Below are 56151 nucleotides of genomic sequence, written 5' to 3' on the forward strand. Positions count from 1 at the left end.
ACTCGTCGAAGTTGCCCGACTCGAACAGCAGCATGATCTTCTCGCCCTCATGCAGTGAGGTGCCGTGAAAGTCGGTGTCGGCCGTCAGGATCCGGCACATGTTCTTCACCGGCGACGTCCAGCGCAGCATCTCCTCGATGGCGCCGGGCAGCAGCGAGGGGTCGCGCACCAGGGCATCCCACTGGTCGCGGTGCCGCACCAGCTGCTCCGTCCCGCCGCTCAGCGTGTGGCGGGTGGTCTCGTCGCCGCCGATGAGGATGAGCAGCGTCTCCATGACGATCTCGTCGTCGGACATCCGCTGCCCCTCCACCTCGGCGTTCACCAGAATGGAGAACAGGTCGTCGGTGGGCTCGGCTCGCCGCTTGGTGATGATGTCCATGGTGAACGCGGTGTAGGCGGCGAAGGCGTTCATCACGCTCTGGGCGGTCTCCGATTCGGGGTCGATGTGCGAGCTCAGCCCGCACACCAGGTCGTCGGACCACTTCAACAACATGCCGCGTTCCTGGGGCAGCACGCCCAGCATGTCGCCGATCACCGCCATCGGCAGCGGGGCGGCGATGTCGCGGACGAAGTCACACTCGCCGCGCTCACACACCGCGTCGATCAGTGTGTCGCACAGCTTGGCGATGGACGGCTCCTTCTCCTTCACCCGCTTGCGGGTGAAGCCGGCGTTGACCAGCTTGCGCCGCAGCAGGTGTGCCGGATCATCCATGTCGATCATGTAGGGCATGCCGGGCTGATCGGGACGGATGCCGCCCGTGCTGGAGAACAGTTCCGGATTGCGTTCGGCGTCCAGGATGGCTTGATACGTGGTGGCACCGGCCAGTCCGTTGCGATCACGAAACACCGGCTGGTTGGCCCGCATCCAGCGATAGGCCTCGCGCGACGTGGGACGGTCGGCGTAGAAGTTGCCGTCGGTTAGGTCGATGTTCGAGATTGCTTCGGGGATGGTCGAAGTCATTCACAGCCTCCAGATATTGACGAGCGGATTACAGTAACCGGCATGCCTGAGTCACAACACGTAGTTGCGGGGACAGTCCTCACCATGCCGGTGCGGATACGAAAAGCGGACGTACACACCGCGATGTTTTCGGTGGATGCGCAAGCGGCACAACGCCTTATCGACTACAGCGGCCTGCAGGTCTGCCAGCCCCGCCCCGGTCGGGCGGTGGTGAACCTGATGCTGGCACGCTACATCGACGGCGATTTGGGGCAGTACCACGAATTCGGTACCTGCGTCATGGTCAACCCGCCGGGCTCGACGGCCCGCGGCTGGCGGGCCCTGGGCGATGCGGCCGCGTTCATTCACCATCTGCCCGTCGACCAGAGCTTCACCCTGGAAGCGGGGCGCTCGATCTGGGGATTCCCAAAGATCATGGCGGACTTCACCGTTCGTGAGCACGGCCGGTTCGGATTCGACGTCAGCGCCGACGGCGCGCACATCGCGGGCATCGATTTCGCCCGCGGGGTGCCGGTGCCCTCGATGTTCACGTCGCGCCCGCAGGTGCTCAAGACCTACACCTTCGCCGAGGGCACCACCCGGGAAGTGCCCTGGGAGATGCGGGTGCGCGGGCTGCGCGGCCGGCCCGGCGGGGCGACGTTGCGCCTCGGCGACCACGCGTACGCCGAGGAGCTGGCGTCGCTGGGCCTGCCGAAGCGCGCGATGGTCTCCGGCTCGGTCGGCCACGTCGAGATGACCTTCGGCGACGCCCAGCCGCTCGGCTGACCGGCCGGCCCGGCGTCCCTTGCCCGACTGCGCATCGCGCTGCACGCTCTGCATCGTCGCCGGGCGGGTCATCCGGACAATCTAGAACGCGTTCTAAGCCCCTGGCAAGAAAATTAGAACGTGTTCTAGTTTGTCGCGGGCGGTCGTCAGATCAGCGTCGCCAACTCGCGGACCTGCTCCGTACTGCGGCCGGACACCACCATCATCGTGACGCCGGCGGCCTCCCAGGCCTTGATCTGCTTACGCACGTAGTCGAGGTCGCCGACGATCGCGGCGTCGTCGATGACCTCGTCGGGGATGATTTCGGCGGCCTTGTCCTTCTGGTTGCTGCGGAACAGCTTGGTGACGTCGTCGACCACTTCGGAGTAGCCCATCCGGCGGTAGACGTCGGCGTGGAAGTTGGTGTCCTCCGCGCCCATCCCGCCCATGTAGAGCGCGATGTAGGGCTTCATGGCCGCGAAGGCGGCGCCGCGGTCCTCGGTGATGACGATGTTGGCCGTCGCGCAGATTTCGAAGTCCTCGCGGCTGCGGCGAGCGCCCGGACGGGCGAACCCCTCGTCCAGCCACTCGTTGTAGGTGTCGGCCATGCGCGGGGTGTAGAAGATCGGCAGCCAGCCGTCGCAGATCTCGGCGGCCAGCGCGACGTTCTTCGGTCCCTCGGCGCCCAGCATGATCGGGATGTCGGCCCGCAGGGGATGGGTGATCGGCTTGAGCGGTTTGCCCAGACCCGTTGCCGGCCCCCGGACCCCGTCCTTCAAAGGCAACGGGTAGTGCGGCCCGGCGCTGGTCACCGGGGCCTCGCGCGCCCACACCTGCCGGATGATGTCGATGTACTCACGGGTGCGGGCCAGCGGCTTGGGGAACGATTGGCCGTACCAGCCCTCGACCACCTGCGGGCCGGAGACGCCGAGGCCGAGGATGTGCCGCCCACCGGACAGGTGGTCCAGCGTCAGGGCCGCCATGGCGCAGGCCGTCGGGGTGCGGGCGGACAGCTGGACCACCGACGTGCCCAACCGGACCCGCGACGTCGACGACCCGAGCCAGGCCAGCGGGGTGTAGGCGTCCGAACCCCACGCCTCGGCGGTGAAGATGGCGTCGTATCCGGCCTCCTCGGCCGCGGCGACGAGCTCGCCGTGGTTCTGTGGCGGCTGAGCGCCCCAATATCCCAGCTGCAATCCCAGCTTCATCGTCGTTGCCCTTCCCGTCGTAGACCCGATGTTGAATCCGTTCTTAGAACCTGTTCTACTCGATGACGTGACAGCCAGCTCGAGTAGCCCGCCCCTGATGGATCACCCTGAGCCACCGCTCTCCGCGCCACTGACGTTGTCCTTCGACTACACCCGTTCGGTCGGCCCCACGCTGAGCAAGTTCTTCACCGCGCTGCGTGACCGCCACGTCCTGGGTGTCCGCGGATCGGATGGCCGGGTGCACGTGCCGCCGCCCGAATATGACCCGGTCACCTATGAGCCGCTGGGCGAGATGGTACCGGTGTCCAGTGTCGGCACCGTGGTCTCGTGGACCTGGCAGCCCGAGCCGATCGAGGGCCAGCCGCTGGACCGGCCGTTCGCGTGGGCGCTGATCAAGCTGGACGGCGCCGACACTCCGCTGATCCACGCCGTTGACGCGGGCGAGCCGAAGGCCATCAAGACCGGCACCCGGGTGCATGCGCACTGGGTGGACGAGCCGGTGGGCGCCATCACCGACATCGCCTATTTCGCGCTCGGCGACGAAGCCGAAACAGTGACCGAGCAGTCGGACGGCGACAAAGACCCGGTGACCATGATCGTCACGCCCGTCTCGCTGACCATCCAGCACAGCGCCTCGCACGAGGAGAGCGCCTACCTGCGGGCCATCGCGCAGGGCAAGCTGCTCGGCGCGAAGACGATGAGCGTGAGCGGGGAAAAGGGAAAGGTCTACTTCCCGCCGCACGGCGCCGACCCGGCCACCGGTCAGCCGACGACCGAGTTCGTGGAGTTGCCGGACAAGGGCACCGTCACGACGTTCGCGATCATCAACATCCCGTTCCAGGGCCAGCGCATCAAGCCGCCCTACGTGGCGGCGTACGTGCTGCTCGACGGGTCCGACATCCCGTTCCTGCATCTGGTCGCCGACATCGACGCCCACGAAGTACGGATGGGCATGCGGGTGGAGGCGGTGTGGAAACCCCGCGAGGAGTGGGGATTTGGCATCGACAACATCGAGTACTTCCGGCCGACCGGGGAACCCGACGCCGACTACGACACCTATAAGCACCACCTGTAAAGGGCTTACCTACACATGAGCGTTCGCAACGTTGCGGTCGTCGGCTTTGCCCACGCCCCACACGTCCGCCGCACCGACGGCACCACCAACGGTGTCGAGATGTTGATCCCGTGCTTCGCCCAGCTGTACGAGGAGCTGGGCATCAGCAGGACCGACATCGGCTTCTGGTGTTCCGGATCATCCGATTACCTTGCCGGACGGGCATTTTCGTTCATCTCGGCGATCGACTCGATCGGTGCCGTCCCGCCGATCAACGAGTCACACGTCGAAATGGACGCGGCCTGGGCACTGTACGAAGCCTACATCAAGATCCTGACCGGCGAGGTTGACACCGCGCTGGTGTACGGCTTCGGTAAGTCGTCGGCCGGCGTCCTGCGTCAGATCCTGTCGCGGCAGACCGACCCCTACACCGTCGCGCCGTTGTGGCCCGATTCGATCTCGATGGCCGGGCTGCAGGCGCGCATCGGGCTCGACACCGGCAAGTGGACCCAGGAGCAGATGGCCCGCGTGGCCTTCGACTCCTTCGCCAACGCGCGCCGGGTGGACAACGTGGAGGGATCCATCAGCGTCGCCGAACTGCTCGAGCGGCCGTTCTTCGCCGACCCGCTGCGGCGGCACGACATCGCTCCGATCACCGACGGCGCCGCGGCCATCGTGCTCGCGGCCGGCGACCGGGCGCGCGAACTGCGCGAAAAACCCGCCTGGATCACCGGAATCGAGCACCGCATCGAAACCCCGTCGCTGGGCGCGCGGGACCTCACCGAGTCCGCGTCGACCCAAGCCGCGGCGCACGTGGCCACCGGCGGACGGACCGACAACCTCGACGTGGCCGAGATCTGCGCGCCGTTTACCCACCAGCACCTGATCATCGCGGAAGCCATCCGGATACCGGGGCCGACCAAGGTCAACCCGTCCGGCGGCGCGCTGGCGGCCAATCCCATGTTCGTCGCCGGCCTCGAACGCATCGGCTTTGCGGCACAACACATCTGGAACGGGTCGGCTGAGCGGGTGCTGGCGCACGCCACCAGCGGGCCCGCGCTACAACAGAACCTGGTCGCGGTGATGGAAGGGAAGAACTGATGGCCGGTGCAGGGCCAAACCTTGCTGCGGTACTAGGTACCGGACAGACGAAGTACGTCGCCAAACGCCAAGACGTTTCGATGAACGGCCTGGTGCGCGAGGCGATCGACCGGGCGCTGGCCGACTCCGGCAGCACCTTCGACGACATCGATGCCGTGGTGGTCGGCAAGGCGCCGGACTTCTTCGAGGGCGTCATGATGCCCGAGCTGTTCATGGCCGACGCCATGGGCGCCACCGGCAAGCCGCTGATCCGCGTGCACACCGCGGGATCGGTCGGTGGGTCCACCGGGGTGGTGGCCGCCAGCCTGGTGCAGTCCGGCAAGTACCGGCGGGTGCTCGCGATGGCCTGGGAGAAGCAGTCGGAATCAAACGCCATGTGGGCGTTGTCGATTCCGATTCCGTTCATCAAGCCGGTGGGTGCCGGCGCCGGCGGCTACTTCGCCCCGCACGTGCGCTCGTACATCCGCCGTTCGGGGGCACCGTTGAACATCGGTGCCATTGTCGCGGTCAAGGACCGGCTCAACGGCAGCAAGAACCCGTTGGCGCACCTGCACCAGCCCGACATCACGGTCGAGAAGGTGATGTCGTCGCCGATGCTGTGGGACCCGATCCGTTACGACGAGACCTGCCCGTCGTCCGACGGTGCCGCCGCGGTTGTGATCGGCAACGAGGAGGCCGCCGAAGCCCGCTTGGCGCAAGGACATCCGGTGGCCTGGATTCATGCCACCGCGTTGCGCACCGAGCCGCTGCAGTTCTCCGGGCGCGACCAGGTCAGCCCGCAGGCCGGCCGCGATGCGGCCGCGGCGCTGTGGAAAGCCGCGGGCATCGAGAGCCCGATCGACGAGATCGACGCCGCGGAGATCTACGTGCCGTTCTCCTGGTTCGAGCCGATGTGGTTGGAAAACCTCGGCTTTGCCGCCGAGGGCGAAGGCTGGAAACTCACCGAAGCCGGCGAAACCAGGATCGGCGGCCGGCTGCCGGTGAACCCCTCGGGCGGCGTGCTGTCGTCGAACCCGATCGGCGCCTCCGGCCTGATTCGCTTCGCAGAGGCGGCCATTCAGGTGATGGGCAAGGGTGGCGACCACCAGGTGCCGGGCGCGCGAAAGGCGTTGGGTCACGCGTACGGCGGTGGCTCGCAGTACTACTCGATGTGGGTGGTGGGCGCCGATAAGCCCGCGGCCCAGAAGGTCGATGCGTGAGCGCGCATCCCGCGCACGAGGCGGGCCGCCGCTCCCGTGAGGCGGTGGCTGCCCGGGACAAGGACGCCTGGCTGTCGGTGTTCGCCGACGACGCCATCGTCGAGGACCCGATCGGGCCTTCGGTCTTCGACCCCGAAGGCCTGGGGCACCGCGGCCGCGACGCGATCTCGGCGTTCTGGGACAAGGCGATTGCCCCCACCACGAAGATCGAGTTCTTCTTCCGCGACACGTATCAATGCGGCAATGAGGAAGCCAACGTGGGGCACATCCTCATCACGACCGGTGAGTACCAGACGACCGCCGAGGGCGTCTTCACCTACCGAGTCAATGCCGAGGGCCAGATGACGGCGCTGCGCGCCTACTGGGAGATGGAACGCGCGGCGGCCAACACGCGCAAGGTTTAGAGCGGTTCCAGCCCGGCCAGATGCCGCTGGGCGAGCTCACGGTAGGCCTGCGGGTTCACCTTGACCCACATCTCGGCGCCCGTCCCGGCGACCGGTCCCCTGATCTGCGCCGGTGCGCCGACGGCGAGCATCCCGGCCGGAATCTGGGTTCCGGCCGTCACCAACGAATGCGCCGCGACCAGGCTGCGCGCGCCGATCACCGCACCGTCCAGAACGGTGGCGTGGTTCGCGATCAGCGCCTCCTGCCCGACGTGCACCCCATGAATGACGCACAGATGCGCGACCGTCGCCCCAGGACCGATGTCGACCGGGATACCGGGAGGCGCGTGCAAGACCGACCCGTCTTGGACGTTGGCCCCCTCGCGCACCACAATGGGCCCGTAGTCTCCGCGCAGTACGGCGTTGAACCAGACCGAGGCCCCCGCCTCCACCACGACGTCGCCGATCAGCGTGGCCGTCGGGGCCACGAAAGCGGTGGGATCGACCCGTGGCGCGCGGCCCTCGAACGCAAACAGCGGCATCGTTTAGATATACCTCAGCGCGCATATGTCATGGCCAGGCTCGCCGTCGTTGCGCGCCCCCGCCGCAAAACTGTAACGTGTTCTAGTTAGAGGCCCAGCGAGTTGGAGGTGACAGGTGAGTACCGACACCAAGGCGGTCGGCATCCGGGAAATCGATCCCGGCGACTTGCCGACCAGATACGCGCGCGGCTGGCACTGCCTGGGCGTTGCCCAGGACTTCCGGGACGGTAAGCCGCATTCCATCGAGGCGTTCGGCACCAAGCTGGTGGTGTTCGCCGACTCGCAGGGGGACATCAAGGTCCTCGACGGCTACTGCCGCCACATGGGCGGGGACCTGTCGGAGGGCACCATCAAGGGCGACGAAGTGGCCTGCCCGTTCCACGACTGGCGCTGGGGCGGCGACGGCCGCTGCAAGCTGGTCCCCTACGCCAAGCGCACGCCCAAGACGGCGCGGACCCGGTCGTGGAGCACCGACGTGCGCGGCGGCCTGCTGTTCGTCTGGCACGACCACGAGAACAATCCGCCGGACCCCGCCGTGCGCATCCCGGACATTCCGGAATCGCACAGCGACGAATGGACCGACTGGCGCTGGAACAGCATCCTCATCGAGGGGTCCAACTGCCGCGACATCATCGACAACGTCACCGACATGGCGCACTTCTTCTACATCCATTTCGGGTTGCCGACGTACTTCAAGAACGTCTTCGAGGGCCACATCGCCTCGCAGTACCTGCACAATGTGGGCCGGCCCGACGTCAACGACCTCGGCACCTCGTACGGTGAGGCGCACCTGGACTCGGAGGCGTCCTACTTCGGGCCGTCGTTCATGATCAACTGGCTGCACAACAGCTACGGCGGCTATAAGGCCGAGTCCATCCTGATCAACTGCCACTACCCGGTGACCCAGAACTCGTTCGTGCTGCAGTGGGGCGTCATCGTCGAAAAGCCCAAGGGCATGGACGAAAAGATGACGGACAAGCTGTCGAAGGTCTTCACCGAGGGCGTCAGCAAGGGCTTCCTGCAGGACGTCGAGATCTGGAAGCACAAGACCCGCATCGACAACCCGCTGCTGGTCGAGGAGGACGGCGCGGTCTACCAGCTGCGCCGCTGGTACCAACAGTTCTATGTCGATGTCGCCGACATCCAGCCGGAGATGGTGGAGCGCTTCGAGATCGAGGTGGACACCACCCGCGCCAACGAGTACTGGAACGCCGAGGTCGAGCAGAATCTCCAGGCGGCCAAGGACTCCGAAGACGTTCCGGTGGAACAACACTAGGGAATCATGGCCGACGATCAGCCGAAGGTACCTGACGTCGATCAGCTTGCGCGGTCGATGTTGTTGCTGCACGGCGATCACCACGACCACGACGACAAGCCCGTCGCAGGCGGCGGGTCTGGATCCTGGTCGAAGTCAAGGGATTTCGCCAACGACCCACAGCGCGCCGCGGCGGTCGCCGAAGCCAGCCGCGCCGACCGCGAGCGCTACCTGAGCTCAGGTCTGTTGCCGGTGGACTGCCGGTTCTGCCACGTGCGGGTCACCGTTCGCCGGCTCGGGCCGGGGCACACCGCGGTGCAGTGGAACACCGAAGCGTGGCAGCGCTGCGCGTACTTCACCGAGGTGCGCGAGTCCGGGGGCGACACCGCACGGACGAAATCGTGCCCGAAACTCGGCGACAGCATCGAACATGCGGTCGCCGAGGGGTATCTCGACCATCAGCCCGACGAGGACTGAGCGGACGACCCGCGCGGCCCGCGTCTGGCCCGCGCCGCGTCGGCCCCGCGGCGGCTATTGGTGTTGTGCCCGCCTTGCAGCGACAAAGCAATCGAGCCGCGGGCGGTCCTAGGAGTTGTCGCTGAGAGGCGGGCAAAAGCCATGCCCGCCTACCCGGAAACCTTTGTCGCGCCCGCGACTTACAGGCCCGCGAACCGCTCCTTGACCGTTTCGGTGCTGAGGCCGTAGTCGGCCAGCGAGTAGGTGTGCTTGGGTGCCCGCGGGCCGGACTGGCTTTCGGCGTGCGTCTTTTCCATGGCCGCCTTGGCCTCTTCGGTCAACGTCAGGCCGAAGTGGCGGTAGATGTCGGCCACCGTGCCCATCGGGTCGGCGATCAACTCTTTGTAGTCCACGTCGTAGAACTGCGAGGGGCTGTATTGGACCCGCGCGGTGTTGAACCGCTCGAGGCCCCGCGACCAGGTTTCCATTGCGTCAGCACCGATTTGGGCGCCGGTGAACGTGTTCGACCATCCCTCGGCGGTGTGCTGGGCCAGCGAGCACATCGAGGCCATGATCGTCTCGACCGGACGATGGGTCTGGATCACCAATGCGTCGGGATAGGTCGCCATCAACGCGTCCAGCGCGAACAGGTGGCTGGGATTCTTCAGCACCCATCGCTTGTCGGCGTCGTTGAGTCCGATCAGCTGAAGGTTGCGGCGATGGCGCTGATATGACGGCGTCCAGTCCTGCCGGGACAGCCATTGCGAGTAGGTGGGCAGGTGCGCCAACGTCTCGTAGGACGCCGAATGCAGCGATTGCCGCAGCAGCTGCCAACACTCCTCCAGCTCGTACGCCGCCATGAAATGCAGACCCGTGTAGTCCGGATTTTCGGCATGGTGCTTGTTGAACTGAGCGTTCAGCTGGCTGTAAAACGGGTTGGAGTCCCAGGTTTCACGAGGCGGACGCGGCTGCGGAAATTCCGCCAGCCAGAGGTGCAGACCCTGGTGCGCGGGGTCGGCGCCGAGCAGCCGGTGCAAGGCGGTGGTGCCCGTGCGCACCAGCCCGGTGACGAAGATCGGCCGCTCGATGACGACGTCCGCATGCTGCGGGTATTGCTTCCAGGCGGCTTCGGAAAGCAGCCTGGCCACCAGCGCACCGCGCAGGAAGAACCTATTCATCTTGCTGCCCAGCGGCGTCAGGTCGGCGTCGCGCCGGTAGGAGTCCAGCAGCACTTCCAGCGCTTCGAGGTAGTTGTCGCCATTACTACCGAAATCGTCCAGCCCGATCATCTTGCTGGCCGAAGCCTTCAGGTCGTCAACGGTGCCGACATCGGTGCGTTCTGCCATCAGGTGTGGTACTCCCCGCAATTGACGTCCAGCGTCTGCCCGGTGATGCCGCTGGACAGGTCGCTGGCCATGAACAGGATCGCCGAGGCCACCTCGTCCTCGGTGGGCAGCCGCTTCAGGTCGGAGCCGGCCGCGGTGGCCGCATAGATCTCCTCGGCCGTGGTGCCGTACTTGCCGGCTTGGTGGTTGAAGTAGCCCTGCAGTGTCTCGCCCCAGATGTAGCCGGGTGCAACGGAATTGACGCGGATCCCCTGCTCGCCCAGCTCGGTGGCCAGCGAATGCGACATGGACAGCAGCGCGGATTTGGCCATCTTGTAGGCGCCGTACTTCGCCTGCGAGTGCCGCAGCACCATGGAGTTGACGTTGACGATCGAGCCCTTCGACTCGGCCAGCGCCGGGGTGAACCCCTGGATGAGCCGCAGTGCGCCGAGCGCGCTGAGTTCGATCGCGTCGCGGATATGCTGAAAGCTGGTGCCCGAGAACGGTTTCAGCGACGGCACCCGGAACGCGTTGTTGATCAGCACGTCGACCTTGCCGTAGGCCTCCAAGGTGGCGTCGACCAGGTTGCTCACCTGGTCGTCCTCCGTGATGTCGGTGCGCACCGTCGTCGCACGGCCGCCGAGGTCGGCGATCTGCTTGGCGACGTCGTCCAGGCGTTCCGGTGTACGCGCCGCCAGCACCAGATCGGCGCCTTCGCGTGTGCATCGGTGCGCCAGCGTGGTGCCCAGACCGGGGCCGACGCCGCTGATCACCACCACCTTGCCGTCGAGCAACTTCGTCATCCCAGCATCCTCGCCTGAATCTGTTGGTGGCGCAGCGCGATCCGGGCTCGCCAGTCGTCCTCTGAAATCTTGTTCTGATCGAAATACGGCAACGCGGCCGGAACCTTGTCGATGTCGACCACCTCGACCGTAGGGCCGTCGGCGTCGGTGAGCTCACGCGACACCCGCTGCCAGCGAAACTGCAGGAAGCCCCGCCGATGGCCGAGAGTCTCGACCCAGTTGGTCACCCCCGGGTTCTGGTCGGCGACGACGATGCGCACCTTGCCGTCCGGATCCGCCTGTGCCTGAGTGTTGTTCAGCGAGGTCTGGTGGTTGATGTAGTCCAGCGAGATGTACCAGAGGCTGCCCAGCTGGAAGCCGAGGTAGGGCGCGTCGCTGACCGGGATGGTGATCACCATCGCCTGATCGGGCCGCAGGTCGAAGTGCCCGACCGAGGAGTATTGGGTGGCCAGGCCGCCCGGAGTCAGCCGCGGCGGGACCATGGTGTTGACCGGGAGGTCGAGATAGAACCACTGCGGGAACTGCAGCCACGTCTTCACCCGTTGCACCAACTGCTTTGCCGCTGTGGCATAACGCTTTTCGATGAGCTGACGGGTCAATGGAGGCGGTGCGGTGCCCGCCGTGTCCGTGCGGGCGATGGCCAGCGTGCCCCGCTGCGCCGACCAGTCGCCGTACACCTCGCGGATCACCAACTGCCCGGGACTCGTCGGCCGCACCCGCCACTCGAAGCTACCGTCGGGCGCTATCTCGAGCTCGCGGTCGTCGAACGCGGCCTGGCTGACGGGCACGAAGTCGTCGGTGTACTCGCCGCCGAGCAACTGGAAACTCAGGTCGGTGGTGGTACCGCGCCTCCCGGTGACCACGTACTCGTGGCCGGCGTGCACCCGGGTACCGAAGTAGAGGGTGTCGGGATTGTCCAGGCCCATCTTGGTGAAGGGCCCGGTGCCCGACTGCAGGAAGGGATGGTCGCGGTCGTAGTCCACGGCCAGATGGATGCAGCCCGAGATACAGCCGGCTAGGTACTGCATCCCTTCGAGCAGGTCGGCTTCGGTCTCGATGAACGGCGCGTCGGCCACCAACTGCTCGGCCTCTGCGATCGCAGCGGTAAGGGGATCAGAGATCACGCCTAGACGCTAGAACGTGTTCTACTTTTTCGTCAATGGCGAACATTCCCGCGCGTCGGCCGGGACGTTCAACGACGATGCCGACTCACTACGGTGGGCAGGAGTGGGACAGGTCGATCAGGTGCTGGCGGACGTCGGGATGCCGGTTGAGGTAGTCGATGACGTTGCCGTTGCCGCCCTCGGCCTGCGACCTGGCCTGCAGCTGCTGGTGAAGGTCGGGATGCTTCTGCAGGTACGAGTCGATGGAGGAACCCACGTCCTGATTGCATTGCGGAGCCGCGCTGGCTATGCCCGCGACGGGTAGCGCGATCACCGTTGCGGCGGTAGCGGTCATCAGCCCCCCGGCGAGCAGGCCGTACAGCCCGCGGCGACGGGCGCCGACTGTGTTGGATGTGCTCATGACGGCCAGGTTACTCGCGATAGCTTTGCGCCGCCTGTGTGCGCTTAGGGCGAAGCGGCCGGTCAGTGTGGGGCTGTGGCGCCGTTTTCTTGTTCGCGTTTGATTTCTAGGGCGATGTCGATGAGTTGGTCTTCTTGGCCGCCGATGAGTTTGCGCTGGCCGGCGCGGTGTAGGAGTTGGTGGGCGGGTACGCCGTAGCGTTCGGATTGGCGGATGGCGTGTTTGAGGAAGCTGGAATATACCCCGGAGTAGCCCATGATCAGGGCGTTGCGGTCGAGTAGGCACTCGGCGGGCATGGCCGGGGCGACGACTTCTTCGGCGGCGTCGGCGATGTCGAAGAAATCGATGCCGGTCTTGACGCCGATCTTGTCGAACACCCCGATGAGGGCCTCGACGGGCGCGTTGCCCGCACCGGCGCCGAACCGGCGGCACGAGCCGTCGATCTGCTTGGCCCCGGCGCGGACGGCCTCCACGCTGTTGGCCACCCCGAGGCCGAGGTTTTCGTGGCCGTGGAAGCCGACTTGGGCGTCGTCGCCGAGTTCGGCGACCAGCGCGGCGACCCGGTCACGCACGCCCTCGAGGACCAGCGCTCCGGCCGAATCGACCACATACACGCACTGGCAGCCCGCGTCGGCCATGATGCGGGCCTGGGCGGCCAGCTTCTCCGGTGAGATGGTGTGGCTCATCATCAAGAACCCGACGGTTTCTAGGCCGAGTTCGCGGGCCAGCCCGAAGTGCTGGATCGACACGTCGGCCTCGGTGCAGTGCGTGGCGATCCGGCAGATCTCCCCGCCGTTGTTCTGGGCCTCTTTGATGTCTTCTTTGGTGCCCACCCCGGGCAGCATCAAAAAGGCGATCTTGGCCGCTTTGGCGGTCTGGGCGGCGAGCTTGATCAGCTCCTGTTCGGGGGTCTTGGAGAACCCGTAGTTAAAGCTCGACCCACCCAGCCCGTCGCCGTGGGTGACCTCGATGACCGGCACCCCCGCGGTGTCCAGGGCGGCCACGATCGCGCCCACTTCGTCTTTGGTGAACTGGTGGCGCTTGTGGTGGGAGCCGTCGCGCAACGACGTGTCGGTCAGCCGGATGTCCCAGACCGGATCGAAGAAAATGTCTTGGGTGCTCATGATTGCGCTCCTTTAGCCGTCGCGCTCAACGACTCCTTGGCGATCTGTTCGCCGACCTTGGTGGCCGCGGCGGTCATGATGTCCAGATTTCCCGCGTAAGGCGGCAAATAGTCGCCCGCACCCTCGACCTCGACGAACGTGGTGACCAGCGCCTGACCACCCGAGTGCAGCGACGGATCGTCGAACTGGGGCTCGTTGAGCAACCGGTAGCCCGGCACATAGGACTGCACCTCGGCCACCACGTCATGGATGGACTGGGCGATCGCGGCCCGGTCGGCGTCTTCCGGGATGGCGCAAAAGATGGTGTCGCGCATGATCATCGGCGGATCGGCCGGGTTCAAGATGATGATCGCCTTACCGCGCTGGGCGCCGCCGATGGTCTCCACGCCTTTGCTGGTGGTCTTGGTGAACTCATCAATGTTGGCCCGCGTCCCCGGGCCGGCCGACAGCGACGCCACCGAGGCCACGATCTCGGCGTACGGCACCTCGACGACGCGGGAGACCGCGTACACGATCGGGATCGTGGCCTGACCACCGCAGGTGATCATGTTGACGTTGGGGGCGTCCACATGCGCGCGCAGGTTGGCCGGCGGGATCACCGCCGGCCCCACCGCGGCCGGCGTCAAGTCGATGGCCCGGATCCCGGCGGCCTCATACTTCGGCGCGGCGTCGCGATGCACATAGGCACTGGTCGCCTCGAACACCAGATCAGGCTTCTCAGGCTGGGCCAACAACCAGTCCACCCCCTCGTGGGTGGTCTCCAAACCCAGCTTGCGGGCCCGGGCCAAACCCTCACTGTCCGGGTCGATACCCACCATCCAGCGCGGTTCCAGCCACTCCGACCGCAACAACTTATAGAGCAGGTCAGTGCTGATATTCCCCGACCCGACAATGGCCACACTCGCCTTAGCCGGCATGATGCCCCTTTTCGAAGCGTTTGAGATTTAAGTTAGACGATTTAATTCGAGCCTATTCGAACGATAGACGCACGGATCCCAGACCCGCGAAGTCCGCGACGAAGTTGTCGCCCGGGTGCGCATCGATCGCCCGCGTGCAGGATCCGGGCAGCACCACGTCGCCCTTGCGCAGCCGCACACCGAAGCCATCCACCTTGCGGGCCAGCCAAGCCACCGCGGTGACCGGGTTGCCCAGCACCGCGTCGGTCCGGCCTTCGGCGACCACCTCGCCGTTGCAGCGCAACACCGCCTCGATCCCCTTGACGTCGATGTCCTGCGGTGAAACGCGCGCCGCACCGAGCACAAAACCCGCCGACGAGGCGTTGTCGGCGATGGTGTCGCACAACTCGATCTGCCAGTCGGTGATCCGAGTGTCGATCAGCTCGATCGACGGCACCAGCGCCTCGGTCGCCGCCAACACATCGTCCTCGGTGCACCCCGCCCCCGGCAGATCCGCGTTCAGCACGAAGCCCACTTCGACCTCCACCCGCGGGTACAGGTAGCGGTTCGCCTTGACCGGGGTGTCCTCGAACAACTGCATCTCGTCGAGCAGATGCCCATAGTCCGGCTCATCGACCCCCATCATCTGCTGGATCGCCTTGCTCGACAGGCCCACCTTATGGCCCAGCACCCGGGCCCCCTCCGCGACCCTCTGGCGGATATTGATCAGCTGAATCTCATAGGCGTCGACGACATCGATGTCCGGATGGGCCGCAGTAAGCGGGGCGATCGGCTCACCGCTCCGCTCGGCTTGCGCCAACTCGGCAGCCAACTCGTCACGCGTGGCAACACTGAGCATTTCTTCACGTCTCCTCGTACGGTCGGCCGGGCCAGTAGCGGCCGCCCCGGGCAATTCTATAACGTGTTCTACATGTCAGCGCAGGAGTACGACGTCGTCGTGGTCGGGAGCGGCGGGGCCGGCATGGTGGCCGCACTTACCGCCGCTCACCGGGGTCTTTCCACCATAGTCATCGAGAAGGCCCCGCACTTCGGTGGTTCGACCGCACGCTCAGGCGGCGGCGTTTGGATCCCAAATAACGAAGTCCTCAAGCGTGCCGGGGTCCGCGATACCGCCGAGGCCGCCCGCACCTATCTGCACGGGATCGTCGGCAACGTCGTCGAGCCGGAACGCATCGATACCTACCTCGAGCGCGGCCCCGAAATGCTGTCATTCGTGCTGCAGCACACCCCACTGAAGATGTGCTGGGTGCCGAAGTACTCCGACTACTACCCCGAGTCGCCGGGCGGCCGCGCGGAGGGCCGATCGATCGAGCCGAAGCCGTTCAACGCCCGCAAGCTCGGCGCCGACGAAGCCGGCCTGGAGCCGGCCTACGGCAAGGTCCCACTCAACGTCGTGGTGATGCAACAGGATTACGTACGGCTGAACCAGCTCAAGCGTCACCCGCGCGGTGCGCTGCGCAGCCTGAAGGTCGGCGCGCGCACCATGTGGGCCAAGGCGACCGGCAAGAACCTCGTCGGGATGGGCCGGGCGTTGATCGGTCCGCTGCGAATCGGGTTGCAGCGGGCCGGGGTTCCGGTAGTACTCAACACCGCGCTCACCGACCTCTACGTCGAGGACGGCGTGGTGCGCGGCGTCTACGTGCGCGCGGCCGGTGACGCCGAATCGGGTGAGCCCCAGCTGATCCGGGCCCGGCGCGGTGTGATCCTGGCGTCCGGCGGATTCGAGCACAACGAACAGATGCGGGTGAAATACCAGCGCGCACCGATCACCACCGAGTGGACCGTCGGCGCGGCGGCCAACACCGGCGACGGGATTCTGGCGGGCGAAAAGCTCGGCGCCGCACTGGACATCATGGAAGACGCCTGGTGGGGGCCGACCGTCCCGCTGGTGGGCGCGCCGTGGTTCGCGTTGTCCGAGCGCAACTCGCCGGGGTCGATCATCGTCAACATGTCGGGCAAGCGGTTCATGAACGAGTCGATGCCCTACGTCGAAGCCTGCCATCACATGTACGGCGGCGAATACGGTCAGGGGCCGGGCCCGGGCGAGAACATCCCCGCGTGGCTGGTATTCGACCAGCGGTACCGGGACCGTTACATCTTCGCCGGATTGCAGCCCGGACAACGCATTCCGCGCAAATGGCTGGAGTCGGGCGTCATCATCACCGCGGACACGCTCGCGGAGCTGGCGCAGAAGGCCGGCCTTCCGGAGGGCGAATTCATCGCGACCGTGCAGCGTTTCAACGGCTTCGCACGTTCGGGCATCGACGCCGACTTCCAGCGCGGCGAGAGCGCCTACGACCGGTACTACGGCGACCCGACCAACAAGCCGAACCCCAACCTCGGCGAGATCAGTCACGCGCCGTACTACGCGGCCAAGATGGTGCCCGGCGACCTGGGCACCAAGGGCGGCATCCGCACCGACATCCACGGCCGCGCGCTGCGCGACGACGGCAGTATCATCGAAGGCCTTTACGCCGCGGGCAACGTCAGTGCCCCGGTGATGGGCCACACGTACCCCGGTCCGGGTGGCACCATCGGCCCCGCAATGACGTTCGGCTACCTGGCGGCGTTGCACATCGCCGACGGAGCCGGGGAAAGGTAACCGCGATGCCCATCGACGTAGAAGTCGCGCTGAACGCCGAGCTGGATCCCATCGAGTTCTCCTGGGCCAGTAGCGATGTGCAGCTCTACCACCTCGGACTTGGCGCGGGCGCCGATCCGATGGACCCACGCGAGTTGCGCTATCTGGTCGACGACACCCCGCAGGTGCTCCCGACATTCGGCAATGTCGCCGCCACCTTCCACGCCACGAAACCCCCGACGGTCAAGTTCCCCGGCATCGACATCGAGCTGGGCAAGGTGCTGCACGCCAGCGAACGGGTCGAGGCGCCCGCTCCGCTGCCGCCGTCGGGCTCGGCGAAGGCCGTCACCCGGTTCACCGACATCTGGGACAAGGGCAAGGCCGCGGTGATCTGGAGTGAGACGACGGTGACCGCGCCGGATGGCACGCTGCTGTGGACGCAGCGCCGGTCCATCTTCGCCCGCGGCGAAGGTGGATTCGGCGGCGAGCGCGGGCCTTCGACGTCGGACGGCGCGCCCGATCGTGCGCCCGATCTTGAGGTCGACGTGCCGATTCTGCCGCAGCAGGCGCTGCTCTACCGGCTGTGCGGCGACCGCAACCCGCTGCATTCTGATCCCGAATTCGCAGCTGCCGCAGGGTTTTCCCAGCCCATCCTGCACGGGCTGTGCACCTACGGCATGACCTGCAAGGCGATCACCGATGCGCTGCTCGACGGCGATGCCGGCGCGGTGGCGGCCTACGGCGCGCGTTTCGCCGGGGTGGCTTTCCCCGGCGAAACGCTCAAGGTCGGCATCTGGAAGGACTCGGCGTCTTCCGAAGGCCGCTTCCTGGCCAGCGTTGTCGCGCCGTCGCGCGACAACGCCGTCGTGCTCAGCGGCGTCGAACTGATCCCCGCGTAGGGGCTCCTCTTTTGTTCGAATGTGCGGCTAGCCGCACAGTGGGACTCGAATGTGCGGCTAGCCGCACATTCGACGGGCCAATGCGCCGCGCACACGGCTGACGATTTCTGCCGGTCGGTCCCCCGCCACCACTCGCACAACAATCCAGCCGAGCCGCTCAAGCGTCTCCAGTCGCCGGAGATCCCAGGTGTATTGATTCCGATCGGTGCGATGCTGCTCACCGTCATACTCGACGGCCACCTTTAACTCTTCCCAACCCATGTCCAGATACGCGATCACCGTGCCGAATTCATTCAGCACCGGAATTTGTGTTTGCGGTCTGGGCAAGCCTGCCTGGATCAACACGACCCGTAACCACGACTCCTTCGGTGACTGCGCACCCGAATCGAAGAGGCCCACGGCCTGGCGTGCTCGAGCAACGCCTCTGCGTCCCAGGTATCGGCGGGCCAGCAACTCAATATCGACGGCTTTGATCTCGGTAACCCGGGCGAGCGCGTCAATTGCCGCTACCGCCGTCATAAGCGGATACCAACATCCAATGTCGAGCGCCGTCCTGACTGGCGAAGTGACCGGCATGCCGGCCACCAGCTCGATCTCATCCTGCTCGATGCGGTCCCGGTGAGTCCGCAATCCCAACGGGCTCCGGCGATTGTCATGAATCAAGTCCACTACCGGCGCGTCGTCGGCCCACTTACTCCCGTATAGCGCGGCAGCGGCGAACCCTGCGACCACGCCCCGATATCCGGTCCACAGCCAGCCAGCTTTCGTGCGGAGTTCAGCCGTGATCGCGACATCACGCTCCACATAGATGTCGGGGAACAGTCGACGAAAGCGCGTAGCCAGTTCGGACTTGGTCAACATGCCAGCAGCGATGGCCTCGCTGCCGATAAATGGCCCCACCATGACAACGCAGCGTCGCATGAGGAGCCGCGGGCGTCACTTCAGTCGTCGAGTGTGCGGCTGGCCGCGCCGTGGGCGTCGAGTGTGCGGCTGGCCGCACACTCGCGACGAAAATCCCGCTAGCCGAGGATCAGGCCGGAGGTGGGCACGCCGGTGCCCGCGGTGACGAGGACATGCTCGACGTCGGGCACCGGGTTCACCGAGGTGCCGCGCAGTTGCCGCACACCCTCGGCGATGCCGTTCATGCCGTGGATGTAGGCCTCGCCGAGTTGCCCACCGTGGGTGTTGATCGGCAGTCGCCCACCGATCTCGATGGCGCCGTTGGCGATGAAGTCCTTGGCCTCGCCCTTGCCGCAGAATCCCAACTCTTCCAACTGAATCAGGGTGAACGGCGTGAAATGGTCGTACAGGATCGCGGTCTGGATGTCGGTCGGCCGCAACCCCGACTGCGCCCACAGCTGCTGGCCCACGACCCCCATCTCGGGCAGGCCGAGCTCGGGCCGGTAGTAGCTGACCATCGTGTACTGGTCGGGGCTGGACCCCTGCGCCGCGGCCTCGATGATCGCCGGTCGCTGCTTGAGATCCTTCGCGCGCTCCGGCGACGTCACCACGATCGCGACCGCACCGTCGGTCTCCTGGCAGCAGTCCAGCAGCCGCAGCGGCTCGGCGATCCACCGCGAATTCTGGTGTTCCTCAATGGTTATCGGCTTCTCGTAGAAATACGCCTTGGGGTTCTTCGCCGCATGCTTGCGGTCGGCCACCGAGATCGCACCGAAGTCCCGGCTGGTCGCGCCCGACAGATGCATATAGCGCTGGGCGATCATGGCTACCTGTGCGGCCGGCGTGGAAAGCCCGTGCGGGTAGGAGAAGGAATTGTCCGCAGCCGTCGAATCAGCCTGCACCCCTGCGTTTCCCACCAGCCGGGTCTGCACCTGACCGAATCGCATGCCCGAGCGCTCGTTGAAGGCCCGGTACGCGACGACCACGTCGGCCACGCCGGTGGCCACGGCGATCGCCGCCTGCTGAACGGTCGCGCACGCGGCACCGCCGCCATACCCGATCTGCGAGAAAAACTTCAGGTCACCGATGCCGGCCGCGCGCGCCACCGCGGTCTCGTTGTTGGTGTCCATCGTGAACGTGGTCAGCCCGTCGACGTCGGAGGGGCTCAACCCCGCGTCGTCCAGCGCATCCAGGACCGCCTCGGCGGCCAGTCGCAGCTCGCTGCGGCCCGAGTCCTTGGAGAAGTCGGTGGCACCGATGCCGACGATCGCAGCCTTACCCGACAACATCTAGGAACCCCCGATCGTGAGCGTCACGTTCGCGATGACATGGTCGCCAAGGCTGTTGCGGCCAAACACCTTCAGCGTGATCAGGCCATCGTCGACGCCGGTCACCTCACCGGAGAAGGTGACGGTGTCGTAGGCATACCACGGCACGCCGAGCCGCAGCCCGATCGATTTGATCCGCGCCGTCGGGCCCGCCCAGTCGGTGACGTAGCGCTGCACCAGGCCGGTGTCGGTGAGGATGTTGACGAAGATGTCCTTGGAACCCTTGGCCTGAGCCAGGTCCCGGTCATGGTGCACGTCCTGGAAGTCCCTGGTGGCCAGGGCCGTAGAGATGATGAACGTCGGCGTGCCGTGCAGCTTGAGTTCGGGCAGGGTGGTGCCCACTTCGACGACGGGTGCGCTCATGCTTCGTCTCCCACGGGCTCCCACGCGTACAGGCTCCACTCCGGGCCGGACTCACCGGCCGGGAAGTCGATATAGGTTGCGCGGACCGGCATTCCGATCTTGACCTCGGCGTGGTCGACGTTGCGGAGCTCACCGAGCATCCGGACGCCCTCTTCCAGCTCGATCAGCGCGATCACGAACGGCAGCGTGCGACCGGGAACCTTCGGAGCGTGGTGCACCACGAAGCTGAACACCGTGCCGCGGCCGCTGGCCACCGCGTAGTCGATGGGCTCGGCCTTGTCCTGCCACACCGCCGGCACCGGCGGGTGCTGCAGGGTGCCGTCGGCCAGGCGCTGGATGCGCAGTTCGTGCGCTTTGACGCCCTCCCAGAAGAAGGCGGTGTCGCGCGAGACCGCGGGACGCATCATGGCGTCGGCGTCCAGGTCCACCGGCACGGAACCGGTGGCTCCGGAATCCTCGCGTGGCCTGAACTTCAGTATGCGCCATTCCATCTCGGCGACATTCTCGTCGCCGACCCGCCAGGTGATGTGCTGGTTGATGAACCAGCCTTCACCGAGCCCGGTCTGCTTGGGGCCGACAACGTCGCGCATCTCGGAGTGGACGGTGACCCGCTCGCCAGGACGCAGATACCGGTGATAGGTCTGCTCGCAGTTGGTCGCGACCACACCGATGTAGCCGGCGTCGTCGAACAGCTGCATGATCGGACCCATGGGGTCGTCGGTCGGGCGCTCGCCCCCCAGACCGAACATGGTCCACACCTGAATCATGGCCGGCGGCGCGACGATTCCGGGATGACCGGCGGCCTTCGCGGCGGCCTCGTCGACATAGATCGGGTTGGCATCGCCGAGCGCCTCGACCCAGTTGTTGATCGTCGGCTGGTTGACCGGATCCCGCGCATCCCGCGGCTTAGCGACGACGGTGGCGGTGATTTCCGCGACCGCTTCCTTGATATCGGTCATCGAGGCACCCTCGGCACTTGGAGGCCGGACGCGGCGATCATCTCGCGCATCACTTCGTTCACGCCCCCGCCGAAGGTGATGACCAGGTTGCGCTTGGTCTGGGAGTCCAGCCAGTTGAGCAGGTCGGCGGTGTCCGAGTCGGCGGGGTTGCCGTACTTGCCGACGATCTCCTCGGCGAGCCGACCGATGTACTGGATGCGCTCGGTGCCAAAGACTTTCGTCGACGCGGCGTCGGCCACGTTGATGTCCTCGCCCGCTGCGGCGACCTGCCAGTTGAGCAGCTCGTTGATCCGCCACATCGCGTGGATTTCACCGAGCGCCCGCTTGACGTCCTGGTGGTCGATCGGCGTGACGCCGTCGCTGCCCGGCTTGGACGCCCACGCGTGCACCCGGTCGTAGATGCCGGCGGTGCGGCCCGCGGGCCCAGCATGACCCGCTCGTTGTTGAGCTGGGTGGTGATCAGCCGCCAGCCGCCGTTCTCCTCGCCGACCAACATGTCGGCGGGCACCCGCACGTCGTTGTAGTAGGTGGCGTTGGTGTGGTGGGCACCGTCGGACAGGATGATCGGAGTCCAGGAGTAACCGGGATCCTTGGTGTCGACGATCAGTATCGAAATGCCCTTGTGCTTCACGGCTTCCGGGTCGGTGCGGCAGGCCAGCCAGATGTAGTCCGCGTCGTGGGCACCGGTGGTGAAGATCTTCTGCCCGTTGACGATGTACTCGTCGCCCTGGCGCACGGCGGTGGTCCGCAACGAGGCCAGGTCGGTGCCCGCCTCGGGCTCGGTGTAGCCGATCGCGAAGTGCACCTCGCCCGCCAGGATGGCCGGCAGGAACTTCTTCTTCTGCTCATCGCTGCCGAACTGCTGCAGAACCGGGCCGACCGTCTGCAACGTCACCGCGGGCAGCGGCACGTCGGCCCGGTGCGCCTCGTTGACGAAGATCGACTGCTCGATCGGACCGAAGCCCAAGCCGCCGAACTCTTTTGGCCATCCGACGCCGAGCTTGCCGTCCCGGCCCATCCGCCGGATCACCGCGCGGTAGGCCTCGTTGTGGCGGTCCTGCTCCATCGCCTTCATCTCGTCGGACGAGATCAGGTTCGAAAAGTATTCCCGCAGTTCCGCTTGCAGCTGGCGCTGCTCCGGAGTCAGGTCTATGAACATTGCGCTCCCACCAGATCGAGACGATGAGAAGGACCGCCCAGCAACCGGGACAGGTCCTTGATCGTGGAGTAGTACCGGTGCATCGGATAGGTGATGTCCATTCCCATCCCGCCGTGCAGGTGATGGCAGATCTGCATGACCGGCGGCGCCTGCGAGGTGACCCAGTAGCCGAGCACGTCCAGGTCGTCCACCACCTGAGGGGCGGATCCGCCCCTTTCCGACAGGCCCCAGACGACCGACTTCGCCACCAAATCGATGGTCCGCGAGGCGATGTAGACCTCGGCGAGCTGGGCGGCCACGGTCTGGAACGTCGACAGCGGCTTGCCGAACTGCTTGCGGTTGGCCACGTAGTCGGCGGTCAGGCGCAGCGCCCCGGCCACCAGCCCGTCGGCGTAGGCGCCGACGGCGGCCAGCACCAGCTGGTTGACCCGGGAAGCCGTGGCGCCCGCCAGCACGTCGGAGTCGCCGACCGCCACGTCGGCGAAGGTGACCGTGTACTCCTCGGAGCCGTTCGAGGTGGGGGTTTGCACCGCCTCGACTCCCTTGGCCTTCGCCGACACCACGACCACCGCGCTGTCGGCGGTGACGAGGATCCAATCCGCTTGTCCCGCATAGCCGACGCCGACCTTGGTGCCCGACAACCGTCCGTTGGCGAACGTGGTCGACGGCCGGTCCGGCAGCGCGGTCCCCGGCTCGTTGAGGGCGGCGGTCAGGACCGCACCCTTGGCGACGCCGGCCAAAAACCGGTCCTGCTGTTCGTCGGAGGCCAGATCAAGCAGCGGCAGCACCCCGAAACCCAAAGTGGCGAGCGCCGGCGTGATGGCGCCGTGGCGGCCGATCTCGGTCAGCACGGTGGCGACCTCTTGCAGACCCACGCCGTCGCCCCCGAGGCGTTCGGGCACCGCAAGCGCCGTCACGCCCCCGCTGACCAAAGCGTCCCAGCTCATTTCGCGCTCGGACACCGAGGTCACCACATCGGCGACGGCCTGTTGCGTCGCGGTGAGATCGAAGTCCATCAGGACGTCACCGCGGGCTGGCCGGCGTAGTCGACCTGCCAGTGCTTGATGCCGTTGAGCCAGCCCGATCGCAGCCGCTCGGGCTCGCCGATCGGCTTGAGATCCGGCATGTGATCGGCGACCGCGTTGAAGATCAGGTTGATCGTCATGCGGGCGAGGTTCGCGCCGATGCAGTAGTGGGCCCCGGTGCCGCCGAAACCGACGTGCGGGTTCGGGTCGCGCAGGATGTTGAAGGTGTGCGGGTCTTCGAAGACTTCTTCGTCGAAGTTGGCCGACCGGTACGACATCACCACCCGCTGGCCCTTCTTGATCTGCACGCCGCTCAACTCGGTGTCCTCGTTGGCGGTGCGCTGGAAGGCCGAAACCGGTGTGGCCCAACGGATGATCTCGTCGGCCGTGGTCACCGGGCGCTCCTTCTTGAAGAGCTCCCACTGATCGGGGTTGTTCGCCATCGCGATCATGCCGTGGGTGATCGAGTTCCGCGTGGTCTCGTTGCCGGCCACCGCCAGCATGACCACGAAGAAGCCGAACTCGTCGTCGGAGAGCTTTTCGCCGTCGATGTCGGCCTCGATGAGCGTGGTGACGATGTCGTCGGTGGGGTTCTTGCCCCGCTCCTCAGCCATCGCCATGGCGTAGGTGATGAGCTCCACCGACGACTGGGCGGGGTCGACGTGGGCGTACTCGGGGTCGGTGCCACCGGTCATCTCGTTGGACCAGCGGAAGAGCTTGTCGCGATCCTCCTGCGGAACGCCCAGCAGACCCGCGATGGCCTGCAGGGGCAGCTCGCACGACACCTGTTCGACGAAGTCACCGCTGCCCTCTTTCGCGGCGGTCGCGGCGATGTTCTGGGCGCGCTGCGCCAGCTCGGCCTCCAGCCGTCCGATGGCCCGCGGCGTGAACCCGCGCGAGATGATCTTGCGCAGCCGGGTGTGGTGCGGGGCGTCCATGTTGAGCATGACGCTGCGCTGCAGCTCGACCTGCTCACGCTTCATCTCCGGCGGCCAGGTCGGGATGGCGCCGTTCATCCAGCTGGAGAAGACGTCGCTGCGCTTCGACACCTCCTTGACGTCGGCGTGCTTGGTGACGATCCAATACCCGTGGTCCTCGAACCCGCCCGCACCATTCGGGATGTCGACCCAGTGGATCGGCTCTGCCTTACGCAGCTGGGCGAGCTCCTCGACGGGCAGCCCGGCGAGGTTGATGTCGGGGTCGAGAAAGTCGAAGTCGGCGGGAATGTTGGGGGGTGCCATGTAGAGTGCGCTCCTTTTAACAACGCTAATTGCAACGTGTTCTAGTGCCCAGTAAAACACGCCTCGTAGCTAGATAAAAGGCAGGTCACCATCCTCGCTTGTCAGAGTAATGAAACGTGTTCTAGCCTGACGGAATGGGTAACCCTGTCATCGTTGAAGCCACTCGTAGCCCCATCGGTAAGCGGAACGGATGGCTGTCCGGCCTGCACGCCACCGAGCTGTTGGGTGCGGTCCAGAAGGCGCTGGTCGAGAAGGCCGGCATCGACGCCGGCGACGTCGAACAGGTCATCGGCGGCTGCGTCACACAGTACGGCGAGCAGTCGAACAACATCAGCCGGGTCAGCTGGCTGGTGGCCGGGCTGCCGGATCACGTCGGCGCCATGACCGTGGACTGCCAGTGCGGCAGCGGCCAGCAGGCCAACGGCCTGGTCGCCGGGCTGATCGCGGCCGGCGCGATCGACATCGGTATCGCGTGCGGCATCGAGGCCATGAGCCGCGTCGGGCTGGGCGCGAACGCCGGTCCGGACCGCACCATTCTGCGGCCCGCATCCTGGGACATCGACCTGCCCGACCAGTTCACCGCGGCCGAGCGGATCGCCAAGCGGCGCGGCATCACCCGTGAGGACATCGACGAGTTCGGCCTGGCGTCCCAGACCAAGGCCAAGCAGGCCTGGGAAGAGGGCCGCTTCGACCGCGAAATCTCCCCGATCGAGGCGCCGGCCCTCGACGAGAACAAGCAACCGACGTCCGAGCGCGTCACCATCAGCCGCGACCAGGGCCTGCGCGACACCACGCTGTCGGGCCTGAGCTCGCTCAAGCCGGTCATCGAGGGCGGAATCCACACGGCGGGGACGTCGTCGCAGATCTCCGACGGCGCGGCGGCGGTGCTGTGGATGGACGAGGACAAAGCCAAGGCGCTGGGCCTGCGGCCGCGGGCCCGCATCGTCAGCCAGGCGCTGGTCGGGGCCGAGCCGTACTACCACCTGGACGGTCCGGTGCAGTCGACGGCGAAGGTGCTGGAGAAGGCCGGGATGAAGATGGGCGACATCGACATCACCGAGATCAACGAGGCCTTCGCTTCGGTGGTGCTGTCGTGGGCCCGGGTGCACGACCCGGACATGGCCAAGGTCAACGTCAACGGCGGGGCCATCGCGCTGGGCCACCCGGTGGGCAGCACCGGCAGCCGGCTGATCACCACGGCGCTGCACGAGCTGGAACGCACGGACCAGACCACCGCGCTGATCACCATGTGCGCGGGCGGCGCCCTGTCCACCGGCACCATCATCGAGCGCATCTAGCGCGCGATCGTTTCCGTTTCCCGGTGAGCGTCTCCGACGACAGCCGCGTCGCCGCGGCGCAGGCCTACATCGACGCGTTGGTCAACCATGACGGTGACTCCGTTCCGTTCGCGCGCGGCTGCACCCGCATCGAGCAGGGGATCAAGAACGGGTTCTCCGGAAATCACTTGCGGCGCAGCCTCAATCGCGGGCTGCAGTACCGGTTGCTCGCGGACACGACGCCACCGGACTACCGCATCGACGGTGACCGGGTGCACGCGGTGTACCAGGTGCTGACCAAGGCGGCGTTCGGCGGCCGGCGGCTCGCCGCGCGCGTCAACGAGACCTTCGTGATTCCGGCCGAAAGCGCAAGCGGGAAGGCCGAAATCCACCACATCACCGTTCGCTTCCAACCCTTCATCCAGCGTTAAGGACGTCGAGGAACTCCCATGCCGAAACCGAAGCCACGTTCGCTCAACGCTCCCTGGGTGGGTTTCATCATCAAATGGATGGCCAAGGGCAACACGTGGATCTACAAGCTCAGCAACGGAAAGTTCGGCGGCACTTTCCAGAAGGCTCCGGTCGCGCTGCTCACCACTACCGGCCGCAAGACCGGTGAACCCCGGGTGAGCCCGCTGCTGTACCTGCGTGAGGGGAACCGGGTCGTTCTAGTCGCCTCGAAGGGCGGCAGTGACAAACACCCGTTGTGGTATCTCAACCTCAAAGCCGATCCGAAAGTCTCCGTGCAGATCAAGGACGAGGTCCTGCAGCTGCGGGCCCGCGATGCCACCGAGGCGGAACGCGCGGAGTACTGGCCGAAGCTGGACGCCATGTATCCCTCGTTCGACGACTACCGGGCCTGGACCGACCGGGTCATCCCGATCGTCATCTGCGACCCCTAAGTTTCCGTTTCGCCCTGGCGGGGAATCATCTGGGCACCATGTCCAACGGCCGCTGGATCCGCAACTCGCGCCCGATTGCGCTGCTGCTCAAGTATTTCGCGCGGGCCCACATCTGGGTGTACCGACGGACCAACGGCAAGGTCGGCGCCAAGCTGCTGCGCTTCCCGGCGGCCCTGCTGACCACCACCGGACGCAAGTCCGACGAGCCGCGGACCACCGCGACCCTCTACCTGCGCGACGGCGATCGGGTGATCCTGCCCGCGTCCTTCGGCGGGCGCGACGAGGATCCGCTGTGGTATCTCAACCTCAAAGAGAACCCCGACGTGCGGGTGCAGATCCGCGCCCAGCGCCTGGATCTGGTCGCCCGGGACGCGACCGACGCTGAGCGCGAACGGTATTGGCCACGATTGACGCGGATGTACCCGGCCTATCGCAAATACCGCGAGACCGCCGACCGGGTGATCCCGCTGGTGGTGTGCGAACCGCGCTAGGCGCCGTAGACCGGGACGGGCCGGCGCGCCTTGGCGAGCAGATCGGCGACGACGCGCCCCAGTTCCGCGGGATCCCACCGCGCGCCCTTGTCGATCTCCGGCCCGTGTGCCCAGCCCTCGGCGACCCGGATCTTGCCGCCCTCGACCTCGAACACCTTGCCGGTGACGTCGCGCGATTCGGCGCTGCCCAGCCAAACCACCAGCGGTGAAACGTTTTCCGGCGCCATGGCGTCGAATTCCTGGTCCTGCGTCGCCATCATCTCGGCGAACACCGTCTCGGTCATGCGGGTGCGGGCCGAGGGCGCGATGGCGTTGACGGTGACGCCGTAGCGTCCCATCTCGGCGGCGGCGACCAACGTCATCGCCGCGATGCCGGCCTTGGCGGCGCTGTAGTTGCCCTGCCCGACGCTGCCCTGCAGGCCGGCGCCCGAGCTGGTGTTGATGATCCGGGCGTCAACGGTTTTGCCCTCCTTGGACAGTCCCCGCCAGTACGACGCGGCGTGGCGCATCGTGGCGAAGTGCCCCTTGAGGTGCACGGCGATGACGGCGTCGAACTCCTCTTCGCTGGTGTTGGCCATCATCCTGTCGCGCACGATGCCGGCGTTGTTCACCAAAACGTCCAGGCCGCCGTAGGTTTGGACGGCGGTCTGGATCAGGCTCGCCGCCTGGTCCCAGTCCGCGACGTTGGATCCGTCGGCGACGGCTTCACCACCGGCGGCGGTGATTTCGTCGACCACACTCTGGGCGGCGCTGCCACCGCCGGCCGGCGAGCCGTCCAGGCCCACCCCGATGTCGTTGACCACCACACGCGCGCCTTCTTCCGCGAAGGCCAGCGCATGCGCGCGACCGATACCGCCGCCCGCTCCGGTGACGATGACGACGCGGCCGTCAACCACTCCCATAGTTTCCTGTCTCCTCTACTTGATCGCGCTCGCGTTCGTGGTGGCCAGATAGTGCGGCGGCTCACCGCCGCCGTGCACCTCCAACGAGGCCCCGCTGATGTAGGCCGCCAAGTTGGAGGCCAGAAAGGCTGCGGCCCAACCGATATCAGCGGGATCGGCCAGCCGGCCCAACGGCACATTCTTCGAGATCGCCGCGATGGAATCGGCATCGCCGTAGAACAGTTCGGACTGCTCGGTCTCCACCATGCCGACCACGCAGGCGTTCACCCGGACCTTCGGGCCCCACTCCACCGCCAGGGTCTGCGTCAGACTTTCCAGGCCGGCCTTGGCCGCGCCGTAGGCGCCCGTTCCCGGAGACGGCCGGCGTCCGGACAGGCTGCAGATGTTGACGATCGACCCGCCCTGCGGCTGGGTTTGCATGTGGTCGTTCGCGTGCTGCGAAACCGACAGCGCACCAAGAAGATTGAGTTCGATGATCTTGCGGTTGAACTTGGCGCTGGACTCCGCGGTCAGCACGTAGGGCGATCCCCCGGCGTTGTTGACGACGACATCGAGGCGCCCGTGCCGGTCCACGATGGTGTCGACCAACCCCTTGACGGCGTCGTCGTCGCGGACATCGCACGAGTGGAATTCGTAGGGCGATCCGTCGACCGCCCGTCGCGCGCAGGTGACGACGGTGGCGCCCTGCCCGGCGAAAACGGAGCTGATGCCGGCACCCACCCCACGAACACCGCCGGTGACGAGAACCACCCGCCCGGCCAGCCCCAGGTTGATGCCTTCTCCAAATGGGGGGCATGCTTCGGCGCGAGTCACTGTGCTAGCGTACCAAGCAAGTGCTTGCTTAGGTAGTTACACCCCCACAAGGAAGTGGCACCTTGCCCATCACATCCACAACCACCGAACCGGGCATCGTCGCGGTCACCGTCGACTTCCCGCCCGTCAACGCCATCCCGTCGCGCGGCTGGTTCGAACTCGCCGACACCATCACCGCGGCCGGCCAAGACCCCAACACCCACGTGGTGGTCCTGCGCGCCGAGGGCCGCGGCTTCAACGCCGGGGTCGACATCAAGGAGATGCAGCGCACCGAGGGATTCACCGCGCTCATCGATGCCAACCGCGGCTGCTTCGCCGCGTTCCGCGCGGTCTACGAGTGCGCGGTGCCGGTCGTCGCCGCGGTCAACGGATTCTGCGTCGGCGGCGGCATCGGGCTGGTCGGCAACTCCGACGTCATCGTGGCCTCCGACGACGCCACCTTCGGGCTGCCGGAGGTGGAACGCGGCGCGCTCGGCGCGGCGACGCACCTGTCGCGGCTGGTTCCGCAACACATGATGCGGCGGCTCTTCTTCACCGCGGCCACCGTCGACGCCGCCACCCTGCACCACTTCGGTTCGGTGCACGAGGTGGTGCCGCGCGACGAGCTCGACGAGGCCGCCCTGCGGGTCGCGCGCGACATCGCCGCCAAGGACACCCGGGTCATCCGCGCGGCCAAGGAAGCGCTGAACCTGATCGACGTGCAACGAGTCAACTCGAGTTACCGCATGGAGCAAGGCTTTACGTTCGAACTCAACCTCGCCGGCGTTTCCGACGAGCACCGCGACGCGTTCGCCGGTACGACGAAGGGCGAGAAGTCTTGAGCGACAAGAGAACCACCCTCGACGAGGCCGTCGCGCAATTGCGCAGCGGCATGACCATCGGCATCGGCGGCTGGGGATCACGGCGCAAGCCGATGGCGTTCGTGCGCGCGCTGCTGCGCACCGACATCACCGACCTGACCGTGGTCACGTACGGCGGACCGGACCTGGGCCTGCTGTGCTCGGCCGGCAAGGTCAAGCGGGTCTACTACGGATTCGTCTCGCTGGACTCCCCGCCCTTCTACGACCCCTGGTTCGCCAAGGCCCGTGCCAACGGCGCGATCGAGGCCCGGGAGATGGACGAGGGCATGCTGCGCTGCGGGCTGCAGGCCGCCGCACAACGGTTGCCGTTCCTGCCGATCCGGGCCGGGCTGGGCAGCTCGGTGCCGGACTTCTGGGAGGGCGAGCTGCAGACGGTGACCAGCCCGTATCCCGCACCCGGCGGTGGGCACGAGACCCTGATCGCGATGCCGGCCCTGCGCCTGGACGCCGCGTTCGCGCATCTCAATCTCGGTGACGCGCAAGGTAATGCGGCCTACACCGGGATCGACCCGTACTTCGACGACCTGTTCCTGATGGCCGCCGAGAAGCGCTTCCTGTCGGTGGAACGCGTGGTGTCCACCCAGGAATTGGTCAAAGCGGTCCCCCCGCAGGCGCTGCTGGTGAACCGCATGATGGTCGACGGTGTGGTCGAGGCGCCGGGCGGCGCCCACTTCACCACCGCGGCACCGGATTACGGCCGCGACGAGAAGTTTCAGCGGCACTACGCCGAGGCGGCCTCGACGGACGAGGGCTGGCAGCGGTTCGTGCAGACCTTCCTGTCCGGCAGCGAGGACGACTATCAAGCGGCCGTGCGCGCGTTCAAAGAGGAGGCCTCGTCATGAAGGGCGACCTGATCACCCGATCCGAGATCTGCGCGGTCGCCTGCGCCGAATTGTTCCGGGACGCCGGCGAGATCATGGTCAGCCCGATGACCAACATGGCCTCGGTCGGCGCGCGGCTGGCCCGGTTGACCTTTTCACCGGACATCCTGCTCACCGACGGCGAGGCGCAGCTGCTGGCCGAGACCCCGGCTTTGGGCGCGTCCGCTCCCGTGGAGGGCTGGATGCCGTTCAGCCGGGTCTTCGAAACCCTGGCCTGGGGCCGGCGGCACGTGGTGATGGGCGCCAATCAGGTTGACCGCTTTGGCAATCAGAACATCTCGGCATTCGGCCCGCTGCAGCAGCCCAAGCGCCAAATGTTCGGTGTTCGGGGCGCGCCCGGCAACGCCATCAACCACGCCACCAGCTACTGGGTGGGCAACCACTCCAAGCGGGTGTTCTGCGAGAAGGTCGACATCGTCTGCGGAATCGGTTGGAACAACGTGGACCCCGGCAATCCGGCGTTCCGGTTCGCGAACACCTACCGGGTGGTGTCCAACCTCGGCGTGTTCGATTTCGGCGGCCCGGACCGCACCATGCGGGTGGTGTCCCTGCATCCCGGCGTCGCGGCCGACGAGGTCGCCGAGAACACCTCGTTCGAGGTGCACGGCCTGGACGCCGCTGCGGAGACCAGGCTGCCGACCGACGACGAGCTGCGCCTGATCCGCAAGGTCATCGACCCGAAGGCGCTGCGCGACAGAGAGATCCGCTGATGAGATTGCGCACGCCGCTGACCGAGCTGGTCGGCGTCGAGCACCCGGTGGTCCAGACCGGGATGGGCTGGGTGGCCGGTGCCCGGCTGGTGTCCGCCACGGCGAACGCCGGCGGGCTGGGCATCCTGGCCTCGGCCACCATGACGCTGGACGAATTGGCCACGGCCATCGCGAAGGTCAAGGCGTCGACCGACAAGCCGTTCGGCGTGAACATCCGCGCCGACGCCGCCGACGCCGGCGACCGCGTCGACCTGATGATCCGCGAAGGCGTCAAGGTGGCCTCCTTCGCCCTGGCGCCCAAGCAGGAACTCATCGCACGCCTGAAAGACGCCGGCGCCGTGGTGATTCCGTCGATCGGCGCGGCCAAGCACGCCCGCAAGGTGGCCAGCTGGGGCGCCGACGCGATGATCGTGCAGGGCGGCGAGGGCGGTGGGCACACCGGCCCGGTCGCCACGACCTTGCTGCTGCCGTCGGTGCTGGACGCCGTGCAGGGCAGCGGGATTCCGGTGATCGCGGCCGGTGGATTCTTCGACGGGCGCGGCCTGGCGGCCGCGCTGAGCTACGGCGCCGCGGGCGTCGCGATGGGCACCCGCTTCCTGCTGACCTCGGATTCGACTGTGCCGGATGCGGTGAAACGCCGTTACCTGGAGTCCGCGCTGGACGGCACCGTCGTCACCACCCGGGTGGACGGCATGCCGCACCGGGTGCTGCGCACCGGCCTGGTCGAGAAGCTGGAAAACGGCACGCCGATCAGGGGCCTGACCGCCGCCGTGCGCAACGCCGCCAAGTTCAAGCACATGTCGCAGATGACCTGGCGGGCGATGATCAGCGACGGCCTGGCCATGCGCCACGGCAAGGAGCTGACCTGGTCGCAGGTGGTGATGGCAGCCAATACCCCGATGCTGTTGAAAGCCGGCCTGGTCGACGGGAACACCGAGGCCGGCGTGCTGGCTTCCGGACAGGTGGCCGGCATCCTCGAAGACCTGCCGTCGTGCGCCGAACTGATCGAATCGATCGTGCGCGACGCGATCGAGCACCTGCAAGCGGCATCCGGGCTGGTCGAAGGGCCGTAACCGGCCAGGACCGCGGGATTGAAGCGTATAGCTGAAACCTAGCATTATTAAGCTATAATCTTCATATGGTCCGGTTGAAGCAATACACTTCACCGCGAGCGACCCTCATCGGCGACGTCGTGGGCTCCAGGCGCGCCACCGACCGCGCGAAGCTGCACCGGGCCCTGGCGAGCGCCCTGCGGAACATCGCCGCCGACGCCACCGATCCCCCGGCGTTCACCGTTGGCGACGAGTTTCAGGGCAGCTACCCGACCGTGGGGGCCGCGATCGATGCCGCCCTGTCGCTGCGGCTGGCCGTCGGTCCCGAGGTCGACGTCCGGTTCGGCATCGGCTGGGGCACGGTCACCGTCCTGGACGCCGACGCGGGAATCCAGGACGGGCCGGGCTGGTGGACGGCGCGAGAGGCCATCCAGCAGACCGCGGCGGCTCAGCAACAGCCGGGCTTTGCGCTGGTGCGCACGACGTTCCGGGCCGACGGCGACACACGCGACGACGTCGCCGCGGTCAACGCTGCCCTGATTTGTCGGGACCATCTGCTTGGATCGCTCGATGAGAGGTCGTTGCGGATTGTGACGGGGTTGATGACAGGCCGGACCAAAAAAGAGCTCGCCGCCGACGAGGGCATCAGCCCGTCGGCGATATCGCAGCGGGCCGGCCGCGATGGCTTGGACCTGATAGTCCTTGCCAGCCAATACCTTCGGAGCCTGCCGTGAGCGCCATCGCGGTCTTTCTCATCGCGCTGGGAGTCGCCGACCTCGCCCGGCGCGCGATCCGTGCGGCCTGGCCGCCGCTGCTGATCGGGCCGCTGGTGGTGCTGGCGTGCGCGGCGCTGGGGGCCCTATGGCATGCCGGCGACATCGCGTTGCTGGTGTTGGCGGGCGTCGCGGTCATCGCCTGGGAATGGCTGTGCGGGCGCAGCGAGCGCAGCGGCACCGCGCAGGGGGCACCGTTGGCCGTCTTCGGCTTCGCGCTGGCGCTGCTGGTCGTGTCGTCCGGCTGGTCGGCACCGGCCGGCGGCGCCGTCGCGCGGTGGTCGGCCTGGGTCCACCTGCCGCTCGACCATGTGGCACCCACCCGGCTGCTGATGCTCGTCGGCGTGGTGCTGGTTCAGTTCGCAACCGCAAACCAGTTGGTGCGCTTGGTGCTTGGTTCGGTGGGCGCGGTGCGCCCGGCCGGTGAGCCGCAGCCGTCGGACCGGCTCAAGGGCGGCAGGCTGCTGGGTCCGATGGAGCGCCTGCTGATCCTGAGCCTCGGCGTCGGCGGGCAGGTGGCCGCGGCCAGCGCCGTCGTCGCCGCCAAGGGCATCATCCGGTTCCCCGAATTGAACGCTCAGACAAACCGCAACGGCGGCGTCGGGATCGACGAGGTGACCGAGTACTTCCTGGTCGGCAGCTTCACGAGTTGGCTGCTCGCCCTGGGCGGCATCGGCCTGGTCGTGGCAACCCGCTAACATGCTGGCCGAGTGTGAACTTCACGACGCGACACACCGCTGAGCCGTCGAGAAATTCATACTCGGCGGTCAAGGACGCCATCCCGCGGCGCGCATCGCGGCGACGACACGGGCAATAAAGGTACCCTGCCGATAGCGGAGAAGGTCGCTGCTAACCCGGATGATCGTCCAGCCCAAGTCGGCCAATGCGGTGTACCGGTCGATGTCGCGATCGCGCTGCCCGGCGTCCGTCCAGTGCTGTGGCCCGTCGTACTCGATGCCGACCCGCAGCTCCCGGTACCCCATGTCGATGCGCGCAATGAAGTCGCCATAGTCATCGCACACTCGGATCTGTGTCTGTGGCACAGGCAAACCCGCGGCGATCAACACCAGCCGGGTGCGGGTCTCCTGCGGAGGCTCTGCTCCGCTGTCCACGAGCGGCAACACGGCTTTGAGCCGAACCAGACCGCGCATGCCGCGATGCTCGGCCATCACGGCTTCGATGTCGGTGACTTTGACGTCGGTTACGTTCGCCAGCGCGTCGAGCCGCTGCACCGCAAACAGCCGCGACGATGTCCACCGTCCAACATCGAAAGCCGTACGTGCCGGACTGATCACCAGCATGCCGTCGACTTCGACGACCTCACCGCGGAGCAGTGTCTCACTGTGCACGACAATGCCGGCAGGTGCGTGCCGATTGACGTGTACCAGCTCAGCATCGAGCGGCGGGCTGACCCACTTCGCCCCGAGCAGTGCGGCCGCCGAGTTTCCCGCGACGACGCCCTTGCGCCGCGACCAAAGCCATGCCGCCTGCGCGCGTTCGCGCGCCGTCAGCGCGATGCCGCCCGGGCAGTAGACGCCTGGGTAGACAGGCTCGTAGAGGGAGCGCATTGCCCGCTCCGGCATCACTTTTGCCGCCAAGGCCTCACTGCCCAGGAAGAGTTCGGTCATGCTGGCATGCTGCCAACGCCCACCGACACCTCTGCGAGTGTGAAGCCTACGACGCGACACGCCGTTGAGCCGCCGCGGATTTCACTGTCGGCGCAACGAGTTACAGGCGCTCGATGATCGTGACGTTGGCCGTGCCGCCGCCTTCGCACATCGTCTGCAGCCCGTAGCGCCCGCCGATGCGCTCCAGCTCGTTGAGCATGGTGGTGAACAGCTTGGCGCCGGTGGCACCCAGCGGGTGGCCGAGCGCGATCGCGCCGCCGTTGGGGTTGACCTTCTCCGGGTCGGCCTTGATCTCCTTGAGCCAGGCCAACACCACCGGCGCGAACGCCTCGTTGATCTCCACGGTGTCGATGTCGTCGATGGACAGCCCGGCCCTGTCCAGCGCGTACCGGGTCGCCGGGATGGGCCCGGTCAGCATGAAGACCGGGTCGGCGGAGCGGGCACTGATGTGGTGGATGCGCGCCCGCGGCGTCAAATTGTGCTCCTTGACCGCCTTTTCGGACGCCAGCAGCACGGCACTGGCGCCGTCGGAGATCTGGCTGGCCATGGCCGCCGTCAGCCGGCCGCCTTCGACCAGCGGCTTGAGCCCGGCCATCTTCTCCAGCGAGGACTCACGAGGGCCCTCGTCAACCCGGAACGGCCCGGATTCGGTTTCGACGGTGATGATCTCGTTGTCGAAGTGGCCGCCGCGGATGGCCGCGAACGCGCGCTCGTGACTGGTCAGCGCGAAGCGCTCCATCTCCTCGCGAGACAGGTTCCACTTCTCGGCGATCATCTCCGACCCGCGGAACTGCGAGATCTCCTGGTCGCCGTAGCGGTGCAGCCACTGCTTGGACTCGTTGGTGGGCGAGGTGAAGCCGAACTGCTCGCCCACCGTCATGGCCGACGAGATCGGGATCTGGCTCATGTTCTGCACGCCGCCGGCGACGATCAGGTCGGCCGTGCCGGACATGACCGCCTGTGCGCCAAAGGAAATGGCCTGCTGGCTGGATCCGCACTGCCGGTCGACGGTGACGCCGGGAACCTCTTCGGGATAGCCGGCGGCCAACCACGAGAGCCGGGCGATGTTGCCCGCCTGCGCGCCGATGGCGTCGACGCAGCCGGCGATCACGTCGTCAACGGCGGCGGGGTCGACGTCGACCCGGTCCAGCAGCCCGCGCCAGCCCAGCGCGCCGAGGTCGACCGGGTGAACCCCGGCCAGCGATCCGCCGCGCTTGCCGACCGCGGTACGCACAGCGTCGATGACGTACGCCTCAGGCATTTCAGACTCCTTCTTCGATCTTCTTCGATTCGGCAGTAATTCCGCCAAGAACGATGGCGAGGTATTGCTGGCCGACCTGCTCCGCGGTAAGCGGCCCGCCCGGCTGATACCAGCGCACCGACACCCACGTGGTGTCCCGGATGAAGCGGTAGATCAGGTCGACGTCGAGGTCGGGCCGAAAGCAGCCCTCCGCCACGCCCTGATTGAGCAATTCGAGCCACATCTTGCGTTGCTGCCGGTTCATGTCCTCGATGTAGGAGAACCGGGGCTGGGACAACAACCGCTGGGCCTCGTCCTGGTAGATGACGACCTGCGCGTGCCGGTGCTCGATCGCCTCGAACGACGCCATGAACAACCCCTTGAGCCGCTCCAGGGGATTGGCCTCGCTGTCCACGATCTCGCGGTAGCGGGCGAACAACCAGTCCAGGAAACTGCGCAGGAGCTCGTCGACCATCTCCTCCTTGGAGGAGAAGTGGTGATACAGGCTGCCGGACAGGATGCCGGCGCTGTCGGCGATGTCGCGCACGGTGGTGGCGCGCAATCCACGCTCGGCGAACATGGTCGCGGCAAGCTCCAGTAGCTCGTCTCGCCGGCTGTTGGCCTGACCGGGCACTCGGTCCACCCGATCAGAGTATCAACCAAGCGCTTGCTTGGCCACCGAGGTGTGGTTTCCCGCCCCGACGGCCGACGGCGGCGTCAGCGCAGCGAGACCACCGGCGGGTTCTGCGACTCGTCGGCGGTGCCGGATACGAACGCGTTCACCACGCTCGTTTTGGTGCCCCCCGACCGGGTCTGGGCGGTCAGCGGGAAGTTCACCGACCCGGAGAAGGACGCCTCGAGACGGAACGGGTCGAACAGGTTGATCTTGAGGCCACTGATGTCCGGCTTGCCCCACGCGGCGGTCCCGTCCACCAGGTCGTAGTCGAAGGCGTGCTGGGGGCAGTCGGCCGGCCGCAGCTGAGTGGAGTTCGCGCAATTCGCCAGCGCCGCCGAGATCGCGGAACTGGTCGCCGCAACCCCCTTGTCGCTCAGCTTGAACTCCAGGTCGTTGAAGTACGCTCCCGCCGTCGTCAAATTGTCAAGCAGGAACGGCTTTTTCGGGTTGACGGCCAGATTCGGGTTGCTGCTGGCGACGTCCAGCCAACCGGGAAAGACGTAGACCGGAGCGGTGCCGACGGGCTTGCCGAAGAACGTCGCGGTTTTGACGGCGGCCTGTTCGATGCCCGCGTTCAGCGTGTCCACCTTGATCGCGGCGTGGTCGAGCTTCCAGTCGTTGCCTGCCTTCTTGATCGACATGGTCACGTCCGAGGTGTTGTCGCCGAATTTCGCCGAAACATGCACCTGCCCGAAGCCGAAGCCACGCGCGGAATTGTCGTCGAGGATCTTGATGTCGGTGATTGGCCACCGCGCGATCTGCCGTTTGAGGATGTCGTCGGTCAGGAATTCTTTCGACGCCGGCTGGTCGGTGCTGTACGTCAGCGCGGCTTGCGCGTCCCCGCGGGCGAGCGCCTCCAGGTAGCCCTTGGCGGCATCCCCGGCGCTGCCCGATCCGCCGCCACTGCTGACGGCGATCACGGCGATGACGATCACCACCAGCACGACGGCGGCCACGCTCAACCCGATGATCAACGGCCTGCGATTGCGTTGACCGGGGCCGCCGTGCGGCCCGTTGAAGTGGGCGACGGTGACCGGCGGCGGCGAAGACCACGGCCCGTATGCCGGCTGCTCGAACGGCGTTGCCTGAGCGCCCTGCCCCCACTGTTCCGGCCAGCCCGCGCCCGATTGCCAGGGCGCGCCCGGAGGCTGGCCGGGTGTGCTTGCGGGAGTCGGGTTCTCACCCCACGGCCGGTGACCCGGTCCTTCGCTCACAGCGCCCTCCCACCTGCGTCAACCGCGTTGGTCGACAATTGTAAACACGTCGTGGGCTCGCGCTAGTCAGCGAGATCGCAGCTCACGGGTGCTGACTGGAAACCGAGATGACCTCGCCGGTGAGGTAGCTGGAGTAGTCGCTGGCGAGGAATGCGATGGTGGCCGCGACCTCCCACGGCTCGGCCGCCCGTCCGAAGGCCTCGCCGGCCGACAGCCGGTCGAGCAACTCCGACGACGACGTCTTCTCCAGGAACTTGTGCCGCGCGATGCTCGGCGACACCGCATTGATCCGCACGTCGTACTCGGCGGCTTCGATTGCGCTGCAACGGGTCAGCGCCATCACCCCGGCCTTGGCCGCGGCATAGTGCGACTGCGAGTGCTGCGCGCGCCAGCCGAGGACGCTGGCGTTGTTGACGATCACCCCACCGTGCGGCGCGTCGCGGAAGTAGCGCAGCGCCGCGCGGGTGGCGCGGAACACCGACGTGAGGGTGACGTCGAGGACGCGGTCCCATTCCTCGTCGGTCATGTCGACCACCGGGGTCTGCCCGCCCAGCCCGGCATTGTTCACCAGGACGTCGATGCGTCCCATCCGCGCGGTCGCCGACGCGAACAGCGCATCGATCTGCGCGGTGGAGGTCACGTCGCACAGCACGCTTTCGACGCGGCCCTGCCCCAGCGCGGCGAGCTCGTCGGCCGTCTCCCCCAGCCGCCGTTCATGGTGATCCGAGATCACCACGTCGGCGCCCTCGGCCAGCGCCCGCCGCGCCGTCGACGCGCCGATGCCGGTGCCCGCGGCGGCGGTCACGACCACCACCTTGCCCTGCAGAAGTCCATGTCCGGCAATCTCTTTCGGGGCTTCGGACAGACTCATCCTTTGACCTCTCGGGGTAGGCCGAGCACCCGCTCGGCGATGATGTTGCGCTGGATCTCGTTGGATCCGCCGTAGATGGTGTCGGCGCGGGTAAACAGGAACAGCCGCTGCCATTCGTCGAACTCGCCGTCGGTCAACGTCAGTCCGGGCTTGCCGACGACGTCCATGGCCAATTCGCCCAGACCGCGATGCCAGTTGGCCCACAACAACTTCGACACGTTGTCCTGGCCGGGCTGCTCGACATCCATGGTGGCCAGCGCGTAACTGCGCATGGCGCGCAAGCCGGTCCACGCCCGGGTCAGCCGCTCGCGGATGAACGGGTCGTCGGCGGCGCCGGTGCGCTGGGCCAGCTCTGCCAGGTTGGAAAGCTCACGGGCGTAACGGATCTGCTGACCCAGTGTCGACACGCCCCGCTCGAAGGTCAGCGTCCCCATCGCGACCCGCCAGCCGTCCCCTGGCTCGCCGACCACCAGGTCGGCCGCGGTGCGGGCGTCGTCGAAGAACACCTCGTTGAACTCCGAGTCGCCGGTCAACTGGATGATCGGTCGCACTTCGACGCCCGGTTGGTCCAGCGGCACCAGCAGATACGACAGCCCGGCGTGGCGCTTGGACCCCTTCTCGGTGCGCGCGACCACGAAGCACCACTGCGCCCAGTGCGCCAGCGACGTCCACACCTTCTGGCCGTTGATCACCCACTCGTCGCCGTCGAGTTCGGCGGTGGTCGCCACGTTGGCCAGGTCACTGCCGGCGCCCGGCTCCGAATACCCCTGGCACCACAGCTCGGTGACGTCGAGGATGCGCGGCAGGAAGCGCTGCTGCTGCTCGGGCGTGCCGAAGGCGATCAGCGTGGGACCGAGCAACTCCTCGCCGAAGTGGTTGACCTTGTCCGGGGCGTCGGCCTTGGCGTACTCCTCGTAGAACGCCACCCGGTGCGCGGTGGACAGGCCGCGGCCGCCGTGCTCGACCGGCCACCCCAGGCAGGTCAGCCCGGCCTTGGCCAGATGCTGGTTCCATGCCCGGCGCTCCTCGAACGCCTCGTGCTCGCGTCCGGGCCCGCCGAGGCCCTTGAGAGCTGCGAATTCGCCGACCAGATTGTCGGCGAGCCACTGACGGACCTCCGCCCGGAACTCCTCGACGTCCTGCATGCCCTGTAGGCTAACCTACCAAGCACTTGCTTTGTTAGGCCGTCGGCGACTGCGCTTCGCGGGCGGAACTCTCTAGGAGCATTCGATGACCAACGATCCGCGCACGGTGCCCGCGGCGCTGGATCGTTTCGCCAGCCGGCTCCCCGATCACGACGCGTTGATCACCGACGAACGGTCCTTCACCGCGGCCGCGCTGCGCGATGAAGTGCGCCGGGCCGCCGCCGCCCTCATCGACCTCGGCGTGCGGGCGGGCGACCGGGTGGCCATCTGGTCGCCCAACACCTGGCACTGGGTGGTGGCCTGCCTGGCAATCCACCATGCCGGGGCGGCGATGGTGCCGCTGAACACCCGCTACACCGCCGCCGAGGCCGGCGACATCCTGGCCCGCACCGGCGCGCCCGTGCTGTTCGGGATGGGCCGATTCCTCGGCAACGACCGCGTCGCCGACCTGGACCGTGCGGCGCTGCCCGCGCTGCGGCACATCGTGCGGATACCGATCGAGGACGCGGAGACCGGGCCCGGGAGCTGGGACGAATTCATCGCGCGCGGCAGCGACCTCGACGCGGTGGCAGCCCGCGCGTCCGCCGTCACGCCCGACGACGTCAGCGACATCCTCTTCACGTCCGGCACCACGGGCCGCAGCAAAGGCGTGCTGTGCGCGCACCGGCAGTCGCTGTCGGCCTCGGCGGCCTGGGCGACCAACGGCAAGATCACCAGCGACGACCGCTACCTGTGCATCAACCCGTTCTTTCACAACTTCGGCTACAAGGCCGGCATCCTGGCCTGCCTGCAGACCGGCGCGACGCTGATCCCCCACCTGACCTTCGACCCGCTGCGCGCGCTGCAAGCCATTGAGCGAAACCGCATCACGGTGCTGCCCGGGCCGCCCACCATCTACCAGACGCTGCTGGACCACCCGGCTCGCGGCGACTATGACCTGAGCTCACTGCGGTTCGCCGTGACCGGAGCCGCGACCGTCCCGGTCGTGCTCGTCGAGCGCATGCAGTCCGAACTGGACATCGACATCGTGCTGACCGCGTACGGCCTGACCGAGGCCAACGGCATGGGAACCATGTGCCGCGCCGACGACGACGCCGTCACGGTGGCCACCACGTGTGGGCGCCCGTTCGCCGACTTCGAACTGCGCATCGACGCCGACTCACCCGGGGAATCGGGCGAGGTGCTGCTGCGCGGGCCGAACGTGATGCTGGGTTACCTCGAGGACCCGGAGGCCACCGCGGCCGCCATCGACGCCGACGGGTGGCTGCACACCGGTGACATCGGCGCCGTCGACGCCGCCGGCAACCTGCGGATCACCGACCGGCTCAAAGACATGTACATCTGCGGTGGATTCAACGTCTACCCCGCCGAAGTCGAGCAGGTGCTGGCCCGCATGGACGGCGTGGCCGACGCCGCCGTGATCGGGGTTCCCGACGAGCGGCTCGGCGAAGTGGGCCGCGCCTACCTGGTGACCCGGCCCGGCGCCCAACTCGACGAACAATCTGTGATCGCTTACACCCGTGAGCATCTGGCGAACTTCAAGGCGCCGCGGTCGGTGCGGTTCGTCGACGCGTTGCCGCGCAATGCCGGCGGCAAGGTGGTCAAACCACAACTGCGAGAGCAGGACTGAATGGATCTGGAACTCGACGAAGACACCTTGGCGTTTGCCGCCGAGGTGCGGGAATTCTTGTCGGCCAACGCCGATTCGATCCCGACAAAGTCTTACGACAACGCCGAAGGCTTTGCCCAGCACCGGCATTGGGACCGTGTGCTGTTCGACGCCGGGCTCTCGGTGATCAACTGGCCGAAGAAGTACGGGGGCCGTGACGCGCCGCTGCTGCACTGGGTGGTGTTCGAGGAGGAGTACTTCCGAGCCGGCGCGCCGGGCCGGGCCAGCGCCAACGGCACCTCGATGCTGGCGCCGACGCTGTTCGCGCACGGCACCGAGGAACAGCGGATGCGCATCCTGCCGAAAATGGCCAGCGGCGAGGAGATCTGGGCGCAGGCGTGGTCGGAGCCAGAATCCGGCAGCGACCTGGCGTCGCTGCGGTCCACCGCGACCCAGACCGACGGCGGCTGGCTGCTCAACGGGCAGAAGATCTGGAGCTCGCGAGCACCGTTCGCCGAGCGCGGTTTTGGGCTGTTCCGCTCCGACCCCGGCGCCGAGCGGCACAACGGGCTGACCTACTTCATGTTCGACCTGAAGGCCCAGGGTGTCACGGTGCGGCCCATCGTCCAGCTCGGTGGCGACACGGGGTTCGGCGAGATCTTCCTCGACGACGTCTTCGTGCCCGACGAGGACGTGATCGGCACCCCGCACGAGGGCTGGCGCGCGGCCATGAGCACGTCGAGCAACGAGCGCGGCATGTCACTGCGCAGCCCGGCCCGCTTCCTGGCCACCGCGGAGCGGCTGGTGCAGCTGTGGAAGGACAGCGGCTCGCCCGACGCGTTCGCCGACCGCGTCGCCGACGGCTGGATCAAGGCGCAGGCCTACCGGTTGCAGACGTTCGGCACGGTGACCCGGCTGGCCCTCGGCGGCGAACTGGGCGCCGAATCGTCGGTGACCAAGGTGTTCTGGTCCGACCTCGACGTCGAACTACACCAGACCGCGCTCGACCTCCTCGCCGCCGACGGCGAGCTCACCGGCCGCTGGACCGAAGGACTGCTGTTCGCCCTGGGCGGCCCTATTTACGCCGGCACCAACGAGATTCAGCGCAACATCATCTCCGAGCGGTTGCTGGGCCTGCCGCGCGAGAAGTCCGGGGGCAAGAAGTGAAATTTGCGCTAGACGAGCAGCAGCGCGACTTCGCGGCCAGCATCGACGCCGCGCTCGGCGCCGCGGATCTGCCCGGCGCGGTGCGCGCGTGGTCCGCGGGCGATACCGCGCCGGGCCGCAAGGTGTGGGAACAGCTGGCCAACCTCGGCGTCACCGCCCTGGCCGTGCCGGAGAAATTCGACGGTATCGAGGCCCATCCGGTCGACCTCGTCGTCGCGATCGAACGCCTCGGGCGTTGGTGCGTGCCGGGTCCGGTTGCCGAATCCATCGCCGTGGCACCGGTTTTGCTCGCCTCCGGCGATCACGCCGAGCGCTGCGCCGGATTGGCGTCCGGCGAGCTGATCGCCACCGTCGCGCTGCCGCCGCAGGCGCCGCGTGCCGTCGGCGCCGACGTGGCCGGCCTGGTGCTGCTGGCCGGCGAGGACGGCGTCACCGAGGCGACGCCGGGTGAGGTCCACGAGTCCGTCGACCCCAGCCGGAAGCTCTTTGACGTGACCGCGACCGGTGCGGCCTGGCAGGCGGACGTCAAGCGCGCCTACGAATTCGGCGCACTGGCCACCGCGGCCCAGCTGATCGGTGCGGCCGAGGCGCTGCGCGACGGCGCGGTCGACTACGCCAAGCAGCGCACCCAGTTCGGCCGGGTGATCGGCTCGTATCAGGCGATCAAGCACAAGCTCGCCGACGTGCACATCGCCATCGAGCTGGCCCGGCCGCTGGTCTACGGGGCGGCGCTGACCATGGACCCGCGTGATGTCAGCGCGGCCAAGGCGGCCGCGTCCGAGGCGGCCCTGCTGGCGGCGCGGTCGGCGTTGCAGACCCACGGCGCAATCGGTTTCACCCAGGAACACGACCTGTCGCTGTTGCTGCTGCGCGTGCAGGCGCTGCGGACGGCCTGGGGGACGCCCGAGGAACATCGGCGACGAGTGCTGGAGGCGCTGTGAGTGAAGAACGCGAGCTACTCCGCGAGACCGTCGCCGCCCTGGTGACCAAGCACGCCGGCCCGGCGGCCGTGCGGGCGGCCATGGAGTCCGACCGCGGCTACGATGAATCGCTGTGGCGGCTGCTGTGCGAGCAGGTCGGCGCCGCGGCCCTGGTGATACCCGAGGAGCTGGGTGGCGCGGGCGGCGAATTGGCCGACGCCGCAGCCGTTCTGCAGGAGCTCGGCCGCGCCCTGGTGCCCTCCCCGCTGCTGGGCACCACGCTGGCCGAACTGGCGTTGTTGAGCGCGGCCGAGCCGGACGCCGCGACGCTGGAAACCCTCGCCGAGGGCGTCTCGATCGGCGCGCTGGTGCTCGATGCCGACTACGTGGTGAACGGCGACATCGCCGATGTGGTGGTCGCCGCCGGGGACGGCACGGTGAGCAGGTGGACGCGATTCCGCGCGGAGCCCGTCACCACCATGGACCCGACCCGGCGCCTGGCGCGACTGACAGCCGAGGAGACCGAGTCGATCGGCACCGACCCGGGTCTGGCGGGCACGGCTGCCGTCCTGCTGGCCGCCGAACAGATCGGCGCCGCCGAGCGCTGTTTGGAACTGACCGTCGAATACGCCAAGGACCGAGTGCAATTCGGCCGGCCGATCGGCAGCTTCCAGGCAGTCAAGCATCGGATGGCCGACCTGTACGTCACCGTCGCCGCCGCGAAGACCGTCGTCGCCGACGCGTGCGATGACCCCACCCCCACCAACGCCGCCGCCGCCCGCCTGGCCGCCACCGAGGCGCTGAACGCGGTGGCCGCCGAGGGCATCCAGCTGCACGGCGGCATCGCGATCACCTGGGAACACGACATGCACCTGTACTTCAAGCGTGCCCACGGCAGCGCGCACCTGCTGGATACGCCGCAGGAACTGCTTAAGCGACTGGAATCCGAGGTACTCCAGACGCCGTGACCGACCGTGTCTCGCTGCGCGCCGGCATCCCACCGTTTTATGTGATGGATGTCTGGCTGGCGGCCGCGGAGCGCCAGCGCAGCCACGGCGACCTGGTCAACATGTCGGCGGGCCAGCCCAGCGTGGGGGCGCCCGAGCCGGTGCGCGCGGCGGCGGCCGCCGCAGTCCATTCCAACGAGCTCGGTTACTCGGTGTCGTTGGGCACCCCCGAGCTGCGCGCCGCGATCGCCGCGGACTACCAGCGCCAGCACGGGCTCGACGTCGAACCGGACGCGGTGGTGATCACCACCGGCTCCTCGGGCGGCTTCCTGCTCACCTTCCTGGCCTGCTTCGACGTGGGTGACCGGGTGGCTCTGGCCAGCCCCGGCTACCCGTGCTACCGAAACATCTTGTCGGCGTTGGGGTGTGAGGTGGTGGAGATCCCGTGCGGCCCGGACACGCGTTTCCAGCCGACCGCGCAGATGCTCGCCGAACTCGACCCGCCGGTGCAGGGGGTCATCGTGGCGAGCCCGGCCAATCCGACGGGCACCGTCATCGAGCCGGCGGAGCTGGCCGCCATCGCGTCGTGGTGCGACGCGTCCGGAGCGCGGCTGATCAGCGACGAGGTCTACCACGGCTTGGTCTACGAGGGGGCACCGCAGACCAGCTGCGCGTGGCAGACCTCACGAAACTCCGTGGTGGTCAACAGCTTTTCCAAGTATTACGCGATGACGGGCTGGCGGCTGGGCTGGCTGCTGGTGCCGCCCGAGCTGCGCCGCGTGGTGGATTGCCTCACCGGAAACTTCACCATCTGCCCGCCGGTGCTGTCCCAACTCGCGGCGGTGGCGGCCTTCACCCCGGAGGCGACCGCCGAAGCCGAGGGCCACCTGCAGCACTACGCGACCAATCGATCGCTGGTGCTCGATGGGCTGCGCGGCATCGGCATCCAACGTCTGGCCCCGACCGACGGCGCCTTCTACGTGTATGCCGACGTCTCGGAATTCACCGACAATTCGATGGATTTCTGTTCAAAGTTGTTGGCGGAGACCGGTGTTGCGATCGCACCGGGGATCGACTTCGACACCGTGCGCGGGAATTCGTACGTGCGGCTGTCCTTCGCGGGCCCGACGAACGACGTCGAGGAAGCGGTGCGGCGCCTCGGTCCCTGGCTCTCGGCCCGCTAGCGCAAATCCGCCCGGCCGCCTAGGCGTCGAGCACCTGCGCGATGCGGGCTTCGAGCGCACCGCGGTCGCCGATAGCCGCCACGTCGATGCCGAACCGCTCGATGAGCACGTCGACGACCGCCGCCGCGTCGTCCAGGCGGATCTTCTCGCTGCCGTCGGCGCGGTGGATGGTCAGGTTGCGCCCGGCCAGGTTGTAGCGGGCGTCGTCGGTGGTCAGCGCGACCATCAGGCCGGTGACGAACATCGACGACGGGTGCGTGGACACGTACCAGCTGCCCACCCGGAGGTCGATCTGCGGCACGGTTTTGGTGCCGAAGACATACAGCGGTTGCCACTCCTCGCGCACCAGGGCCTGCAGGACCAGGCCGTCGTCGCCGCGGTCGTTGAGCCGGTACGGCTCATGCGTGGTCTGCTGGGCGTTGCCGGTCTGCAAGCGAATGGGTGAGGTCAGGGTCTGGCCGCCGAACCCGACGTCGACCAGAAACGAACCCTGCGAGCCCGGGAACGTCACCGCGAGCACCGTGTGCGTCTGGGCGCCCGGGGGGCGGTCGGGCGGCAGCATCCACACCACCCGGCCGGCCAACCGCCGCACCCGGAACCCGATCTCGGTCAGCACGTAGCCCATCAGGCCGTTCTGCTCGTAGCAGTAGCCGCCGCGCCGACGGCGGACCAGCTTGTCGGTCAGGGCTTCCGGGCTCAGGTCGTCGACCGGTACGCCCATCAGCGGATCGAGGTTCTCGAACGGGATCGACCCCGTGTGCGCGGTCATCAGATCCTGCAGCACCGCGAGGGTCGGCTCGGCGGGCCGCGGTAGTCGATGCGGTCGAAGTACCCGTCCAGGTCCAGCGTCATGACACCATTCTGGCCGAGCGGGCGAGCCTCGACCTCGCGGCGCGGTGTACAGACGTGGCTGAGCTGCGGGTAACCGGTCGTCTTGTTTGATTCGTGCCGAAGAGGGCAATCGGCTAGGACGGGCCAGCCCGGGAAATAGCAAAGATCGATTCGTCAAACGGAGCTCGCCATGAGTACCAACCAGATCGCCTGGATTGTGATCGCCGCGGTAGCGGTCGTCCTGATCGTCGTGCTGATCATCGTGGCCAGGAGGGCCGCGATGCGCCGCCGACAGCGCCAGGCCGCCCAGATCCGTCAAGAGGCCAGTGCGCAGACGGAGCAGGTGGAGCGCCGTGAAGCGCTTGCCGCGGAGACGGCAGCAAAGGCGCGTGCCGCGCAGGCCGAGGCCGAGGCAAAGGCCGCGGAGGCGGCGCGGCTGCAGAGCCGGGCGGGGGCGCACCAAAGCGAGGCCGCGACATCACGCGAAGAAGTCCAAGAGCAATGGGACCGCGCCGACCACATCGACCCGAGGGTTGACACCGACCGCGATGCGGCCGCGGATCAATCCGGCTCCGAGCACGCCCGCAGGGAGGAGCAGCCGACCGGCCCCGACCTGCCCCGGCACGGCAAATCCTCCGACGAGCGCGACACGCGCTGATTCCCGCGTCCGGCCCTGTCGCCCGTCAGAGCCGGCGCGCATCGCGACGGCATTGGCGAGCGATGTGCTGTTCGCGCGCATACATCATGCCAAAGGTAAAGCCGTTCTCTCCCACCGTGGTTCCCGCCGCCAGCCCCATTGCGCGGAGCGCTGCCGCGGCGACGACGGAGTCCTGATGATCACCCAGCGTGCTTTGTATCCGCTTGTAACGCTTGATGGTTCGCTTGGCGCGCTTTCGATTGCCCAAAGAATCGCACAGTTCGGCGGCGTACCGGGCACGCTTGGCCGCTTTGCGCGCGCGGTGCAGCATTGCGGCGTCTTCCGATCCGAGCGCCGCCGCCAACCGCCGGTCCGCCTTGCGCTGTGCGCGGCGCGCCCGCTGTCGCAGCGTTCCGGTCGCCACGGCCCCGGCGACGGGAGGTTCGGCACGCCAGCGGCGTAGCCCGGTCATCATGCTCTGATAGCGCTCCGATTCCATTGTCTCACTTACGTCTTCACGCGCCGGCAGCTCGATGGCCGAAAAATGACTGCCGATCCGTGATCTGACCGGACCCAGGATCAGTTCGTCGGGCATGCCGTCGAGCACCCGGTCGAAGCGGGCGCGCTGGACTTGGCAATCGCGAACATCGCCGAGCAATCCGGCAAACAACTTGAGTTCGGATTCCATACCCTCGATTTCCGATGTGTCCAGCGCTTTGGCGAATACTCGCAGGGTGCTGCGCAGCCGCCGGATGGCCACCCGGGTGTCGTGGATGGTGTCGTCGCCCTCGCCATGGCGCAGTGCGATGTCGCCCGCCGCTGTCCGATCGATTTGCGTATTGAGATAGTCGACCAGCGTCCGGGTGCCCCGGGCCATCCGGACCTGTGACGGCGCCGTCGCGTGCATGCGTCACGCATTCCCGCCCGAGGGCACGCGAAACATCGGGGTCAGCGCCAGATACCTCTAGAACAAGGTGGGACGCCTGGTGCCGGCCGGTGCGAACGAGTCGGGATCGGCTGCGTCCCAATCCGACCGCCAGCTGGCGGGGGCGTGTTCGAGCAGCACGCCGGTCGCCAGCCATTCGTACAGCTCGGCGTACGAGCGTTGCTCGACGGCCGAGACGCGCTTGCGCAGCATGTGGGGGTTCAGCATGGACGGGTCGGAGACACCCATCGACCCCATGATCAGCATGGCCTGGCGGACGGTCGCGCGCTGGTAGCGGTACACCCGTTCGCTTTTGTCCTCGACGTCCAGGGCACGCGCCCGGGCCGGGTCCTGGGTCGCCACCCCGACCGGGCAACGGTTGGTATGGCATCGCTGAGACTGGATGCAGCCTGCCGCCATCATCATCGACCGGGCCGAGTTGGTGTAATCCGCCCCCTGGATGAGGCGTTTGACGATGTCGTTTCCGGTTGCGACCTTGCCGCTCGCGCCGATCCGGATGCGATCGCGCAGGCCCGTCCCCACCAGAGCGTTGTGCACGATCATCAGCCCGTCGGTGAGGGGAAGGCCAACGTGGTCTTCGTATTCCAGCGGCGCGGCGGCGGTACCCCCTTCGGCGCCGTCGACGATGATGAAATCGGGCGTCACCCCCTCCGCGAGCATCGCCTTGCACATGCCCAGCACGTCGGTCCTCGAACCGACGCACAGCTTGAAGCCCACCGGCTTGCCCTCGGCCAACTCGCGCAGCCGCGCCACGAAGCCGATCAGTTCGCGCGGAGTGGCGAACTCCGAATGCGCCGCCGGGCTGACACACTTCTCGCCCATCGGCACGCCGCGGTAGGCGGCGATCTCCCTGCTGACCTTCGCGGCCGGCAGGACGCCTCCGATGCCGGGCTTGGCGCCCTGGCTCAGCTTGATCGAGATGCACTTGACCAGCTCGTGAGCGGCCTTGTCCGCGAACTGAACTGGATCGAACGCGCCGTCCTTGGTCCGGGTCCCGAAGTACCCGGATCCGATCTCCCAGACCACGTCCGCACCGCCGAGGTGGTAGGGCGTCAGCCCACCTTCGCCCGTGTCGTGCGCGAAGCGACCCTTGCGGGCGCCGTTGTTCAGCGCCCGCAGCGCATTACCGGAGAGCGAACCGAAACTCATCGCGGAGACGTTCATCAGCGCGATGTCGTAGGGCTGCTTGCAATCGGGGCCACCGATACGGACCCGATAAGGTTCCGGCGGGGGTTCGACCGGGGCCGTCGAATGGACCAGGTATTCGTAGCCGTCCCAATCGATGTCGCGTTCGGTGCCGTATGACTGCTCGGCCGCCGTCCCCTTGGCGCGCTGGTAGATCAACGAGCGCACGTCGCGGTCGAAGGGCCGGCCGTCAAAGTTGCGCTCGATGAAATACTGCTGGATTTCCGGACGAAGGGCTTCCAGCAGGAACCGCAGATGCCCCAACACCGGGTAGTTGCGCAGGACGGAGTGCCGGCGCTGGATGAGATCGTAAAGGCCTACGGCGGCTGCCGCCGCAACCACCGCCGCGACGATCCACCAACCCCACGATCCCGTGATCGCCAGGAACGCCGATGCCGCCGAAACGGCGACGAGCAACGCCACGCATCCGAATCGAATCAACGACGACCCGCCTTCCCGGGCTGGGGTGACTTAGAGACCTCGTCGTATTACATACCCCGGCTTGCCGGTCGTCAGACGCGGGATACGGCCGGGGCGGCTCAGAGCCAGGTGTCCTGCGTGGTGGTGGTCAGGAACGCTTCCAGGTCGTCGCGCCATTGCGCAGGAGTCGTCTTGTCCGGCTCGATGCCGGTGTACTCGCCGCGATAGAACAGCAGCGGGCGCGGCTTGATCTTCGGGGCCTCCGAAAGCGACTGCACCGCACCGAAAACCACGAAGTGATCGCCCCCGTCGTGCGCGGAAGCCACTGTGCAGTCGATGTAGGCCAGCGACCCGTCGATGATCGGCGAGCCGAGTTCGGAGGGGCGCCAGTCGATCCCGGCGAACTTGTCGGGCTCCTTGGAGCCGAATCGGGCGCAGATGTGCTTCTGCTGCTCGGTCAGCATGTTGACGCAGAACCGGCCGCTCGCCTCGATGGCCTTCCACGACCGGGACACCTTGGTGGGGCAGAACAGCACCAGCGGCGGGTCCAACGACAGCGCCGCGAAGGATTGGCAGGCGAAGCCGACCGGGGCGTCGTCGTGCACGGTGGTGATGATGGTGATCCCGGTGCAGAACTGGCCGAGCACGCTTCGGAACGTGCGCGGGTCGATCGGCGCGGCAGTCATAACCCCGAAGTTACCCCTTGAAGCCGACGCTGAAGTCGTGGCCCCACAGGCTGATCGCGGTGCTCTCCCGGGCGATCCAGTCGTCGTCTTCGACTTGCCTTCCCTCGCAGCCGAACTCGACATCGAATCCGCTGGGGGTCTTCATGTAGAAGGACAGCATCAGATCGTTGACGTGGCGGCCCAGGGTCGCCGACATCGGCACCTTCTTCCGCAGCGCCCGGTCCAGGCACAGCCCGACGTCGTCGGCCTCTTCGACCTCGACCATCAGGTGCACGATGCCGCTCGGGGTCTGCCCGGGCATGAAGGCCAGGCTGTGGTGGCGAGGGTTGCAGCCCAGGAACCGCAGCCAGGCCGGCGGGCCGTCGGCGGGCCGGCCGACCACCTGGGGTGGCAGCCGCATCGAGTCGCGCAGCTTGAAGTCCAGCACATCCCGGTAGAAGTGCAGTGTCTCTTCATCGTCACGGGTGGTCAGCACCACGTGCCCCAGGCCCTGCTCGGCGGTGACGAACTTGTGGCCGTACGGGCTGACCACGCGGCGATGCTCGAGGGCGGCGCCGTGGAAGACCTCCAGGCAGTTGCCGGACGGGTCGGAGAACCTGATCATCTCGTCGACCCGGCGATCGGCCAGTTCGGCGGCGGTGGCCTCCTTGTAGGGCGTGCCCTCGACGTCGAGCCGGTTGCGAATCTCTTGCAGGCCAGCCGCGTTCGCGCACTCCCAGCCCGCCTCGATGAGCCGGTCCTGCTCGCCGGGCACGATCACCAGGCGGGCCGGGAAATCGTCCATCCGCAGGTACAGCGCACCCTCGGTCGCGCCCTTGCCCTCGACCATGCCGAGGACCTTCAGGCCGTACTCGCGCCAGGCCGCCATGTCGGTGGCCTCGATACGCAGGTAACCCAGAGAGCGGATGCTCATCGCGCACCTCCCAGGAAATCGATGGTGAGCTTGTTGAACTCGTCGAACTTCTCCACCTGCGCCCAGTGCCCACATTGCCCGAAGACGTGAAGCTGTGCGCGCGGAATGGTTTTCAGCGCGACCAGCGCCCCGTCCAGTGGGTTGACCCGGTCCTCGCGCCCCCAGATGAGCAGCACCGGCTGACGCAGCCGATGCACCTCGCGCCACATCATGCCGAGCTCGAAATCCGCTCCGGCGAAAGACATTCCCATCGCGCGGGTCGCCGTCAGCGACTCGGGCGTGCTGGCCAGCGCGAAGCGCTGGTCGATCAGTTCGTCGGTGATCAGCTTCTGGTCGTAGACCATCACCCGCAGGAAGGCCTCGAGGTTTTCGCGGGTGGGCTCGGCGGAGAACTTGCCGAGCCGCTTGACGCCCTCGGTCGGGTCGGGCGCGAACAGGTTCACGCTCACCCCGCCCGGCCCCATCAGCACCAGCTTGCCGGCGCGGTCCGGGTAGTCGAGCGCGAAGCGGACCGCGGTGCCGCCGCCCAGCGAATTGCCAACCAGCGGAACGCGTCCCAGACCGAGCTGGTCGAACAGGCCCTTGAGCGCGCGGGCCGCATAGTGGTTGAACTGCCCGTGCTCGGCGCGCTTGTCGGAGTGGCCGTAGCCGGGCTGGTCGACGGCCAGCACATGAAACCGCTGCGCCAGCACCGGGATGTTGCGCGAGAAGTTCGTCCAGCTCGCCGCGCCCGGGCCGCCGCCGTGCAGCAGCACCACCGTCTGGTCGTTGCCCACGCCGGCCTCGTGGTAGTGCAGCTTCAGCGGGCCGTCGACGTCAACCTCGGCGTACCGGGAAGTCGATTCGAAGGTGATCTCTTCGGTTGCCGAGGTCATCAGACCATGGTGTCGCCGGGCGGCAACCCGAACTCGTTGTTCCCGAAAATCTGGTAGGCCCGCTCGGGGTCGTTGGCCGCGTGCACCCGCCCGGCGTGCGCGTCGCGCCAGAATCGTTGCACCGGTTGGTCATTGCCCAGGGCCGTGGCGCCGGAAGCCTCGAACAGCCGGTCGATGGAGGCGATCGCGCGCCCGGTGGCGCGCACCTGGTCGCGACGAGCGCGGGCCCGCAGGTCGAACGGGATCTCCTTGCCGGCCGACAGCAGCGCGTACTCGTCGGCGACGTTGCCGCTCAGCTGGCGCCAGGCCGCGTCGATGTCGCTGGCCGCTTCGGCGATGCGGACCTTGGCGAACGGGTCGTCCTTGGCCTTCTCACCGGCGAACGCGGCGCGCACCCGCTTGCCCTGGTGCTCGACATGCGCGTCGTACGCGCCGTAGGCCATGCCGACGATCGGCGCCGAGATCGTGGTGGGATGCATTGTGCCCCACGGCATCTTGTAGACCGCGGCGGTGTTGTTCTGGTATCCGCCCGCGGTGCCGTCGTTCATCGCCTTGTAGGACAGGAACCGGTGCCGCGGCACGAACACGTCCTTGACGACGACGGTGTTGCTGCCGGTGCCGCGCAGGCCGACGACGTGCCACACGTCGTCGATGCGGTACTCGCTGCGCGGGATCAGGAAGCTGCCGAAGTCGACCGGACGGCCGTCCTTGATCACCGGACCGCCGAGGAAGGCCCACGTGGCGTGGTCACAACCCGACGACCAGTTCCACGAACCGTTGACCAGGTAGCCGCCGTCGGTGACGACGCCGGCGCCCATCGGGGCATACGACGACGAGACCCGGGTCGTGGGGTCCTCGCCCCAGACCTCCTCCTGCGCCTGCTGGTCGAACAGCGCCAGGTGCCAGTTGTGCACGCCGATGATCGAGCTCACCCAGCCGGTGGAACCACACGCGCTGGCCAGCCGCCGCACCGCCTCGTAGAACAGCGTCGGATCGCACTGCAGGCCGCCCCACTGCTCGGGCTGCAACAGGGTGAAGAAGCCCACATCCTGAAGGTCCTGAACGGTCTCGTCGGGCAGCCGCCGCAGGTCCTCCGTCGCCTGAGCGCGGTCGCGAATCTGCGGGAGCAGATCATCGATGCCAGCCAAAACCGACTGCGCATCACGCTGTTGAATGGACGTCACTTAGGTTTGCCTCCTGCGCCAGACTTACTCAGCGGACTTACACCAGAGACTAGAACACGTTCCGATTTGTGTCGAGCAGGGTATTCCTGCGGCTGGTAGCGATACGAATCCGCTTTTCTGTAACATGTTCTAGTTGCCTGTGGCGATCGCAAGAGCGGCGGAGCCGGTCGCAGCGGGTCGACACGTTTTGCCACGAAAGGAAGGGACGGGCCTTGACCGAGGCTGATCCGGACCAAGCACCCGACGAGCCGCTCGGTGACCACGTCCTTGAACTGCAGGTGGCCGAGGTCATCGCCGAGACCGACGATGCGCGGTCCCTGGTGTTCGCGGTACCCGACGACGCGGGCGACCCCGCCATCCCGCCCGAGCGGCTACGGTACGCGCCGGGCCAGTTCCTGACGCTGCGCGTACCCAGCGAGCGCACCGGCTCGGTGGCCCGCTGCTACTCGTTGTGCAGTTCACCGTTCACCGACGACGCGCTCACGGTCACGGTCAAGCGCACGGCGGACGGTTACGCGTCGAACTGGCTGTGCGACCACGCGCACAAGGGCATGCGGATCCACGTGCTGGCCCCGTCCGGCAACTTCGTGCCCAAGACGCTCGGCGACGACTTCCTGCTGATGGCCGCGGGCAGCGGGATCACCCCGATCATGTCGATCTGCAAGTCGGCGCTGGCCGAGGGCGGCGGGCAGGTGACGCTGATCTACGCCAACCGCGACGAGAATTCGGTGATCTTCTCCGACGCGCTGCGCGAGCTGTCCGCCAAGTACCCCGACCGACTCACGGTGCTGCACTGGCTGGAGTCGCTGCAGGGCCTGCCCAGCGTGGCCGCGCTGGCCAAGCTGGCCGCCCCCTACACGGATCGGCCCGTGTACATCTGCGGCCCGGGCGCCTTCATGGACTCGGCGAAAGAAGCGCTGGAAACGCTGAAAGTGCCTGCGCCGCAAATACATATCGAAGTGTTCAAGTCGCTGGACTCGGATCCGTTCGCGGCGGTGAAGATCGAGGACACCGCCGAAGGCGACGAACCGCCGGCGACCGCGGTGGTCGAGCTGGACGGCGAAACCCACACCGTGTCGTGGCCGCGCAACGCCAAGCTGCTCGACGTCCTGCTGGCCAAGGGCTTGGACGCGCCCTTCTCCTGCCGCGAGGGCCACTGCGGCGCGTGCGCATGCACGCTGCGCAAGGGCAACGTGAGTATGGAGGTCAATGACGTGCTCGAGCAGCAGGATCTGGACGAGGGCCTGATCCTGGCCTGTCAATCTCACCCGGAATCTGATTCGGTAGAAGTCACGTACGACGAATAGGCGCGGGGTTAAGTTCACCCTGGGTCAGAGGGAAGGGAACGTCGATGATGCGGCTGGTGTGGGGATTCGCAGGCGTCGCGGTGCTGCCGATGTTCCTGCCCGCCGCGGTGTGCGCGGCGTCGAGCAACACCGCCACCACGCTGTTCCCGCTGGACGGACCGAATCAACTGGAGACGCGCGTCGTCCTCAATTGCTTCAAGGCCGACGGCCACTGCGACTTCACCGCCGGGGCGGACATGCTGACGCCCGGTGGGGTGACCGGCTTCCCGCCCGGACTGTGGGCCCGGCAAACCACCGAGATCCGCTCCTCGAACCGGCTGGCCTACCTCGACGCGCATGCCGACGGCCAGTACGAGCGCGTGATGAAGTCGATGGGTTCCGACGAGATCACCACCATCTACATGGGTGAGGGCCCGCCGGAGAAGTACCAGACCAACGGGCGCATCGACTCCACCGATTGGCAGACGGGCCAGCCCAAGACCGACAACAACGTCATCGCCTGCAGCCACATCCAGGTGGTCTACTCCGGGGTCAACATCACGTCGCCGAGCACCTGCGCGGTGACGACGTTCTCCTGAATTGCGCCGAGCCTGTAACTCCGCAGACAAAGTGCGAGTGAGGGCCTGCGAAGTTACAGGCTCGACGAAAGGGTTACCCGGCTAGCGCGGCAGGCCCAGCAGCCGCTCCGCCGCGACGGTGAGCAGGATCTGCTCGGTGCCGCCGGCGATGGTCAGGCAACGGGTGTTGAGGAAGTCGAACACCGCGCGGTCGCCGTCCGCCCGGCGGTCGACCAGGCCGCCGCCCTCGGAGGAGTCCATGGTGAATTCGGCCAGGGCCTGGCGGTAGCGGACACC

Annotated in this window: 58 protein-coding genes and 2 pseudogenes (2 of these 60 only partly in view); 27 read left to right on the plus strand and 33 right to left on the minus strand. The window is 67.2% G+C overall.

The window, feature by feature from the left end:
• On the minus strand, positions 1–961 hold the 5' portion of the coding sequence (locus B9D87_RS16210) for a cytochrome P450 (protein ID WP_007772482.1). Its footprint begins 263 nt before the window's first position; the window shows 961 of its 1224 coding nt (coding positions 1–961); the start codon lies at positions 959–961; the stop codon falls past the left edge of the window.
• Between the two features lie 42 nt (positions 962–1003).
• Between B9D87_RS16210 and B9D87_RS16215 the strand changes: the two genes are divergently transcribed.
• The gene (locus tag B9D87_RS16215) at positions 1004–1726 is read left to right on the plus strand and encodes an acetoacetate decarboxylase family protein (protein ID WP_007772481.1); all 723 of its coding nucleotides are present in this window, start codon (positions 1004–1006) and stop codon (positions 1724–1726) included.
• 146 nt (positions 1727–1872) lie between these two features.
• Here the strand turns inward: B9D87_RS16215 and B9D87_RS16220 are convergent, their stop codons facing one another.
• Positions 1873–2913, minus strand: coding sequence for an LLM class F420-dependent oxidoreductase (locus B9D87_RS16220; RefSeq protein WP_007772480.1), 1041 nt, complete (start codon positions 2911–2913; stop codon positions 1873–1875).
• A 67-nt stretch (positions 2914–2980) separates the two neighbouring features.
• On the opposite strand from B9D87_RS16220, the gene B9D87_RS16225 reads away from it, so the two are divergent.
• The 4 genes from B9D87_RS16225 to B9D87_RS16240 are packed head-to-tail and all read left to right on the plus strand — an operon-like array spanning position 2981 to position 6671.
• Positions 2981–3988, plus strand: coding sequence for a Zn-ribbon domain-containing OB-fold protein (locus B9D87_RS16225; RefSeq protein ID WP_007772479.1), 1008 nt, complete (start codon positions 2981–2983; stop codon positions 3986–3988).
• Between the two features lie 15 nt (positions 3989–4003).
• Positions 4004–5068, plus strand: coding sequence for a thiolase family protein (locus tag B9D87_RS16230; protein WP_007772478.1), 1065 nt, complete (start codon positions 4004–4006; stop codon positions 5066–5068).
• Positions 5068–6267 carry a thiolase family protein gene (locus B9D87_RS16235; RefSeq protein WP_040630649.1) on the plus strand — a complete coding sequence of 400 codons (1200 nt, stop codon included), beginning with the start codon at positions 5068–5070 and terminating at the stop codon, positions 6265–6267. Before B9D87_RS16230 ends, B9D87_RS16235 begins: the two co-directional genes overlap by 1 nt.
• Complete coding sequence (locus tag B9D87_RS16240) at positions 6264–6671, plus strand: nuclear transport factor 2 family protein (RefSeq protein ID WP_007772476.1); 408 nt, start codon at positions 6264–6266, stop codon at positions 6669–6671. The genes B9D87_RS16235 and B9D87_RS16240 overlap by 4 nt, the downstream gene beginning before the upstream one ends.
• Here B9D87_RS16240 and B9D87_RS16245 read toward each other — a convergent pair.
• Positions 6668–7192, minus strand: a complete 525-nt coding sequence (locus B9D87_RS16245) for a gamma carbonic anhydrase family protein (protein WP_007772475.1) — start codon at positions 7190–7192, stop codon at positions 6668–6670. The genes B9D87_RS16240 and B9D87_RS16245 overlap by 4 nt on opposite strands.
• A gap of 115 nt (positions 7193–7307) precedes the next feature.
• Here B9D87_RS16245 and B9D87_RS16250 point away from each other — a divergent pair, with 115 nt between their 5' ends.
• Positions 7308–8468: a 3-ketosteroid-9-alpha-monooxygenase, oxygenase component gene (locus B9D87_RS16250; protein ID WP_007772473.1), complete on the plus strand. Its 1161-nt coding sequence runs from the start codon at positions 7308–7310 to the stop codon at positions 8466–8468.
• A 6-nt stretch (positions 8469–8474) separates the two neighbouring features.
• Complete coding sequence (locus B9D87_RS16255) at positions 8475–8924, plus strand: hypothetical protein (RefSeq protein ID WP_007772470.1); 450 nt, start codon at positions 8475–8477, stop codon at positions 8922–8924.
• A gap of 179 nt (positions 8925–9103) precedes the next feature.
• Here the strand turns inward: B9D87_RS16255 and B9D87_RS16260 are convergent, their stop codons facing one another.
• From B9D87_RS16260 to B9D87_RS16290, 7 genes are all read right to left on the minus strand, one after another.
• A complete protein-coding gene (locus B9D87_RS16260; protein WP_007772468.1) occupies positions 9104–10249 on the minus strand; it encodes a sulfotransferase family protein in 1146 nt (381 codons plus the stop codon).
• On the minus strand, positions 10249–11031 hold the full coding sequence (locus B9D87_RS16265; protein WP_007772466.1) for an SDR family oxidoreductase: 783 nt from the start codon (positions 11029–11031) through the stop codon (positions 10249–10251). The genes B9D87_RS16260 and B9D87_RS16265 overlap by 1 nt, the downstream gene beginning before the upstream one ends.
• Positions 11028–12155, minus strand: a complete 1128-nt coding sequence (locus B9D87_RS16270) for a hypothetical protein (protein WP_007772464.1) — start codon at positions 12153–12155, stop codon at positions 11028–11030. The genes B9D87_RS16265 and B9D87_RS16270 overlap by 4 nt, the downstream gene beginning before the upstream one ends.
• Before the next feature lie 88 nt (positions 12156–12243).
• Positions 12244–12555: a hypothetical protein gene (locus B9D87_RS16275; protein WP_007772462.1), complete on the minus strand. Its 312-nt coding sequence runs from the start codon at positions 12553–12555 to the stop codon at positions 12244–12246.
• Positions 12556–12617: 62 nt separating this feature from the next.
• Positions 12618–13679: a 4-hydroxy-2-oxovalerate aldolase gene (dmpG, locus tag B9D87_RS16280; protein ID WP_007772461.1), complete on the minus strand. Its 1062-nt coding sequence runs from the start codon at positions 13677–13679 to the stop codon at positions 12618–12620.
• Positions 13676–14596 (minus strand): acetaldehyde dehydrogenase (acetylating), encoded by a 921-nt coding sequence (locus tag B9D87_RS16285; protein ID WP_007772459.1) that lies wholly within the window; start codon positions 14594–14596, stop codon positions 13676–13678. Before B9D87_RS16285 ends, dmpG begins: the two co-directional genes overlap by 4 nt.
• Before the next feature lie 52 nt (positions 14597–14648).
• Positions 14649–15434: a 2-keto-4-pentenoate hydratase gene (locus B9D87_RS16290; protein WP_007772458.1), complete on the minus strand. Its 786-nt coding sequence runs from the start codon at positions 15432–15434 to the stop codon at positions 14649–14651.
• Between the two features lie 72 nt (positions 15435–15506).
• Between B9D87_RS16290 and kstD the strand changes: the two genes are divergently transcribed.
• Both kstD and chsH3 read left to right on the plus strand, forming a co-directional pair.
• Entirely contained in the window at positions 15507–17198 is a 1692-nt protein-coding gene (gene kstD, locus B9D87_RS16295; protein ID WP_007772457.1) for a 3-oxosteroid 1-dehydrogenase, read from the plus strand.
• Between the two features lie 5 nt (positions 17199–17203).
• Complete coding sequence (chsH3, locus tag B9D87_RS16300; RefSeq protein ID WP_007772456.1) at positions 17204–18076, plus strand: enoyl-CoA hydratase ChsH3; 873 nt, start codon at positions 17204–17206, stop codon at positions 18074–18076.
• Between the two features lie 57 nt (positions 18077–18133).
• On the opposite strand, the gene B9D87_RS16305 is transcribed toward chsH3, so the two are convergent.
• From B9D87_RS16305 to B9D87_RS16335, 7 genes and pseudogenes are all read right to left on the minus strand, one after another.
• Positions 18134–18979 carry an endonuclease domain-containing protein gene (locus B9D87_RS16305; protein ID WP_040630648.1) on the minus strand — a complete coding sequence of 282 codons (846 nt, stop codon included), beginning with the start codon at positions 18977–18979 and terminating at the stop codon, positions 18134–18136.
• Between the two features lie 116 nt (positions 18980–19095).
• Positions 19096–20265: a 17-hydroxy-3-oxo-4-pregnene-20-carboxyl-CoA lyase gene (gene ltp2, locus B9D87_RS16310; protein ID WP_007772454.1), complete on the minus strand. Its 1170-nt coding sequence runs from the start codon at positions 20263–20265 to the stop codon at positions 19096–19098.
• Complete coding sequence (locus B9D87_RS16315; RefSeq protein WP_007772453.1) at positions 20266–20667, minus strand: MaoC family dehydratase; 402 nt, start codon at positions 20665–20667, stop codon at positions 20266–20268.
• Entirely contained in the window at positions 20664–21626 is a 963-nt protein-coding gene (locus B9D87_RS16320) for a bifunctional MaoC family dehydratase N-terminal/OB-fold nucleic acid binding domain-containing protein (RefSeq protein ID WP_007772452.1), read from the minus strand. The genes B9D87_RS16315 and B9D87_RS16320 overlap by 4 nt, the downstream gene beginning before the upstream one ends.
• A pseudogene (gene fadE29 / locus B9D87_RS16325) lies at positions 21623–22785 on the minus strand (acyl-CoA dehydrogenase FadE29). Before fadE29 ends, B9D87_RS16320 begins: the two are co-directional and overlap by 4 nt.
• Positions 22776–23801, minus strand: a complete 1026-nt coding sequence (locus tag B9D87_RS16330) for an acyl-CoA dehydrogenase family protein (protein WP_007772438.1) — start codon at positions 23799–23801, stop codon at positions 22776–22778. The pseudogene fadE29 and the gene B9D87_RS16330 overlap by 10 nt, the downstream one beginning before the upstream one ends.
• A complete protein-coding gene (locus B9D87_RS16335; protein ID WP_007772437.1) occupies positions 23801–25051 on the minus strand; it encodes a cytochrome P450 in 1251 nt (416 codons plus the stop codon). Before B9D87_RS16335 ends, B9D87_RS16330 begins: the two co-directional genes overlap by 1 nt.
• 134 nt (positions 25052–25185) lie before the next feature.
• Between B9D87_RS16335 and B9D87_RS16340 the strand changes: the two genes are divergently transcribed.
• Genes B9D87_RS16340 through B9D87_RS16355 form a run of 4 tightly spaced genes read left to right on the plus strand, consistent with a single transcriptional unit; the run spans position 25186 to position 27721 of the window.
• Positions 25186–26349, plus strand: a complete 1164-nt coding sequence (locus B9D87_RS16340; protein WP_007772436.1) for a steroid 3-ketoacyl-CoA thiolase — start codon at positions 25186–25188, stop codon at positions 26347–26349.
• Between the two features lie 23 nt (positions 26350–26372).
• On the plus strand, positions 26373–26759 hold the full coding sequence (locus B9D87_RS16345) for a DUF8021 domain-containing protein (RefSeq protein WP_007772434.1): 387 nt from the start codon (positions 26373–26375) through the stop codon (positions 26757–26759).
• A gap of 18 nt (positions 26760–26777) precedes the next feature.
• Entirely contained in the window at positions 26778–27230 is a 453-nt protein-coding gene (locus tag B9D87_RS16350) for a nitroreductase family deazaflavin-dependent oxidoreductase (protein WP_007772432.1), read from the plus strand.
• 38 nt (positions 27231–27268) lie between these two features.
• On the plus strand, positions 27269–27721 hold the full coding sequence (locus B9D87_RS16355) for a nitroreductase family deazaflavin-dependent oxidoreductase (protein WP_007772429.1): 453 nt from the start codon (positions 27269–27271) through the stop codon (positions 27719–27721).
• Here B9D87_RS16355 and B9D87_RS16360 read toward each other — a convergent pair.
• Complete coding sequence (locus B9D87_RS16360; RefSeq protein ID WP_007772428.1) at positions 27718–28623, minus strand: SDR family oxidoreductase; 906 nt, start codon at positions 28621–28623, stop codon at positions 27718–27720. The genes B9D87_RS16355 and B9D87_RS16360 overlap by 4 nt on opposite strands.
• A 15-nt stretch (positions 28624–28638) precedes the next feature.
• Positions 28639–29436, minus strand: coding sequence for an SDR family oxidoreductase (locus tag B9D87_RS16365; protein WP_415623656.1), 798 nt, complete (start codon positions 29434–29436; stop codon positions 28639–28641).
• Positions 29437–29498: 62 nt separating this feature from the next.
• Between B9D87_RS16365 and echA20 the strand changes: the two genes are divergently transcribed.
• The 6 genes from echA20 to B9D87_RS16395 all read left to right on the plus strand — a co-directional run bounded on the left by echA20 (position 29499) and on the right by B9D87_RS16395 (position 34410).
• Positions 29499–30257, plus strand: coding sequence for a (7aS)-7a-methyl-1,5-dioxo-2,3,5,6,7,7a-hexahydro-1H-indene-carboxyl-CoA hydrolase (gene echA20, locus B9D87_RS16370; protein WP_007772420.1), 759 nt, complete (start codon positions 29499–29501; stop codon positions 30255–30257).
• Positions 30254–31138: a cholesterol ring-cleaving hydrolase subunit IpdA gene (gene ipdA, locus B9D87_RS16375; RefSeq protein WP_007772418.1), complete on the plus strand. Its 885-nt coding sequence runs from the start codon at positions 30254–30256 to the stop codon at positions 31136–31138. Before echA20 ends, ipdA begins: the two co-directional genes overlap by 4 nt.
• Before the next feature lie 8 nt (positions 31139–31146).
• Complete coding sequence (gene ipdB / locus B9D87_RS16380) at positions 31147–31887, plus strand: cholesterol ring-cleaving hydrolase subunit IpdB (RefSeq protein WP_167540323.1); 741 nt, start codon at positions 31147–31149, stop codon at positions 31885–31887.
• Positions 31887–32960, plus strand: coding sequence for a (3aS,4S,5R,7aS)-5-hydroxy-7a-methyl-1-oxo-octahydro-1H-indene-4-carboxyl-CoA dehydrogenase (gene ipdC / locus B9D87_RS16385; protein WP_007772415.1), 1074 nt, complete (start codon positions 31887–31889; stop codon positions 32958–32960). The genes ipdB and ipdC overlap by 1 nt, the downstream gene beginning before the upstream one ends.
• A gap of 65 nt (positions 32961–33025) precedes the next feature.
• Positions 33026–33673 carry a SatD family protein gene (locus tag B9D87_RS16390; protein WP_007772414.1) on the plus strand — a complete coding sequence of 216 codons (648 nt, stop codon included), beginning with the start codon at positions 33026–33028 and terminating at the stop codon, positions 33671–33673.
• Entirely contained in the window at positions 33670–34410 is a 741-nt protein-coding gene (locus tag B9D87_RS16395; protein ID WP_007772413.1) for a hypothetical protein, read from the plus strand. Before B9D87_RS16390 ends, B9D87_RS16395 begins: the two co-directional genes overlap by 4 nt.
• Positions 34411–34479: 69 nt before the next feature.
• Here B9D87_RS16395 and B9D87_RS16400 read toward each other — a convergent pair whose 3' ends face one another.
• The 6 genes from B9D87_RS16400 to ipdE1 all read right to left on the minus strand — a co-directional run bounded on the left by B9D87_RS16400 (position 34480) and on the right by ipdE1 (position 40486).
• Complete coding sequence (locus B9D87_RS16400) at positions 34480–35340, minus strand: endonuclease domain-containing protein (RefSeq protein WP_007772412.1); 861 nt, start codon at positions 35338–35340, stop codon at positions 34480–34482.
• A gap of 100 nt (positions 35341–35440) precedes the next feature.
• A complete protein-coding gene (gene fadA6 / locus B9D87_RS16405; RefSeq protein ID WP_007772411.1) occupies positions 35441–36601 on the minus strand; it encodes a steroid 3-ketoacyl-CoA thiolase FadA6 in 1161 nt (386 codons plus the stop codon).
• Position 36602: 1 nt separating this feature from the next.
• Positions 36603–37223: a TetR family transcriptional regulator KstR2 gene (gene kstR2 / locus B9D87_RS16410; protein ID WP_007772410.1), complete on the minus strand. Its 621-nt coding sequence runs from the start codon at positions 37221–37223 to the stop codon at positions 36603–36605.
• A 74-nt stretch (positions 37224–37297) separates the two neighbouring features.
• Positions 37298–38470, minus strand: a complete 1173-nt coding sequence (locus B9D87_RS16415; RefSeq protein WP_080598572.1) for a DUF4878 domain-containing protein — start codon at positions 38468–38470, stop codon at positions 37298–37300.
• Between the two features lie 82 nt (positions 38471–38552).
• A complete protein-coding gene (ipdF, locus tag B9D87_RS16420) occupies positions 38553–39341 on the minus strand; it encodes a (5R,7aS)-5-hydroxy-7a-methyl-1-oxo-2,3,5,6,7,7a-hexahydro-1H-indene-carboxyl-CoA reductase (RefSeq protein ID WP_007772408.1) in 789 nt (262 codons plus the stop codon).
• A complete protein-coding gene (ipdE1, locus tag B9D87_RS16425; protein ID WP_007772407.1) occupies positions 39338–40486 on the minus strand; it encodes an acyl-CoA dehydrogenase IpdE1 in 1149 nt (382 codons plus the stop codon). Before ipdE1 ends, ipdF begins: the two co-directional genes overlap by 4 nt.
• An 85-nt stretch (positions 40487–40571) precedes the next feature.
• Here ipdE1 and fadD3 point away from each other — a divergent pair, with 85 nt between their 5' ends.
• The 5 genes from fadD3 to B9D87_RS16450 are packed head-to-tail and all read left to right on the plus strand — an operon-like array spanning position 40572 to position 46313.
• Positions 40572–42116, plus strand: a complete 1545-nt coding sequence (fadD3, locus tag B9D87_RS16430; RefSeq protein WP_007772406.1) for a 3-((3aS,4S,7aS)-7a-methyl-1,5-dioxo-octahydro-1H-inden-4-yl)propanoate--CoA ligase FadD3 — start codon at positions 40572–40574, stop codon at positions 42114–42116.
• Positions 42117–43262: an acyl-CoA dehydrogenase family protein gene (locus B9D87_RS16435; protein ID WP_007772405.1), complete on the plus strand. Its 1146-nt coding sequence runs from the start codon at positions 42117–42119 to the stop codon at positions 43260–43262.
• Positions 43259–44203: an acyl-CoA dehydrogenase family protein gene (locus B9D87_RS16440; RefSeq protein WP_007772403.1), complete on the plus strand. Its 945-nt coding sequence runs from the start codon at positions 43259–43261 to the stop codon at positions 44201–44203. The genes B9D87_RS16435 and B9D87_RS16440 overlap by 4 nt, the downstream gene beginning before the upstream one ends.
• On the plus strand, positions 44200–45150 hold the full coding sequence (gene ipdE2, locus B9D87_RS16445; protein ID WP_007772402.1) for an acyl-CoA dehydrogenase IpdE2: 951 nt from the start codon (positions 44200–44202) through the stop codon (positions 45148–45150). The genes B9D87_RS16440 and ipdE2 overlap by 4 nt, the downstream gene beginning before the upstream one ends.
• Complete coding sequence (locus B9D87_RS16450; RefSeq protein ID WP_007772401.1) at positions 45147–46313, plus strand: pyridoxal phosphate-dependent aminotransferase; 1167 nt, start codon at positions 45147–45149, stop codon at positions 46311–46313. Before ipdE2 ends, B9D87_RS16450 begins: the two co-directional genes overlap by 4 nt.
• Positions 46314–46332: 19 nt before the next feature.
• Here the strand turns inward: B9D87_RS16450 and B9D87_RS16455 are convergent.
• Positions 46333–47165: pseudogene (locus B9D87_RS16455) on the minus strand (arylamine N-acetyltransferase family protein).
• 169 nt (positions 47166–47334) lie between these two features.
• Here B9D87_RS16455 and B9D87_RS16460 point away from each other — a divergent pair.
• Positions 47335–47802 carry a hypothetical protein gene (locus B9D87_RS16460; protein ID WP_007772398.1) on the plus strand — a complete coding sequence of 156 codons (468 nt, stop codon included), beginning with the start codon at positions 47335–47337 and terminating at the stop codon, positions 47800–47802.
• Between the two features lie 25 nt (positions 47803–47827).
• On the opposite strand, the gene B9D87_RS16465 is transcribed toward B9D87_RS16460, so the two are convergent.
• From B9D87_RS16465 to hsaA, 6 genes are all read right to left on the minus strand, one after another.
• On the minus strand, positions 47828–48688 hold the full coding sequence (locus B9D87_RS16465) for a CHAD domain-containing protein (protein ID WP_007772395.1): 861 nt from the start codon (positions 48686–48688) through the stop codon (positions 47828–47830).
• 57 nt (positions 48689–48745) lie between these two features.
• Complete coding sequence (locus B9D87_RS16470) at positions 48746–50353, minus strand: FMN-binding glutamate synthase family protein (protein WP_040630643.1); 1608 nt, start codon at positions 50351–50353, stop codon at positions 48746–48748.
• Between the two features lie 98 nt (positions 50354–50451).
• A complete protein-coding gene (gene hsaB, locus B9D87_RS16475; RefSeq protein WP_007772390.1) occupies positions 50452–51018 on the minus strand; it encodes a 3-hydroxy-9,10-secoandrosta-1,3,5(10)-triene-9,17-dione monooxygenase reductase subunit in 567 nt (188 codons plus the stop codon).
• Between the two features lie 10 nt (positions 51019–51028).
• Entirely contained in the window at positions 51029–51931 is a 903-nt protein-coding gene (gene hsaC, locus B9D87_RS16480) for an iron-dependent extradiol dioxygenase HsaC (RefSeq protein WP_007772389.1), read from the minus strand.
• Positions 51928–52806 (minus strand): 4,5:9,10-diseco-3-hydroxy-5,9,17-trioxoandrosta-1(10),2-diene-4-oate hydrolase, encoded by an 879-nt coding sequence (gene hsaD / locus B9D87_RS16485; RefSeq protein ID WP_007772388.1) that lies wholly within the window; start codon positions 52804–52806, stop codon positions 51928–51930. Before hsaD ends, hsaC begins: the two co-directional genes overlap by 4 nt.
• Positions 52806–53990 carry a 3-hydroxy-9,10-secoandrosta-1,3,5(10)-triene-9,17-dione monooxygenase oxygenase subunit gene (hsaA, locus tag B9D87_RS16490; protein WP_007772387.1) on the minus strand — a complete coding sequence of 395 codons (1185 nt, stop codon included), beginning with the start codon at positions 53988–53990 and terminating at the stop codon, positions 52806–52808. Before hsaA ends, hsaD begins: the two co-directional genes overlap by 1 nt.
• A gap of 212 nt (positions 53991–54202) precedes the next feature.
• Here hsaA and B9D87_RS16495 point away from each other — a divergent pair, with 212 nt between their 5' ends.
• Both B9D87_RS16495 and B9D87_RS16500 read left to right on the plus strand, forming a co-directional pair.
• Entirely contained in the window at positions 54203–55297 is a 1095-nt protein-coding gene (locus B9D87_RS16495; protein ID WP_007772386.1) for a ferredoxin--NADP reductase, read from the plus strand.
• 44 nt (positions 55298–55341) lie between these two features.
• Positions 55342–55875 carry a hypothetical protein gene (locus B9D87_RS16500; RefSeq protein ID WP_007772385.1) on the plus strand — a complete coding sequence of 178 codons (534 nt, stop codon included), beginning with the start codon at positions 55342–55344 and terminating at the stop codon, positions 55873–55875.
• A gap of 81 nt (positions 55876–55956) precedes the next feature.
• Here the strand turns inward: B9D87_RS16500 and B9D87_RS16505 are convergent, their stop codons facing one another.
• Positions 55957–56151, minus strand: partial view of an acyl-CoA dehydrogenase family protein gene (locus tag B9D87_RS16505; protein WP_007772384.1) — the 3' portion only. It continues 1956 nt past the right edge of the window; the window shows 195 of its 2151 coding nt (coding positions 1957–2151); its start codon lies off the right edge, out of view — the gene reads right to left on this strand; its stop codon occupies positions 55957–55959.

The organism is Mycobacterium colombiense CECT 3035 (assembly GCF_002105755.1).
Lineage (GTDB): Bacteria > Actinomycetota > Actinomycetes > Mycobacteriales > Mycobacteriaceae > Mycobacterium > Mycobacterium colombiense.

Bases quoted from the DNA above. Each gene is read 5' to 3' on its own strand.
- ipdF (WP_007772408.1), bottom strand. From the start codon at position 39,341: ATGAGTCTGTCCGAAGCCCCGAAAGAGATTGCCGGACATGGACTTCTG.
- B9D87_RS16285 (WP_007772459.1), bottom strand. From the start codon at position 14,596: ATGCCGGCTAAGGCGAGTGTGGCCATTGTCGGGTCGGGGAATATCAGC.
- B9D87_RS16305 (WP_040630648.1), bottom strand. From the start codon at position 18,979: ATGGTGGGGCCATTTATCGGCAGCGAGGCCATCGCTGCTGGCATGTTG.
- chsH3 (WP_007772456.1), top strand. From the start codon at position 17,204: ATGCCCATCGACGTAGAAGTCGCGCTGAACGCCGAGCTGGATCCCATC.
- B9D87_RS16435 (WP_007772405.1), top strand. From the start codon at position 42,117: ATGGATCTGGAACTCGACGAAGACACCTTGGCGTTTGCCGCCGAGGTG.
- B9D87_RS16340 (WP_007772436.1), top strand. From the start codon at position 25,186: ATGGGTAACCCTGTCATCGTTGAAGCCACTCGTAGCCCCATCGGTAAG.
- B9D87_RS16400 (WP_007772412.1), bottom strand. From the start codon at position 35,340: ATGACCGAACTCTTCCTGGGCAGTGAGGCCTTGGCGGCAAAAGTGATG.
- B9D87_RS16390 (WP_007772414.1), top strand. From the start codon at position 33,026: ATGGTCCGGTTGAAGCAATACACTTCACCGCGAGCGACCCTCATCGGC.
- B9D87_RS16500 (WP_007772385.1), top strand. From the start codon at position 55,342: ATGATGCGGCTGGTGTGGGGATTCGCAGGCGTCGCGGTGCTGCCGATG.
- B9D87_RS16255 (WP_007772470.1), top strand. From the start codon at position 8,475: ATGGCCGACGATCAGCCGAAGGTACCTGACGTCGATCAGCTTGCGCGG.
- B9D87_RS16355 (WP_007772429.1), top strand. From the start codon at position 27,269: ATGTCCAACGGCCGCTGGATCCGCAACTCGCGCCCGATTGCGCTGCTG.
- ipdC (WP_007772415.1), top strand. From the start codon at position 31,887: ATGAGATTGCGCACGCCGCTGACCGAGCTGGTCGGCGTCGAGCACCCG.
- B9D87_RS16315 (WP_007772453.1), bottom strand. From the start codon at position 20,667: ATGAGCGCACCCGTCGTCGAAGTGGGCACCACCCTGCCCGAACTCAAG.
- B9D87_RS16245 (WP_007772475.1), bottom strand. From the start codon at position 7,192: ATGCCGCTGTTTGCGTTCGAGGGCCGCGCGCCACGGGTCGATCCCACC.
- B9D87_RS16235 (WP_040630649.1), top strand. From the start codon at position 5,068: ATGGCCGGTGCAGGGCCAAACCTTGCTGCGGTACTAGGTACCGGACAG.
- B9D87_RS16260 (WP_007772468.1), bottom strand. From the start codon at position 10,249: ATGGCAGAACGCACCGATGTCGGCACCGTTGACGACCTGAAGGCTTCG.
- B9D87_RS16465 (WP_007772395.1), bottom strand. From the start codon at position 48,688: ATGCACGCGACGGCGCCGTCACAGGTCCGGATGGCCCGGGGCACCCGG.
- B9D87_RS16335 (WP_007772437.1), bottom strand. From the start codon at position 25,051: ATGGCACCCCCCAACATTCCCGCCGACTTCGACTTTCTCGACCCCGAC.
- B9D87_RS16265 (WP_007772466.1), bottom strand. From the start codon at position 11,031: ATGACGAAGTTGCTCGACGGCAAGGTGGTGGTGATCAGCGGCGTCGGC.
- B9D87_RS16330 (WP_007772438.1), bottom strand. From the start codon at position 23,801: ATGGACTTCGATCTCACCGCGACGCAACAGGCCGTCGCCGATGTGGTG.
- B9D87_RS16275 (WP_007772462.1), bottom strand. From the start codon at position 12,555: ATGAGCACATCCAACACAGTCGGCGCCCGTCGCCGCGGGCTGTACGGC.
- B9D87_RS16460 (WP_007772398.1), top strand. From the start codon at position 47,335: ATGAGTACCAACCAGATCGCCTGGATTGTGATCGCCGCGGTAGCGGTC.
- dmpG (WP_007772461.1), bottom strand. From the start codon at position 13,679: ATGAGCACCCAAGACATTTTCTTCGATCCGGTCTGGGACATCCGGCTG.
- hsaD (WP_007772388.1), bottom strand. From the start codon at position 52,806: ATGACCTCGGCAACCGAAGAGATCACCTTCGAATCGACTTCCCGGTAC.
- ltp2 (WP_007772454.1), bottom strand. From the start codon at position 20,265: ATGTTGTCGGGTAAGGCTGCGATCGTCGGCATCGGTGCCACCGACTTC.
- B9D87_RS16360 (WP_007772428.1), bottom strand. From the start codon at position 28,623: ATGGGAGTGGTTGACGGCCGCGTCGTCATCGTCACCGGAGCGGGCGGC.
- B9D87_RS16220 (WP_007772480.1), bottom strand. From the start codon at position 2,913: ATGAAGCTGGGATTGCAGCTGGGATATTGGGGCGCTCAGCCGCCACAG.
- B9D87_RS16215 (WP_007772481.1), top strand. From the start codon at position 1,004: ATGCCTGAGTCACAACACGTAGTTGCGGGGACAGTCCTCACCATGCCG.
- B9D87_RS16350 (WP_007772432.1), top strand. From the start codon at position 26,778: ATGCCGAAACCGAAGCCACGTTCGCTCAACGCTCCCTGGGTGGGTTTC.
- kstD (WP_007772457.1), top strand. From the start codon at position 15,507: ATGTCAGCGCAGGAGTACGACGTCGTCGTGGTCGGGAGCGGCGGGGCC.
- B9D87_RS16320 (WP_007772452.1), bottom strand. From the start codon at position 21,626: ATGACCGATATCAAGGAAGCGGTCGCGGAAATCACCGCCACCGTCGTC.
- B9D87_RS16230 (WP_007772478.1), top strand. From the start codon at position 4,004: ATGAGCGTTCGCAACGTTGCGGTCGTCGGCTTTGCCCACGCCCCACAC.
- hsaC (WP_007772389.1), bottom strand. From the start codon at position 51,931: ATGAGCATCCGCTCTCTGGGTTACCTGCGTATCGAGGCCACCGACATG.
- fadD3 (WP_007772406.1), top strand. From the start codon at position 40,572: ATGACCAACGATCCGCGCACGGTGCCCGCGGCGCTGGATCGTTTCGCC.
- fadA6 (WP_007772411.1), bottom strand. From the start codon at position 36,601: ATGCCTGAGGCGTACGTCATCGACGCTGTGCGTACCGCGGTCGGCAAG.
- ipdE1 (WP_007772407.1), bottom strand. From the start codon at position 40,486: ATGCAGGACGTCGAGGAGTTCCGGGCGGAGGTCCGTCAGTGGCTCGCC.
- hsaB (WP_007772390.1), bottom strand. From the start codon at position 51,018: ATGACTGCCGCGCCGATCGACCCGCGCACGTTCCGAAGCGTGCTCGGC.
- B9D87_RS16290 (WP_007772458.1), bottom strand. From the start codon at position 15,434: ATGCTCAGTGTTGCCACGCGTGACGAGTTGGCTGCCGAGTTGGCGCAA.